Source organism: Brotomerdimonas butyrica (genome assembly GCF_025567305.1).
Taxonomy (GTDB): domain Bacteria; phylum Bacillota; class Clostridia; order Peptostreptococcales; family Anaerovoracaceae; genus Lentihominibacter; species Lentihominibacter butyricus.
In genome coordinates this window covers 1-41877 of record NZ_JAOQJP010000017.1, presented here as the reverse complement: position 1 = coordinate 41877, position 41877 = coordinate 1, and the positions used below count along the sequence as shown (strand labels likewise).

The following is a 41877-nucleotide window of genomic DNA, read 5'->3' as shown; positions in this document are numbered from 1 at the left end:
TGATTTTCCGGCAGCATTGCTTCTTTTGCAACTTTGATTTTTAATCCTCTTGAATACTTTGATCGTGCCATAGTGTACCTCCGTATCGTCTCTATTATATCATCTTTTTTTCGACTCCACTTTTTGGGGTACACCTCAGTATCCGTGATCTCCGAATTTTTGAAACGAGCAAATTCAAAAATTCAGATCAAAGGAGATTACGGAAATGAAAAATACATATACAGCAACACAGCAGAAAGAACTTTTTGCAAAGGATTGTAAACTCATCAACCTCAAATACGAGTACACAGGTTATATCGGACAGGAGAAATGGGCGATTGTGTCTGAATTATCAGAGCAGGAACTGTTTGAGAAATATCCAGATGAAGTGAAGAAGTACATACCATTCGTATTGCTTTCTGTTGAGCAGGGAAAAGCGATACAGGCATACAACAGAAATGAGGATAAGTACAGAAAACGCCAGAATAACAATAGCGATGCCTTTGGATATGATGATGGAACTACTGAGAATATGCATTCAGAGGTATCCGTACCTGATTTTATAGAACAGCAGGAGATGGACGATTATTACAATCGACGAGCCGAAGAAAAGATGCGTTTATTTGTTACAGCTATGGCGAGTCTTACAGAGAAGCAGCATAAGTATTTGGTAATGCGGTATGTAGATGGAATAAGTGCAAGGGATATTGCCAAAGCAGAAGGTGTTGCACATCAGGTTGTCGACAGACATATTCTTGCAGCAAAGAAGAAGGTTGAAAAAATATTCGGAGACTTTTTCAGAAAATAGGGTGTCAAAAGCACTTTTAATTCCAAATAAGTGAGAGGGTTATTTCATTCCGGATGAAAATGACAAATTAGACGATAAGAAAAGCGAGGTTTTACATATGAAAGAAAGAATGATCAATCGTGGAGATTTATTCTATTACGATTTTGGAAACAGAGTAGGTTCCGTACAGAGTGGAGAACGTCCGGTGCTAGTGGTACAGGCAGATGATTATAAGAAAAATGCACCGACTGTGATTGTGGCTGCTGTTACAAGTGTGATTAAAAAGAGATCACGAACTTTTTGTCGTCTGCAAATACAATATCAATAATATTAAGACAATGTACGCTTTCTTGTGTCCAACCATATATTCGTGAAGTCATAAGTACTTTAAAAATATGCATTTTATCTTTTCTTATTTCTGCTCTATTTTGCAAATGTTGTCCAACTATAACAGCAACTACAGGAATTATAAATATAGCTATTAAATTCAAAATATCTTTAAGCTCCATTTTTGTTCTCCTATCTTCTCCACCTGCCATCAGCGGCAGTCCATTTTTCTTCAAATTCTTTATTTTCAACCGCTGCTATAAACGGCTCTATCAAAAATGCTTTGATAGTTTTCAGCACTGTGTTAAAATCATCGGTTTTAGTATCTATCTTTCTGCAAAATGCTTTCCATTTCTTTTGCATTGCATCATTTTCGGCAAAAGCCATAACCTGCTCAAATTGTTCTATCGTAAAGGCGTGTCCACGATTTTCAAAAGTCTTTTTAAGTGCTTTTGTCAGCGTTGCACCGTCAAAATCAAACTTATTGGCAAGATAATAAATATCATAATAATCTTTCATTCGGCTTGAAAATTCCATTAAATCGAGAATTGCATCAAGCTTTTCGGCAATTGTCGTTTCCAGCGAATATGTATTTACCGTCGGAGAAGCAAAATCGTCAAGCTGTGTAGGAATTTTTCGCTTTTCCTGCTTTGGGACAATTACATCGCCAATGCCGAAATCAATGCTGAAAGGTGTTCTTGTATTCTTGATGTGTGCAACAAGCGATGCACCGATACCGGCATATTTCTTTGCAACAGCAATGGGAGCAACATCTGTTATCTTAAATGTAACAAATTCATTTTCAGTAGGTGCTGCGATAATTTCTTCAAGCACAACTCGCAGTTGTTCAGGAGTGTTCGGCATTTGTCGAAGCAAAAAATCAACATCGACTGTAACTCTGCTGTCAAATTCGGTAAGCGAATAGATAAACAATCCGCCTTTGAGAACAAAATTTTCTGCGTATTTTGACTTTTCAAGTCTGCGCAAAAATTCTTCCTGACAAAAAAGTTGTAAGCAAAGTTGATAACTTCTTCCACTTGCTTGCGCCTTATTCTTTAATCGAGTAAGCACAGACGCTGCAATATCAGCCATTCAGCAACACCTCCATCAGTTCGGTAACCTTTTTATGCACACGCAATTTTTGGGAATAAGCAGAAAGGTTATTCAGATTCTTTTTGTCGTCTTTTACATAAGCGTTAATAGCCTTGTTAAAAATTTCGTTATCCAATCTGGAACGATATTTGAAACAATCACATATTGTTCGCTCACGGTCATATACAGGCAGATTAACCCCATTGAAGTTATCGGTGGTTTTCCCAAGTTCATACAACTCGGGCTGCATATAATAAGCTTGAATAGCAAGCGAATCGACTTTTAGCTTTGTTCTTGACATTGAACGAGGCACAGCTATTGACCATTTTCGTGGTGCAAAGTCGCTATAACCATAGTGAAACAATGCGGATTCAACACAAACTATTCCTTTTGGAATGAGTGTTGCAAGCAATTGTTCTTCTGAAGAAATATCTTGTTCGGCAAGCTGATAATATCCGTGTCGTACACGATTAAGAAAGCCTGCGTTACACAGGTTTACGACATCAACAGCTCTGATTCCGGCATCAACAAAGTCGGCAGATTTTGCAATACCATTATTGTATATAACCACTTCTTTTGCTCGCTCTTGAAGATTCACTCATTCACCCTCTTTCTTTAATAAAATTCACGCACAGAGAACACGTAATTGTGTGCTGATTTTATTATACCTGAGACAACTAAAAAAATCAATTAAATTTTAAGCACATTTTTTGAAATGTGTGCGTAAAATTAAAATACATCTTGCAAAATAAAAAGAAATCAAGTATAATATAAATTGTAAAATCAATCCGGTTGCAATGATTCCTTTCTTGCAACCATCGGTTTTATCGCACCTGATAAGAAAATGATAAATTCTCGTCGTACAGGTATGATAATATGGATTATCAAAATACTACGAAGACTACACGATACGTTTTATAAACAAAATGCGTTAAGTTTAGTCTTTCGGTAACGAGTGGGAATAGGAATTTAAGTAAATGGGCCCCGAACTTGTTGGAAATTCAACGGTTCGGGATTTTTGATTTTTTGGTTTGACGCATTATTGACGATAACAGATGATAAGGGACAGCAGCCACATTGCTGGCAAGGCGATGGGGATCAGCGCTGCGGGTTGCGGGAATTCGAGATCAAGGACTTCTGGACTCTGCTCGCTGCTCATGTAATGTTAGTTTTTCTGTCGATCAAATGATAATTCGGAAAAACATAATAGTCAAGATAAGCGCTTTTACATCACAGATACAGGGTTTCATAACGCGGAACATGTGAATGGGCAGGGATACATACGTGACTGTGAGCGACGAACGACTGTGTAACTTTAAGATTACACATAGTTGAAAACAAGTAATTGCAGTGTGTCCGGCGAACAGATGAGGTGAGTGTAACATTTAGATGACACTTGTCGATTTTTGTCGGAAATCAGGAATGGCTGAATTTCAGTGTTTTCAGAATTTTGGATAAATGGCACAGTTGTTGCTATAATAGTAGGCATACCTGTTACTTTTATGATTTGTGAAAGGAGTTTGCTAATGGATAGTACTTATGGCATCATCAGTCTGCTGCCGGTCCTGGTTACCATCGTTACAGCGATCATAACCAAGAGAGCGGTAGAGCCACTGATCTGCGGAGCTCTGGTAGGATATATCATACTGGACAAGCAGCATTTCGTAGTGGCATATCTTGATTCACTTTACGGAGAGCTTGGTGAATCAGCTTATTTTGTAGTTATTTTCGGTTTATTCGGCATCTTTATTCATTTGCTTGAAAAAGCAAATGCGACTTCAGGTTTTACAAGACTGGGACTCAAAGTTGCGAACACCAAGAAAAAAGCCGGCGTCATGGCATGGGTAATGGGGATAGTGTTCTTCCTGGACAACTACTTCAGTGTACTGGCAGCAGGTGTTTCGAACCGCAAGATCGCTGATCAGAACCATATGTCCAGAGAGATGTATGCTTTCTCGGTGAATGCTGTTGCTTGTGCGACCTGCGTTATCGTTCCGATGTCACTGTGGGGTGTGTTCATGACAGGACAGATAGAGAGCACGCTGGGACTGGGAACAGGTGCAGGGTTCAATGAACTGGTGAAATCAGTTCCATTCATGTTCTTCGCATGGGTATCACTGATATTTGTACTGCTCTATCAGCTGAGGATAATAAAGCCTTTCGGCGCTATGAAAAAGGCAGAGCTCCGTGCGGAGCAGGAAGGACTCGTCCTGCCGCCGGATCTTGCAGAACAGAATGAATCTGAAGAAGAAAGCAGGAAAGAGACAAGCGCATGGAACTTCATCATCCCTATGGCGGGTGTCATCGCAGTTGCACTTTATACACAGGAGCTCATGTACGGACTGATCCTGGGTATCGTTCTCTGCTTCGTGCTTTACATACCACAGAAGCTTCTGGGATTCACGGAAGCCTTCGACTCCATATGCAGAGGCTTCGAAGAGATGTTCGTCTGCACAGCCATCGTTATCAGTGCCTTCGTTCTTCAGAATGCCAACGATGAACTTGGTCTTGCACCTTATGTCGTAAACAGTGTTGTAGATGTGATCAGCGTACATACGCTGCCTGCGATCGCATTCGTTATACTCATGGTGCTGGGGTTCGTTACAGGAAGCTTCTGGGGAATGGCTGCAGTATGCTTCCCGATCATGCTGCCGCTGGCTCAGCAGCTGGACGCAAACATGTATCTGACTATCGGTGCAGTTATAGCCGGAGCCGCAGCAGGAAGCACCACATGCTTCTACGGCGACTCAGTGACCCTCTCCTGCAGTCTGACGAAGATACGGAATAACGACTTCCTGAAGACCGGTGTTCCTATGGCTGTACCGGCTATAATTGTCAGTATTATCATATATCTTATTGCCGGATTCGTGTTTTAGATGTTATCCTGTTCAGAGAAGGCGTCTTTCAACGCATCTCTGAACAGTTTCTGTTTTGCATATCTGAGTCAGGACAAATCGAAAAGGTGTGAGTGATATATGTATGATTATATGGAGAAATATTTTGAACAGCTTCCGGGTCTTGTCATGATCGATATGGATGGCATCGTTTTTTATGTAAATCAGCAGTGCGCTGATTATTTCCAGATCGCGAAGAAAGAGATCATAGGGAGGCATATCAGAGATGTTTTTCCGGAGACGAAGATGCTGGAAAATCTCGATAAGGACGAACCGGTGATCGTGTTTTACAATACATATATGGGAATCGGCATATCGGTGCATGTGCCGATCTATGACGGAGGCAGAAAAGCAGGTCTCATGGAATATGATGTTGTACAGCGTTCGGAAATGCTGTATGAGCTGTCGGAAGAATACAGCCGGTTCCTGGATAAGGAACTCAAGGATCTGACAAGTGAATTGAGCGATCTGGTCAGTACGAAGTATAACATAAACAATATAATAGGAGAATCACAGTGCATACAGGAACTGAAGAGAAAAATATTGACGACGGCAAGATCATCGTCCACCGTGCTGATCACAGGTGAGACCGGCACAGGCAAAGAACTGGTGGCACATGCGATCCACAACCTGAGCAGCCGGCGAAAGAAGCGTTTCATAAAGATAAATGCGGCGGCATTACCGGAATCACTGGCGGAGTCTGAATTCTTCGGATATGAGAGAGGGGCTTTTACCGGAGCCAGTAAAGAGGGACGCAAGGGTAAATTTGAACTGGCAGACAAAGGAACACTGTTCATCGATGAGATAAATCAGATGCCGATGTCCATGCAGCCCAAACTGCTGAGAGTCCTCCAGGAAATGGAGTTCGAGCGTCTTGGCAGCGAAGAGACAGTATCGGTGGATGTAAGGGTCATAGCTGCATCCAACGAGAACCTTGCTCATCTTGTAAGTCAGGGGAAATTCAGGAAGGATCTTTACTACAGACTCAACGTCATTGAGCTGAGTGTACCGCCTCTGCGTGAAAGACCGGAGGATATAGAGCTTATCGCAGGTTCAGTGATAGAGGAGATGAATGCACAGATGGGAAGCAGTGTTTCAGGCATAGACAGCAAAACTCTCGATATACTGCGACGGCGGAAATGGTACGGCAATGTGCGGGAACTGAGGAACGCAGTGGAGCGTGCCATGAATTTTTCAAGTGACAATATCCTGCACCCGGAGGATTTCGGGATAGCGAAGAAACCTGCAGGAGGCAGCATCAGCGAATGGCGGCCTGAGAACGGGAAAAGCATCATAGATCAGGCAAGAGACAGTGCCGAGAAGGAGATCATCATCAATGTGCTGGAGCACTTTGACGGGAACAAGTCCAGAGCTGCGGAGTATCTGGGCATCGCAAGACCGGTGCTGTATAAGAAGATGAAAAGGTTAGGCATAAAACAGGAATTTTAAGATCCGGGAGGTATTTGTATGAAACTTACTGTCAAAGAACAGGAACGGCTCATTATGTTCAATGTTGCCGAAGTATCGAGACGGCGATGGAAGCGCGGCGTCAAGCTGAACTATATCGAAGCCATGTCAATAATTTGTGATGAGCTTCTGGAAAGAGCCAGAGAAGGCAGGGATTCCATATACGACCTTGTGGAGCTGGGCTCCAGGATAATCACGGAAGAAGACGTCATGGAAGGGACTCAGGAGATGCTTCCTGTAATACAGCTGGAAGTGATGTTCCCTGACGGCAACAAGCTGGTTTCAGTACAGGAGCCGATCCGTCTCGAGAAGAGAGAAGACGCAGTTCCGGTATCTGAGCTGGTATCGATGAATTATTAAGGAGGGCAGATCATGAAATACCGTGTAGGAGAATTCATATTCGCAGATGATCCTGTCATCATCAATGAAGGCAGGGACACTATAGAGCTGGTGGTGAACAACACCGGAGACCGTTCCATACAGGTCTGCTCGCACTATCACTTCTTTGAAGCGAACATCGCACTGAGATTCGACAGGGAGAAAGCTTTCGGCTATCATCTGGATATACCGGCAGGCAACGCCATTCGTTTTGAACCCGGCGAAGACAGGAAGGTGACGCTGGTGCCTTACAAGGGAGATGAGAATCTCTACGGATTCATGGGGATGACCATGGGCAATGTCCATGACCCTGAAGTGAGAAAAGCAGCTGTGGAGAAGATGAACGCAAAGGTAAAGGAGAGTGAATGATATGGCAGTAACATTATCGAGACGTGAATACTGCGATATGTACGGCCCTACAGTGGGTGACAGGATACATCTGGCAGACACAGGGCTTATCGCTGAGATAGAGAAAGACTACGCCGCATCATGCTACGGAGACGAGATACTCTTTGGCGGCGGCAAGACAGACAGAGACGGCATGGGCAACATGGCAGGAAAGACCACTGACGAAGGTGTGCTGGATGTATGTGTCAGCAATGCTGTAATAATAGATCCTGTGATCGGTATCGTAAAGGGCGACATCGGCATAAAGGATGGCGTGATAGTCGGCATAGGCAAGGCGGGAAATCCTGATACTATGGATATAACGCCGGGACTCATCGTAGGCTGCGCCACAGAAGTCGTTTCGGCAGAAGGCCTTATAATAACGCCGGGAGGCATCGATGTGCACGTGCATTTCGAATCACCTGCCCAGGCATGGGAGGCTCTGAGCAACGGCATCACCACCATGCTGGGAGGCGGCAGCGGCGCCAAGACTACAAGCGTGGAGACGCCGGGACCTTACCATCTGCTACAGATGATAGAGGCTCACGAGGAACTTCCTGTCAACGCAGGTTTCCTGGGCAGAGGAAATTCCAGTCTGCCTGACGCCATCGTTGAACAGGCTCTGAACGGCGCCATAGGAATGAAGATACACGAGGATTTCGGAGCGACTCCGGAAGTTATAAGATGCTGTCTGGATGTTGCAGACAAGATGGATTTTCAGGTCCAGATACACACCGATACCCTCAATGAAGGCGGTTTCGTGGAAAGTACCATAGCAGCTTTCGGCGGACGAACGATACATACATACCACTCTGAAGGTGCAGGTGGCGGACATGCTCCTGACATCATGAGAGTAGTCGGAGAGCCTAACGTAATACCGTCATCAACGAACTGCACCAATCCGTACACTGTCAATACCATAGCAGAGCATCTGGACATGATAATGGCAGTGCACCATCTGAACCCTAAGGTGCCTGAAGATGTTGCCTTTGCAGACTCCCGTGTAAGAGGAGAGACTATAGCTGCAGAGGATGTCCTCCACGATATGGGGGCTATATCGATACACGGCTCGGATTCACAGGGAATGGGAAGAGTCGGAGAGACCGTGCTGAGAACATGGCAGATGGCTTCGAAGATGAAGAAGCAGAGAGGCCCGCTGCCTGAAGAAAAGGGAGACAACGACAATGAGAGGATACTCCGCTACATGGCCAAGTACACTGTCAATGCAGCGAAGGTCTTCGGTATAGATGAATACATAGGATCGCTCCTTCCGGGACGTCTGGCGGATTTCTGCGTATGGGATCCTGCATTCTTCGGTGCAAAGCCGTGGCTGGTGTTCAAAGGCGGTTCTGTGGCATATTCGGCGTCAGGTGATGTGAATGCAGCCATCGAAGTGGCTCAGCCGATGCTCTACAGGAAACAGTATTCGGCATGCGGCAGCGCTATGAGAAGGTTCAACAAGATATTCGTGACCCAGGCAGCCATAGACGCAGGTCTTGGAGACAAAGTGCCGTTTTCAAAGGACAAACTGCTGCCGGTGAAGAATACAAGACATCTCACCAAGGCCGACATGGTAAGGAACAGCTACTGCCCTAAGGTGGAGATCGATCCGGAGACATACAAAGTGTTCATAGACGGTGAACATATAACATGCGAGCCGGCAGAAGAAGTATGCCTGTGTCACAGATATTTCTTCAGATAGGGCTTGATTGCACAGCATGATGATTCACCCACCGGCAGATGTGGAAGGCATGCCGGTGATACACGGAGGGGAACATGATCATAGACAGGATAACAGGAAAGCTCGGCGATTATGAAAACAGCGGGCTGAGAGTCGACAGGGTGATGCTGGATCATTACGATATGGCAAAGCCGCACCAGAAACTCAGGAGCCAGGACGGCACTGTCATAGGACTGTCGCTGGAGCACGGAGAACATCTTTTCTGCGGAGCAGTGATATATGCGGATGATGAAAAGCTCATAGCTGTCGATCTGATACCGGAAGATGTACTGGACATACGTCCCTCCGGCAATATGCAGTGGGCAAAGACCGCATTCAATATAGGAAACATGCACCAGAGCGCGTACCTTTGCGAGGACAGGATACTGGTGCCATACGATCCCATCATGGAAAATCTCATAAAGAGCATCGGCGTGACGTACACGAGATGCTCCTGCAGGCTGGACGGCGAACGGGCGAACCAGATGACAGGCGGCCACAGCCATGATCACGGACATGATCACCATCACCATGAATGAAGCGGGAGACACGATATGAAGAAAGCAGACAATATATTCTATCTGATGCAGCTTGCGGGAGGGACCTTCCCCTCCGGAGGCTTCAGCCAGTCCTGGGGGCTGGAGACATATGTATCGGAAGGAAAGATATGCGACAGCAGCACATTCGGCGATTTCATGGAGGTGTACCTGGAATATACGGTGGGCAGCTGCGAGGGACCTCTGATATGCGAGGCCTACCGTCTGGCGGGAGCCGGGGATCTTACGGCCCTGAAAGAACTGGAAATGCTGAGTTGTGCGGTTAAAGTCACCGGTGAAAGCCGTGAATCGGCTCTCAGGATGGGCAAGGCTCTGCTCAGGATAGCTGCAGACATGACGGAAGACCAGCTGATAAAAGATCTGAATGATATTTACGGCAGGAGAGGCATCTCCTATCCTGTCATCTACGGTGCAGTCTGCGGGAGACTGGATACAGGGCTGGATGGTGCGGTGAGGGCATATGTGTTCAGCACTGCCAATTCACTGGTGCAGAGCGCTCTGAAGCTGATACCCCTGGGGAACACCGAAGCACAGAAGATACTGTTCGATTCCGGACAGCTGATGGAGCATGTGTCGGACATATGTATGAAGACCGGCGTTGATGAAATATCTAATTTCTGCCCGGCACTGGACATAGCCGGTATCCGGCATGAGACCCTGGGCGTGAGACTTTACATGTCGTAGAGAAACCTTCGGAAAGGAGAATGACTTATGAGAAAACCAGTTCGTATAGGGGTAGGCGGGCCTGTGGGTTCCGGTAAGACCGCACTTATAGAGAAACTGTGCAAAAGGCTGAGGGACGAATATGAGATAGCAGTCATAACAAATGATATATTCACCAAGGAGGATGCACTGATCCTGACAAGGGCGGAGGCTCTTCCGGAGGAAAGGATCATCGGCGTGGAGACCGGCGGCTGTCCTCATACAGCTGTCAGAGAGGATATTTCCATGAACCTGGACGCCATAGATATCCTGCTGGACAGATTCGATGATCTGGACATGATATTCGTTGAAAGCGGCGGTGACAATCTTGCAGCTACATTCAGCCCTGAGCTGGTGGACGGTCTGATCTTCGTGATAGACGTCGGTGAGGGCGAGAAGATCCCGAGAAAAGGCGGGCCGGGGATAACCAAGTCCGATCTGCTGGTGATAAACAAGATAGATATAGCACCGTATGTCCACAGTGACCTTGGTGTTATGGAGAGAGACACGAAGATACAGCGTGGCGACAAGCCTTTCGTTTTCACGAACCTGTTCGACGGCACCGGTCTCGATGAGGTGATACGCTGGATAAAGGAAGATGTCCTGTTCGAGGATGAGCCTCTGCAGGAATGACGGGAGGCTGATATGAACAAACCAACAGGTGAGCTGTCCCTTGTGTTCAGCAGGAAAGACAACGGCAGGACACATCTGTCAAGGCAGTATTTCAAACTTCCGCTGCAGATAATGATGCCGCACTATCAGGAAGAGGATGGTACAGCTTTCGTGTATTTCCTGAATCCGGGAGGAGGCGTGCTGCAGCATGACAGACTGCTGACGGAGGTGACCGTCGAGGACGGTGCTGATGTTTTCATAACGACGCCGTCCAGCACCAAATTCTACAGGATGGATGAAGGTCATGCGGAAGTGGAAAATATATTCTCGGTGGGAAGCGGAGCAACTCTCGAATACCTGCCGGAATACAATGTGCCTTTCGCACAGTCCAGCTCGTTCCAGGACAGTGTGTTCATGCTTAAAAATGATTCTGTACTGATCGCGTCGGATATCGTGACAGCAGGCAGGACATCCAGGAACGAAATCTTCGATTATGACATATATTCTTCGAAGACGAGGATATATATAGAAGACGAGCTTAAGCTGTATGACAGCTGCCGAATGACTCCGGGGACCATGGATCCTGCAAGGAGAGGGCTGCTGGAGGGAAAACTCAGCAGTGGCACGGTGTATGCATATGCACCGGTTATCCCTGAGGGGATATGTGGCAGACTGAATGCAGCGGAGCATGACAGTGATATAGAGGCTGCAGCCGGACTGGTGGACGGCAGGATCATAACAGTGCGTTTCACCGGTACTGATATGATAGCCATAAAGGATTTCGTATACAGCATATGGGATATCCTGCGTCGTGAGCTCATCGGCAAGGGCGCTGTACGTGTGAGGAAGTACTGATCACGTCCGCGGAAAGCAGCAGTATGATAGTAAAAGTATCGCGATCTGTGATTCGTTCACAGTTTGCGATATTTTTGTTTGATTTAAAAGGAGGCAATCTGCCGCATTACTGGCAAGAGACCGGTATCGCATCAGAGAAACACGAACAGTCTGAAACTCGTGAACAGTTATTTTGCGCAAAACTGCAGGTCACTTTACGTAAAACCCTCTTGATAGCGCATGCTCATAGTGGCATAATATACCGATAGAAAAGCCGATGCGGCAGCGCCGCATCGGCGGCAGGAGGCAGATCATCATGGAAAAGCGGGAAAGCTGCAGTATGGATATACAAAAAGCAGAAAGGGCAGATGCCTGTAATATAGAGGGGAAAAAGAAGTTTGACACGAAAGCGCTGGAAGGTGCGGAAAGTTCGAAAGATACGTCGTACATGACAAGGATACAGATGTCGGAGACGGTACTGATAGGCTCGCTGCTGGCACTGGCCGGAGGATTTCTCGATGCGTACACATACATCTGCAGAGGAGGAGTCTTTGCAAATGCGCAGACAGGAAACATCGTGCTGTTCAGCCTGCATCTCTGTCAGATGGAGTGGGAGCGTGCGCTGACATCAGCGATCCCGATCGTTGCCTTTGCAGCGGGGATAATGATGACAGAGACGGTGCGGCGCCGACAGAAAACAGCAGGCTTTCTGCACTGGAGACAGGGCATGCTTTTGCTTGAGATCGCAATAATCACGGTCGCCATGTTCATACCGCACGGACATCTGGATCCGGTCGTGAACATCATGATCGCATTCGTCTGCTCGCTCCAGGTGCACAGCTTCAGGCGCGTGCACGGACACGGAGTGGCATCGACGATGTGCACAGGAAATCTCAGAAGCGGTACGGAAGCGCTTTACTGCTATATTGAGACGAAGGATCCGTATTACAGGCATAAATACCGCTGCTACTATGGAGTCATACTGGCATTTATCGCAGGCGCAGTCGGAGGGACCGCAGCGTCAAACCATTTTCCGGAGTGGGCGCTGATCTGCCCGGTGATCATCTATATGATCACATTCGTGATAATGATAAAAGAAGACGGCGGCATGGTAGAACATTACGGCAGGAAGCAGTGAGGCAGCACCGGGAGCAGAGCCGGAACCGGACAACTGATTGTAAAGATATTGCCAATAAACGAATAGTCTGATAAAATTCTTACATCTGCAGAGCATGCAAAAGCGCAGAATGCAGGTACGCTGCGGCTTTGCAGCAGACTGCAGAAAATCCGAAAACGAAAGAAGGCTGATCATTGTAGATGAACGAAGCATTTATCATAGAAGCGTTTGACAAAAAATACGAGGAGTTCGTGATCCCGTTTCTGGAGAAATGTCTGCCGCAGTCAGGGCGGACACTCGATTTGAAGGAGCGGCACAGCCTGTATCTGGATATCGAAAAGAATTTCGCATATTTCTGGTGCATGTTCGACCGCAGTACCGGGAAAAACAAACTGATAGGCACTATAGCGGTCAGGGATCTCGGAGCAGGCAGATGCGAGCTGAAGTCCGTGTATCTTCTTGAAAAGTATCACGGGCGGGGACTCGGATACATGATGCTGCAGAAAGCTGTTTCCAAGGCGCGTGAAGCCGGTTACAGCGCGATGTATCTCGATACGATGTCGTCAAGCAGGAAAGCGATCGCTTTGTATGAAAAGGCAGGGTTCGTCATGACGGACAGGTATAACAAAAGTCCGTTCACAGATGTTTTTATGGTGATGCCGATACAGCAGAAGGCAGGAGGTGCTGCAGGATGATATACACACTGAAATACAGCTCGCCTCTGGGCGGCATAGTCGTCGCGTGCGACGGAGAAGCGCTGACAGGACTGTGGTTCGAGGGGCAGAAATACTTCGGTGATACGCTGCCGGAGCAGTATGAGGAAAAAGAAGCAGAGAAAATGCCGGTACTCGGGGAAGCGAAGCGCTGGCTGGACATTTACTTTTCAGGCAGAGATCCGGGCTTCACACCACCGCTGGCTATAGAGCATATGACAGAGTTCCGAAGGCAGGTATGTGAGATAATGCTTGAGATACCGTTCGGAGAAACTATGACATATGGACAGATCGCAAAGCACGTCGCACAGATGCGCGGGCTCGAAAGCATGTCTTCACAGGCCGTGGGCGGTGCGGTAGGTCACAATCCGGTGTCACTGATAATACCATGCCACAGAGTAGTCGGCACGAACGGAAGCCTGACGGGATATGCCGGCGGGATAGATAAGAAGACGGCGCTGCTCAGGCTCGAGGGTGCAGATATGACAGGCCTTTTTATCCCTAAAAAGGGAACAGCGCTATAGAATGAGACGAGAGGAACAAACGATGAGCGGAATGAAGAATATAAGCAAAGCAGAAGTAATGGTGCTGAAAGACCAGGTGGAATATCAGCCGGGACAGGTAGTCAGCAGAACGCTGGCACAGAATCCGGCTTTGAGCGTCACACTGTTTTCGTTTGACAAGGGCGAAGAGATCAGCACGCACGAATCGGGCGGCGACGCATTCGTCACATGTCTCGACGGAGTCGGCAGGATAACGATAGACGGCAAACCGTATGAACTCCATGAAGGCGAGTCCATCGTGATGCCTGCAAAGCATCCGCATGCCGTTTACGGTCAGGAAAAATTCAAGATGCTGCTCGTAGTGGTATTTTAGATCATTTTTATGTAAAGTCTGCAGGCTGTGGTCTGCAGAACGATAATAGACCGGCCGGCGTTTTCCGGGAACCTGAGTGTGTTCCGCGCGGAAAATGCCAGCCGGTCTTTTTTGCGGGAGACACTGGAACAAAGTCTCCCAGGGTAGATATAATAGAGTTATTTCATCATTTCAGTCAGCGCTTTGAGTGCGTCGGTCTCTTCAGTAACGTACTGTTTGTAGACCGCTTTCTGTGATTCGAGCGCTTTGCTGTATATTTCCTTTTCTGATGTAAAGTCTGCACCTTTGTCCTTCGAGAGGAGTGAAAGCGTTGCTTCATAAGTCTCTGCAAGGACAGGCATCTTGCCGCTTCCCCAGAACAGATTTCCGGGATTGGTGCTTTCCGTGTAGGTCTCCATCTCTTCAACTACGATATCACTGCTGAAGTCATAGAATCCGCATTCAAGTCCGCCGTTGAGCGATGCCGCGAGATCTAAAGCACCTGTACCGTCTTTATTCGTGAGGACGCCGTCATCGAGCGCATCTATCATGCTGCTCAGTGTCGATACGTTTTCCTGAACGATACCGTGTTTCTGAGTCACGTCAGCTGACAGATATACCCAGATGAGCTGATCCTGGATCTCCTTGAATATCTTCAGAGTCGTCTTGTTCAGCTCCTGTCCGTCAGCTCTTGCCTCCTTCATGGCAGCCTTGTCATTGTCAGCAGCGGCAGTCTCGTAACGGCTGTTGATCTCATCGATCTTCTTGTTGTATCCGACTGCGGCCTCTTTGAACCCCTCGAGAGCTTCATTGAATGCATCGACATCGACACCTGCAGCTTTTGCAGCATCTTCGTCAAGCGATTCCTTAAGATCACTGTAAGTCTGCTCGAAGTTGAGCGGCAGCGCCGGAGTCTTGTCGACCATGATCGCGAGACTTCCGTAAGTGCCGATGTTGTACTTCATCACATCTTCGTTGTAAGTCTTCTTGTTGTCCCACGCTGTGTGATAATTGTCGAGATACCAGCCGTTGCCGTAGTTGTGAAGGTTGGTGAACGTAGGTATGCCGGCGAAACGGTATGAGATATTGTCATCGTAAGTGCCGGTATCCTTTGACTGCTCGTTTGTTCCTTTCGGATATATGTCACCTTCGGCTTCCATCGCGAAACCGCTGTCTGCAACATATGTCTTCACCATGTCGCGGAGCTCAGGCACGCATCGGATCTGTGCCTGTTCTGCAGCATCTTCATATGCAGGCAGCTCGAAGTTGAATACAGCGATAGTCTTTTCCGCCCATTCCGGACGGGCTGTGTTGATCTGTTCCCATGAGCCTATGGCCCAGTCGAACTCAGTACCCGAAGCTCCCCACTCTTCAGCGCCGTGGCATACGAACAGTATGTCGTTTTCAGGCTTGTAGTCTGAGTCCAGCATTCCCTTTGCAACTGAAAGGATCAGGCCGATCGCTGCGCAGTCATCCTGGAATCCGTTGAAATACATGTCGTAGTGACCGGACATGATGATCTGCTGTGCATCGCTCTTGCCCTTGATCTTGCCGACTACATTATATGAAGTCCCCTCGTCGAGGAGCAGTTCATTGTCGACGATCAGTGTGGCAGTGGCACCGTCCTTTTCTGCTGCCTTGATAAGCGCTTCACCCTGGTTTTTGCTTACGCTCACGCAAGGGATCGAAGGCTTGGTGCAGATATCCTGGATGTTTATCGCATCGTCAGAGACCTGTGAATATCCACCTGTCGCATATGTTACGATAGCAGCTGCGCCGTGCAGGTTCGCTTCCTCGAGCGGCAGATTGATCCAGTAGTTGTTCCACTGGTCGATGCCGGCTACGACGATCTTGCCTGTGACGTCTTTTCCTTCGTAATTTGCAGCGGTGCCGTCGCCGACGTCAACGACTTCTGCCGTGATGCCGTCGGCATCAGTTCCGTACGATGCATATGAGACCGGCTCCATCTTGTCGACTCCGTTCATTTCCAGCGTCGCTCCGTTGAACTGCCATTTGTCCACAGTGAAAGGTATCTTCTCGACTTCTTCGAGACCGAGATCCTCCATCATTTCCATCAGATAGTCGGCAGTCTTCTGTTCAGCATCGCTTCCCGCATTACGGAAACCGTGTTCATTAGAGAACAGGTCTTTGTTGTATGCGAGATCGCTGGTCACGTCATAGGCGTAGTCCATATCGATGTTATCAACAAAAGCGCTGACATCGTTGCCCATAGACATCGTTTTCTTCTCTCCGCAGCCTGTCAGCACGCATGTCGCGAGCATGGCCATGACTATGAGGAGAGCCGTGATTTTATACTTATTCCCTTTTAACATATAATATCCTCCTAATTTATCAATATCAGTGCTTGTCGGTATCTGGGCAGATAATACCTCCTTTCCGAACCCAGTGATCTGACTTCAGGCAAAGCTGCACATGTGTGATGACTGTTCCCCGGATGCAGCCTTTGCCGTTACAGATGACAGGATGCGCTGACGTGCGCTACCTGCTGTCTTATGGTCTGCAGCAATATCAAAACCGATATTGCTGCATAAAAAAAATCAACGCAAAATATGCGTTGATCCTGCGAGAGCCTGTTATCTCCCGTTTTTTTCAACTTCCCGATAAAGCAAGTACATTGAAATCCCGCCCGGTGTATGTGAAAGTACCGATCAGCATTTCCACGTATGATTTTATCAAAAGAGAGAAACCTTTGTCAACACTTTTCTGAAATTTTCAAATACTCTCCCGGGTCGTGCAGCGGGAGCGACAGTGTTTCAGCCGGATATGAGGAAGCGATAAGAAGCAGTCGTGTAAAACACGACATCAGCGGGAATTTGTGTTTGAGTGGAGATGACATATTGACTTTAGAGAGGAATAGTTTTATTATCTAGTTAGTTAATGCAAACTAACGCGCGAAGAAAGCGCGAAGCAAAACAAAGTATTAATATATAGAAGGAGAAACATTATGGCAATTGTAGAATTCAAGGATGTTTCCCGCGTGTACACCAGCGGAGAACATCAGCTGCGGGCCCTCGACGGAGTGGATATGAGTATAGACGAGGGGAAATTCGTAGTGATCCTGGGGCCGAGCGGAGCGGGCAAGAGCACTATGCTCAATCTTCTCGGAGGACTGGACAGTCCGACAGAAGGCCGGATAATCGTCGGAGGCAGAGACATATCGACGCTTTCAAATGATGAACTGGCAGAATACAGAGCGGATACGGTAGGATTTGTGTTCCAGTTCTATAATCTCGTGCCGACGCTTACGGTAAAGGAAAATGTTGCACTCGTAAAGGAGATAACTAAGGACCCGCTGCCTGCGGAACAGATGCTTAAGGAAGTGGGACTGGAGGATCATCTGAACAGTTTCCCGTCGGAGCTTTCCGGCGGAGAACAGCAGAGAGTTTCCATCGCCAGAGCCCTTGCAAAGAACCCGGGGATCCTCCTGTGTGACGAGCCGACAGGCGCACTGGACTCAGAAACAGGCGTGAAAGTCCTGAAGCTGCTGCTTTCCATGGCAAGAAACTACGGCAAGACGATCGTGATCGTGACTCACAACCAGAACATTGCGAAGATGGCGGACGTTGTGATACACGTGAAAAACGGCAGGATAAAATCGTACGAGGAACAGGCTCATCCGATGAGCGCTGATGAAGTGGAGTGGTGATATGCTGTTCAGGAAATTATGGAGAACTATGGGGCTGTACAAAGCGCAGTTCATCTCGATGATACTGATGGTCGCTCTGGGAGTCGGTATCTTTGTCGGCTTCAACATGGAGTGGTACAGCATAGATAAAAATACGAGCGCTTTTTTTGAAGAGACCCACTTTGCGGATTACAGGATCGTATCGCAGCAGGGATTTTCGAAAGAGGATGTGGACAAGATAAAAGATCTTGATGAAGCGAAAACGGCGTCGAGGTTCATTTCCGTTCAGGCGGATGTAAAGGGCGAAAAGGGAAAATCCCTTGCGCTGACAGCAGTCGAGGATGAAGGGATATCGGATTTCAAGCTGATGAAGGGCGAAAAATACGATCCGGATAGCAGCGACGGGATATGGCTTTCTGACAAATATGCCGCTGCCAACGATGTGAAGATCGGCGACGAGATGACGCTTTCGTACAGAAATCTTGAGATCAGCGGCGAAGTGAAAGGGTTGATCAAGTCGTCGGAATATCTGATCTGCGTGCGCGATGAAACTCAGCTGATGCCGGATCTGGAAACCTACGGTTATGCTTATATATCACCGGCGATGTACGAGGATGCGGTCGGAATGGCTTTCTACCCTCAGATAAATGTTATATCCGACAGCGGCAGGAAAGCATTCACCGAGGCTGTCGATGATGCGCTGGGCAGGACGACGCTTATTCTGACAAAGGATGAGAACGGTTCGTATTCCGGAGCTGCCGGCGAATCTGAAGAAGGCAAAACGATGGGATCAGTACTGCCGGTGCTGTTCCTGCTGATCGCGATACTGACTATGGTCACGACGATGCACAGGCTGGCAGCTCAGGAAAAGACACAGATCGGAACGTTGAAGGCGCTCGGCTTCAAAGACAGGCGCATACTAAGACACTATACTTCGTACGCCTTCATGGTCGCAGTGGCAGGCTCGGCAGCCGGCATCGCGCTGGGATATTTCGTAGCGTGGTTCATCATGAACCCGGACGGCTCGATGGGTACATATCTGGATATGCCGGAGTGGAAGCTCTGCATGCCGTGGTTCTGCAGCGTGATCATAATAGCGCTGATCGTTCTGATGACGCTGATAGGATACCTTTCCGTGAAAAAGATGCTTCAGGGAACAGCTGCGGATGCGCTGAGACCGTATACTCCGAAGAAGATGAAGAAGCATCTCATAGAAAGGACCGCTCTCTGGGAAAAATGCGGATTCGGTACGCGATGGAACCTCAGAGACATCATGAGGCATAAGACGAGGACGCTGATGAGTATGACAGGCATCATAGGCTGCACGCTGCTGATGGTCGGATCGCTGGGAATGAGAGATACGATGGAGGGATTCCTGGATCTCTATTATACCGGCGCTTCCAACTATTCGTCATGCATACATGTAGCGGAGGATGCGACCGATGCGCAGCGGCAGGCGCTCCTCGACAGGTATGACGGGGATTACAGCTGCTCGGTGAGCGTGCAGATAGAGGACAAGGCCGTGGCACTTGACATATACAGTGTGGAAAACGACAAAGTGCGTTTCCCGGCGATAGAGGACGGCTATGAAAAGATAGGAGACAGCGGTGCATATGTATGCAAGAGACTCGCTGACGAATACGGCTTGAAAAAGGGCAGCCATATCACGGTGAGTCCGTACGGATCGGACGATGAGTACGAGCTGCGGATAGCCGGTGTGATCAGATCTGTTTCGGAAAACATCGTGATCTCGCCGGAATACGCTGACGAGCTCGGCATAGGATATTCGATCGATTCGATATATACCGCTGCAGACAAGAAAGATGTGGATAAGGACAGCAGTATCTCCAGCGTACAGTCGAAACAGTCCATCATGGATTCGTTCGATACGTTTATGGAAATAATGAACATGATGCTCGCCGTGCTCATAGTCGCAGCTGCGATACTCGGCATAGTTGTGCTTTACAATCTCGGCGTGATGAGCTATACCGAGCGGTACCGCGAGATGGCGACACTGAAAGTCGTAGGATTCAAGGACAGGGAAATAGGCAGGTTGCTGGTAAGTCAGAATATGTGGGTGACGGTTATAGGAATAATCATAGGCATACCGGCGGGAAGAGCTGTGCTGAAGTATCTGCTCGATGCGATGGCTTCCGAGTATGAAATGAGGCTGATGACAGGTGCAGGCACTTACCTGTTCAGCACCCTGATGACACTGGCAGTGTCTCTGTTTGTAAGCCTGATGATAGCGAGGAAGAACAGGAAGATAGACATGGTAGAGGCGCTGAAGGGCGCAGAATGATGGAAAGCCGCACAGTGCGGGAAGTCCTCATGGCTTCCGGGTGCAGCGGCACGCTGTGCCGGATCGCGTGCAGAACCCGATAATATGATGTTTCGTTTTTGGCCTGATTGAGTTATAATGCAGTATATGAACAGGAGATTGCGAAATACGATTCTGATCGTTGTGATGCTTTTCGGGACTCTGTTTTCTCTGCTTTCGATGCTGAGTATAAACTCATACGGAAACGCACTGCGCGAGGCTATAATCGGAGAGATAACAAATGAGACGGCGAACAGTGCGAACCAGATGAGTTCAGTACTGGAAAACGCGGAAGGAACGGTAAATGCGATGAGTGCAGCCGTGACCAGTACTTTTGATATGGAAAAATACCGGGCGGACCCGAAGTACGTAGATCAGTACATAAAAAGGTTCGACCCGGTTTTGTACAATTCGATAAAAGATCTGCAGAATACGGTGGGGCTGTTCTTCACATTCGACGTGGACCTCGTAGGGCAGAAGGAAGGGTATGAGATATGGTATGTCTATGACGAGAACGGAAACATCTCTTTTCTGGATGCGGCAGCAAACGGCAAGTATCTGGAGGCCTTTACAGAATATGATGCGGAATATATGGAATTTTATTTCGATGCTGTGAATAATCCGGGGAAAGGTGTATGGGTCGGGCCGATATACGATCCTGATATCGACGAGCAGATCCTTACGTATTCCAGAGCCGTGTTCGAAGGCGATACGCTGATAGGCGTGATGGGAATAGATATCAATACGGAGAACACGATAGACATGGTGATGAGCACGGATCTCGAAAGCAAGGGCGACATCGCACTTTTCAACAAGGATGGAAAATCTATAGTGGACTCGTTTGACGAATACGATAAACTGCTGAAGATCGAGCTCAATGAAATGGCGGCGGAGGAGGATTCACCGCTCAAGAGAGAAGAAAAGGGCGCAGTGACGCGCAGCGTCGGCGGCGAGGATATGCTGATAAGCTGGTCGAGGCTGAGCAATGACTGGATACTGGTGGTATCGAACGTGGAAAGCACGATATTTGCTCCCGTTACTCTTGTAAAGGTGCTGATCATCACGCTTTCGATATGTCTGTTTATCATGCTGACAGCAGGGATATATCTTATCCTTAGAAGATATGACTACCCGATGCGCGAGGCTTTGCATCTCCTGAAGCTGATGGATCTTGAAAACAGCATACCGGAGGAGGACAGACGGGAGATAGAGGATGAAGACGACATGGCGCGTCTTGTAAAGAAGCACATTTCACTGCAGCGAAACAAGGATATCATGATCGCCAATCAGTCGAGACTTGCTCAGACCGGAAAATACATGACGAACGTTGCGCACCAGTGGAAGCAGCCGCTAAACAACATCAATCTGATAATGGGAAATCTGTCGGATGACTATATGCATGGAGAACTGACTGCAGGTGTACTTCGTGATTATGTAGAGAAGACGCAGAAGATCACGAGGATGATGTCCGAGACGATCGACAGCTTCAACAAATATCTGAAGCCTGAGGACGGGCCGAGCATGTTTTCACCGGTGACGGTGATCGATGCGGCGCTCCAGCTGATGACTGACCCGCTGCGAAGGAACAATATAAACGTTGAAACGGAAGCGGACTGTGGGCTGACTATACCGGGATATCCGAATGCGTTTTATCATGTCATACTCAATGTAATGACGAATGCGATAGATGCTTCATGCCTCATACCGCAGGATGAAAGGCTGATACGTATCTCGGTGTACAGTACGGCGGGAGAAGCACAGGATACCTCACGGGAAGCTTCGCGTGAAAAAGCCGGCGCGGCGACAGTGATAATGATATACAACCGCGGACCGCAGCTTTCCGAAAACGTGCAGAAAAATCTGTTCACGTCGTACTTCACGACAAAGGGCGAAAACGGCACGGGACTGGGGCTGCCGATATCGAAAGACATACTGGAGAAAAGCATGGGCGGCAGCATTTCGCTGAATAATGCGGACGGCGGAGTGGCATGCGTGATCGTGCTGCCGCTGTCATGCGGCGCGGAACTCGGAGATACAGAGGAGGCTGACGATGGAAAACATGGAATATCTTAAAACGCTGACGGTCCTTTATGCAGAGGACGAACCGGAGACAAGGTCGGAGCTCAAAAAATTCCTGTCAAGGCGTGTCGCGAATGTGATCACGGCTGCCGACGGGACGACCGCGCTCGAGAAGCTCGGCAGGACCGAGCCTGATATCGTCGTCGCTGATCTGATAATGCCGGGTATGGACGGTATGGAGATGATCCGGGAGATCCGGAAACGGTATCCGGCATGCAGGATAATAATAACCTCGACGGTCAGCGAAATGCAGACAGTGCTGGATTCCGTGGACGTCGGGATCGTCAAATATATATTGAAGCCGATAGAACCGCAGCAGCTCGAGGAAGCACTGCTGAAGTGCGCAGGAGAGCTGAAACAGATGCGCCCTGTGAGCGATGTGATAAGACCCGAGGAAAGAAAACTGTGGGAGACTCATATAAAGAAGGAGTTTTCGGCTGTAATAAAGAAGGCTGCAGGAAAGGGGCCGCGCGATGTGGCTGCGTTTTTTCACGAAAAACGCGTGGAGATCATCGTTTACGACGCTTTCACCGTGATGGAGCATATGCTTCTTGAGGAAAGAGGCAACGCTGTGCTCGTCGAACAGTGCAGGCGCTCGTTTTACATCATGATAAGGGACAGCCTGGTGAAGATACTGGCAGATGCGACAGGAGAGCGGTACAGGCCGGCGGCGAGCGAGATCAATACGAGAGCATGCAGCGACTGGCTGTGCTTTGAAAAGATATAGATAAAGATATTGCGGAAGGGGGCAAAAGGCAAATGGAAGATATACTGGTAAGAAAAGAAGGACACATAGCGTTCGTGACGATCGATCGTCCGAAGGTGCTGAACGCATTTCGTTCACAGACTCTCAGGGAGCTGACTGAAGCGGTTATAGAAGCAGGAAAGGATCCCGATAATTACGTGATAATACTGAACAGCTCTATAGGCAAGGCGTTCACCGCCGGCGGCGATATAAACGAGGAAAGCCAGCTGACCGAAGATACAGCTGCGGATTTTTCGAGGAGAGGGCAGGCATGCGCAATGGCGATATACAACAGCCCGATTCCGGTGATCGCGGCAGTGGACGGGTATGCGCTGGGCGGCGGTATGGAACTGATACTTGCGGCCGATATAACGATCGCTGCAAAGACTGCAAAGATCGGAGTGCCGACGATAAATCTCGGAGGCATACCGTGCTGGACCGCAACACAGCTGCTGCCGAGGATCGTGGGACCGTCGTGTGCTGCGGACATACTGCTTACGGGCAGGATGCTTAGCGCGGAGGAGTGCTACAGGCTCCATCTGGTAGAGTATCTGGCGGAAAAAGATGAGCTGATGGACAAGGCGATGGAGGTCGCATCTGTGATCGCAGATAAATCGCCTAATGCTGTAAGACTGATGCGTCAGGCGATCAAGCAGGGGCTGGAGCTGCCGCTGCAGGACGCGCTCGGACTGGAGCAGGATCTGTTCGCAGAGTGCTACAGGAGCGACGACAGGACCGAGGCGGTTGCGGCATTCCTTGAAAAGAGACCGCACAGGCCGTACAGGAATCGTGACGGGAAATAAGAGCAGGTAAAAGTAAGCGCAGATAAAGAGCAAAGAAAAAAGAGCTGATACCGGATGCATCAGTCACACATGGTGTGCTGCAGAGCCGGACAGCTCTTTTTCGCGTCATTAGTGCCATTAATGAAGGCTTTAATGATTGAGGTCTATCATGAATTTCAGTATCAGTCTCTGTAATTTTTCCTAGGGCTGTAGTGCGTGTGGAGCAGCTGATGAGCCCTGCTGCCGTTCGCCATACCGAGGAAATCCTTGTACAGTCTCTTGACTGCCGGATTGTTGTGGGATTTTCTGATATATGTGTTTCTGTCTTCCCTGTACAGGCCTTTTGCTCGCTCTTCCTTGATGTCGATCCAGTTGCGTACATCTGAGAGCTGGAGCGGCTGACCGCCTCCGTTGATGCAGCCGCCGGGACATGCCATGATCTCTACGAAGTGGAATTCTTCACCGGCTTCGATGGCATCCATCAGTTTTCGGGCATTGCCGAGTCCATGAGCCACTGCAGCACGGATGTTGAGGTCGTTGATCTTTATCGAAGCGATCTTGATGCCTTCAAGGCCGCGTATATCTTCGTATTCGAAGTTGTCCGCAGAGCTTCCTGTCAGCAGATCGGACACGGTCCTAAGTGCAGCTTCCATAACGCCGCCTGTAGTGCCGAATATCACACCTGCACCTGAGGCATTGCCGAACGGCGTATCGAAATCGCTGTCTCCGAGGTCAGGGAAATCTATACCGGAGTCATATATCATCGTAGCGAGCTCTCTCGTCGTGATGACGATATCTACATCAGCAAGTCCGTTTACCGACATTTCAGGTCTCGCAGCCTCGAATTTCTTGGCAGTGCAAGGCATCACCGATACTACAACGATATTCTCCGGATCGATGCCGTTTTTCTCAGCATAATATGTCTTCAGGATGGCGCCGAACATCTGGTGCGGTGATTTGCATGTCGACAGGTTGTCGAGCATGTCAGGATAATTGTGTTCGCAGAACTTGATCCATCCCGGTGAGCACGATGTTATCAGCGGGAGCTTGCCGCCGCCTCTTATCCTGTCGATCAGCTCGGCGCCTTCTTCCATTATCGTCAGATCGGCGCCGGTATCGGTATCGAACACCTTGTCGAATCCCAGCATCCTCAGCGCGGTCACCATCTTGCCGGTGACAGGAGTTCCGATAGGCATGTCGAAATCTTCGCCGAGCGCGACTCTTACTGCCGGAGCTGTCTGCGCTATGACATGCTTTGAAGGATCATGTATAGCTTCCCATACCTTGTCCATGTCTCTCTTTTCGCGGAGTGCGGCTACAGGACATACATTGATGCACTGCCCGCAGTTGACACAAGGCGTATTGCTCAGCGACATGTTGAATGGTGATGCCACCTGTGTATTGAAGCCTCTGTTCACAACGTCTATGACGCCGACCGTCTGCACGTTTTTGCATACGCTGACGCACCTTCTGCAAAGTATGCACTTGTTCGGATCCCTCACGATGGAGGTGCCTATATCCAGAGGCATCTTCTTGCTCTCTCCTTCAAAGCGCACTTCTCCGACTGACAGCTTGTTTGCCAGAGCCTGGAGTTCGCAGTCCATCCAGCTTCGCGAGCATGTCTGGCATCTCGCATTGTGGTTCGAAAGGATGAGCTCGAGGTTGACCTTTCTCGCTTCCATTACCTTAGGTGTGTGAGTATATACCTCCATGCCTTCTGAAACCGGATGCACACATGCAGCCTGCAGTGCACGGGCGCCCTTTACTTCAACGACGCACATCCTGCAGCAGCCGATCTCGTTGATGTTCTTGAGGTAGCAGAGCGTAGGTATGTTGATGTTCACTTCCTTTGCAGCCTCAAGTATCGTATAGTTTTCCGGAACATATAAATTAATGCCGTCTATTGTTATATTCACTTTGTTCATTTTTTACGCGACCTCCTTCATATTATGCGTTCTTGAGAATGGACTTGAACGGACATTTTTCCATACAGATGCCGCACTTGACGCATTTATCCTGATCGATAACGAATGGAGTGTTTTTGTCGCCTGAAATAGCGCCTGCAGGACAGTTCTTCTTACAGATGCTGCAGCGCTTGCAGGTGCTTTCGAAGATGATGTATCTTACCATGGACTTGCATACGCCTGCAGGACATTTCTTGTCGACAACGTGTGCCATGTATTCATCTTTGAAATATCTCATCGTGGAAAGGACAGGGTTAGGTGCTGTCTGACCGAGTCCGCAGAGGGCAGAGGCTTTGATGTTCCTGGCGAGGATCTCGAGCTTTTCGAGGTCTTCGACCTGGCCTTTTCCTTCTGTTATCCTTGTGACGATCTCAAGCATCCTCTTGGTGCCGATCCTGCACGGAGGACATTTGCCGCATGATTCATCGACTGTGAACTCCAGGAAGAACTTGGCCAGATCGACCATGCAGGTGTCTTCGTCCATTACGATCAGACCGCCTGATCCCATCATCGAGCCGAGTGCGATGAGCGAATCGTAGTCGATAGGTGTATCCAGTTCGGATGCAGGTATGCAGCCGCCTGACGGACCGCCTGTCTGTGCGGCTTTGAATTCCTTGCCGTTAGGTATGCCTCCGCCTATATCGTAGATGATCTCACGAAGAGTCGTTCCCATAGGGATCTCCACAAGACCTGTATTGTTTATCTTGCCGCCTACAGCAAAAACCTTGGTTCCCTTTGATTTTTCAGTACCGATGTTTGCGAACCATTCCGCACCCTTGAGTAGTATCATCGGTATATTTGCATATGTTTCAACATTGTTCAGTATCGTAGGCTGTCCGAACAGACCCTTGACTGCAGGGAAAGGCGGTCTTGGCTTAGGTTCGCCGCGGTGTCCTTCGACAGAAGTCATGAGTGCTGTCTCTTCACCGCATACGAAAGCGCCGGCGCCGAGTCTGACGTCGAGATTGAAATCGAAGCCTGTGCCGAATATGTCTTTGCCGAGCAGTCCGTATTCTCTGGCCTGGTTTATCGCGATCGTAAGTCTTTCAACGGCGATCGGATATTCAGCTCTGACATAGACGTAACCCTGGTTCGCTCCGATGGCATATCCGGCGATAGTCATCGCTTCGATAACTGAGTGAGGGTCGCCTTCGAGGACTGATCTGTCCATGAATGCACCGGGGTCGCCTTCATCGGCATTGCAGCAGACATATTTCTGTGCGACCTGCTGAGAAGCGGCAAAGGCCCATTTCACACCTGTAGGGAAGCCTCCGCCTCCGCGCCCTCTGAGCTGAGAATCCTTGATCGTATCTACGACGTCTTCAGGCTCCATCTTGGTGAGGACCTTTTCAAGCGCCAGATATCCGTCACGAGCTATGTATTCATCTATGTTTTCAGGGTTTATCGCACCGCAGTTCCTGAGTGCGACACGCTTCTGCTTAGAGAAAAAGTCGACATTTTCGAGCGCGTTTTCGATCTTTTCGGCCTCCTTGTCTCCGGCCAGAAGTCTCCGTACAGGAGTACCGTTCATGATGTGGCTTTCGAAGATCTCGTTCACATCTTCCGGCTGTACCAGTGTGTACATGATGTGTTCAGGGTAGAACATCATGATAGGGCCTTCTGCGCAGAGCCCGAAGCATCCTGTTTTGACGACCTTGATGTCATCTTCGAGCTGGTTTATCTTGATCAGGCTTTCCAGTCCCTCGATGATCTTCATGGAATTTGAGGACGTACATCCCGTTCCTCCGCATACCATGATGTGCATTTTTCCGCCTTCTTTAGTAGGCGATGCATCCGGATTTACACGGATCATGAGGTCGGCCTGTTTGCTTTCTCTTATTTTATTGATATCCGCAATGCTCTTTATCATCATTCCACCTCCTCAAGCTTGTCGAATCTGTCGATTATGCCGTCGACGTCATCAGGCACCAGTTTACCGAAGACTTCGTCGTTGATCGTCACTACAGGCGCCAGCCCGCATGCTCCGATGCATCGGCATGCATCGAGAGAGTATCTGCCATCTTCCGTGCATTCTCCGACGTCGATCGAAAGCCTTGTCTTGAATTTGTCAAGGATATCATTAGCGCCCTTGACATAGCATGCAGTACCCATGCATACGTTGATCTGGTACTTGCCTTTAGGATTTATGGAAAACTGTGTGTAAAAGCTTACTACGCCGTATACCTCGGCCAGAGGGATCTCCAGCTTTTCAGCGATATCTCGCTGTACTTCAAGCGGCAGGTAGCCGTATATTTCCTGCGCTTCGTGGAGTACAGGGATGAGTGCGCCCTGAGTATCTTTGTACTTTGCAATGATTTCGTCTAGTTTTGCAGCGTTTTCTTTCGCTGTGGTACACATCGTGCAACTGTTGCTCATGCAAATCTCCTTTCGTGGGTTACGTGATTCTGAAAATTGCGATTTTTGGAAACTATCCATATAATACAATTATTCTCGATATGCTGTCAATGAAAAAAGAGGGCGCTTTACTGAAAAACGTTAAAAAAATATCCAGGGATGCGGCCGGGCGCATCCCTGGAATATTGCAGATCTTTATAAAGTTTTAAAAGAAAGATGATGACGGTAATGCAGAATATTTTTCGGCGGCAAAAAACGCTACATATATATAGTCGTTTATGTGTCTGTGCGTCGTATAAGACCGGCAGGCTGCAGGCGCATCAGACTGTCCGGGCTATATCGTCTGCAGCAGCGCATGCAGATGAATAGGCAAACTGGAGATTGTATCCGCCGGTGATGCCGTCGATGTCCAGAGCTTCTCCGATGACGTAGATCCCCGGAAGCTTTTTTGCCTGCATAGTCGACAGATCGATACACGAAAGATCCACACCTCCGCTTGTGCACATGGCTTTACTGAAGCCTGACACGGAGCTGATCTCGAAAGTCTCTCCGGTCAGCTGCGCGGCAAGCCTTTTGAGCGATTCGCCGTACCGGGACGTCAGCAGCTGGCAGAAGCGCTTAGGCAGGCCGAATTCATCGGCGATGACATTGGAAAGTCTGGCACTGTTTTGATGAGCAGCTTTTTTGAGTCTGCTGAGAACCGTATCCCGGTCGAGCGGATGCAGATAGCTGATCTGTATCATGCCGCCCGGCGATGCATATTTCGATATATTAAGAACGGCAGGACCCGACAGGTCGCCGTGTGTAAAGAGCAGGCCGCCGGAGTTAGAGGCTTCTTTTCTGCCGTCTTTCCATATCGAGACTTCGGCATTTTCGAAAGATATGCCGGAAAGCTCACCGTATGGGTAGTCTTTTACCTGGACAGATGACAGCGCGGGCTTCAGTTCCGTGCATTTGAGTTCGAGGTCGCGCTTCAGGATGCGGAATATCGAGCCGTCAGATCCTGTGCGCGGATATGAGCAGCCGCCGGTCGCGATGACAAGCGTCTTCGTGTCAAAGCGCTGCTCTGATGACAGCACTGTCCAGCCATGCGCGTTTTTTTCGATCTTTTCTGCAGGCGAATCGTATTCTATGGTGAATCCGCAATCTCTGCTTCTGCGCAGCAGCATATCGAGCACATCCCGTGCGTCCATAGATGCCGGGAAGACCTTGCCGTCTTCCCGGGTGACTGCAGGTACTCCGCCGCTTTCCATAAAAACGGTCAGCGATGTGTTGCTGTAGCGGTAGAGACATTTTCTGATCCTGCCGCCGTGCCTGCCGTAGCAGTCAATGAAATCCTTGATGGAGCCGGCGTGCGTTATATTGCACTGCCCGCTGCCGCTCATCAGCAGCTTGGTGCCGGGATGTTTTGTCTTTTCCAGTATGAGGCCCCTGACAGGTCTGTCCATCGAGGCGCTGCAGAAGAGGCCTGAGGCGCCTGCGCCGATTATTATACAGTCATATATCATCATCAGTTCCTTATGTGTTCCTTTCCGGTCGTGTGTCCCCGGAGGTATCGCTGTGTGCTCGCTATGTGCTCGCTCTGTGCTGCGAAAACCCCGGGAGATCTGAAATAGTGATTACAGTATATCACATATGAGCGGGTGCGAATATGCTCGTTTGATGCAGATATATCGCATTTTATGCTGGTGGAAAACATGAATGAAATAATGTATACTGAAATAAGGAAACGGAGGAAGACGTGGGAAAAGACATAGCAGAGACGATAAAACGTGCAGACAGATTCAAAGTAATACTGATCGGAGAAGGTATCCTTGTAGGACTTTTCGCAGGCTTCGTGGTGCTGCTCTACAGAGTGGCGCTGGAGTTTGCGGGAGAGTGGATGAAAGCGATAGTGGGATTCGCGTCGCAGAATGCGCTGAGTATGGCGGTATGGTTCGCAGCTCTGGCGCTCATGGCGTGCATAGTGGCGGCGCTCATCAGGTTCGATCCTATGATAGCAGGCAGCGGGATCCCTCAGGTCGAGGGCGAGGTGGCAGGCATGCTGGAACACAAGTGGTGGCGTGTCATCATAGCAAAGTTTGCAGGAGGCTTCCTGTGCATGCTGGGCGGACTGGCGCTTGGCCGGGAAGGTCCTTCGATACAGCTTGGAGCGATGGCCGGCAAAGGCGTTTCGAAAGCGCTGGACAGGGGCAAGACAGAAGCGCATTTCCTGATAACGTGCGGGGCGAGTGCAGGTCTGGCCGCTGCTTTTCATGCGCCGCTTGCAGGGGTGATGTTTTCTCTTGAAGAAATACACAAGAATTTTTCGGTTTCAGTTCTCATTTCCGTCATGACGGCGTCACTTACGGGCGATATATTGTGCTGTGTAGTGCTGGGGACGGATTCTGTGTTCAGATTTGAGATCACAGGAGCGATCCCGCCGAGATATTACTGGATGATAGTGGTACTCGGCATCATACTCGGACTGCTGGGCGCGTTTTACAACTGGTTCACGCTGAAGGTGCAGCACCTTTACGGCAGGCTCAGGGTGCCGAACGCAGTGAAGCTGATGATACCGTTCATGTGCGCGGGGATACTTGCGTTCACGGCTCCGGAGCTTCTTGGGAACGGTTTTGATCTGATAGAACAGCTTACGACAGGGTCGCATATGATGTTAGGCACGATACTGTTCCTGCTGATCGGAAGATTCATCTTCTCTGCAGTGAGTTTCGGTCCCGGATCTCCGGGCGGGATATTTTTCCCGCTGCTGGTGATCGGAGGATTCATAGGCGGTGCGTTTTCTACAGCTTGTACTGATATTTTCGGTATCACAGACGCATATATAAACAATTTCATACTTATCGCCATGGCGGGGTATTTTGCGGCGATCGTAAGAGCTCCGCTGACGGGTATAATACTGCTCTTTGAAATGTCGGGCACGCTCAACAACATGCTGTCGCTGACGATTGTCTCGGTCGTAGCGTACATAGTCGCTACACTGCTCGGGTCGAAGCCGATATATGAGAGCCTTCTGGAAAGGTTCATGGCAGGCAGAGGTCAGGCGAACGAGCCGGTCGACGATGTGAAACAGAAGGTGCTGAGCAATTTCGTGATAAAGAAAGGGTCGGATCTGGACGGCGCACTGATAAGGGATATATCGTGGCCGGAAAGGTGTCTGCTCGTTTCGATACAGAGAGGGGCACAGGAGATAATACCGAGAGGCAGCACGCAGCTCATGTCAGGGGATATCATCGTGACGATGACTGATGAGCGCGATATGACGGAGATAAGCAGGAAAGTGGAAGAGCTTTGCGCAGGACTCTAGGGTCGCGCCGGAACGTATATGAGCCTTTTATATGCATGGATCTGAGGACCGGGAATAATAAAACTCAGCAGGACGATAATCATAAGTATATCGGATCTGTACAGGTCTGAGGATCATGAAAAAGGGGGCTTGTTTATGAATTTGCAGAAGCTTTGCGAGAGGATCGGGTATGCCGTCGTTCAGGGTGAATCCGATGTCGAGGTTTCGGATATAGTATATGATTCGCGTGAGATGAGAGAGGGGACTGTATTCGTATGTATGACGGGTGCGGTGAATGACGGTCACCGGTATATCCGGGAAGCTGTTGAAAAGAAGGCGGCAGCGATAGTCGTCGAGAAGACGGTGGAGCTGCCTGAGATCCCGGAAGGCATCACTGTGCTGCAGGTGCATTCCACGAGGAAAGCGCTGGCGCACATGTCTGCCGCATATTTCGGGTATCCCGACAGAAAGCTCACGACGATAGGAGTCACGGGAACGAAAGGCAAGACTACGACCACATACATGATAAAGAGCATCTTAGAGCAGACCGGCAGCATGGTCGGACTGATAGGAACGATCTCAATGATTGCGGGAGATGCGACAGCTCCTGCCAGGAATACTACGCCGGAGTCATATGAGCTGCAGAAGGCCATGGCGAAGATGGTCGAGGCGGGCTGTGAGTATCTGGTGATGGAGGTCTCGTCTCAGGGGCTGAAGCTTGACAGGACAGCGGGACTCCAGTTCGACTACGGAGTTTTCACGAATCTGTCGCCGGATCATATAGGACCGGCGGAGCATGCGGATTTTGAAGAGTACATGATGTGCAAAGGCAGGCTGTTCAGACAGTGCGATACGGGTGTGGTCAATATCGACGATGAGCACGTCGGGCAGGTGCTGGATGGGCATACGTGCCGGCTGGTCACCTTTTCTGCTGAAAAAGATGCTGATCTCAGGGGATATGATATGAGGTTCCTGAATGAAAACGGCAGGCTCGGCATGAGCTTCAGGACAAAGGGCATCATGAACTGCAGTGCTAAAATATATATACCGGGAATGTTTTCCGTGAGCAACGCACTCACTGCGATGGCGGTGTGCTCGGCTGTAGGGATCCCGGAGGAAGCCGTACTTAAAGGGCTGGAAAAAGTGCAGGTCAGGGGCAGAGTGGAGCCTGTGCATGTTTCGGAGGATTTCAGCATTATCATAGATTATGCGCACAATGAAGTCAGCACGAGGAGCGTGCTGGAGACTCTGCGCAGATATGAGCCCGGACGTCTGATCGCGGTGTACGGATGCGGCGGCAACCGTTCGAAGGTCAGGCGCTACGACATAGGTGAGGTCGCCGGAGAGCTGGCGGATCTCAGCATACTGACGATGGACAATCCCAGAAATGAGAAGGTGTCAGATATCGATGCGGATATAAAGGTCGGCCTTGCGCGCAGCGGCGGGCATTTCATAGAGATCGAAGACAGGAAAGAAGCACTGGCATATGCGATAACCCACGCGCTGCCAGGAGACATGATCGTGACACTGGGGAAGGGGCACGAGGACTACTTCGAGATCAACGGAGTGAAGTACCACTTCTCCGAACGCGAAGCGATAAATGAGATAGTAGACGAAGTAAAAGACGGAAAACGGAATATGGAAAATGGAGTGAGCCTGCTGTAGCAGGCTCTTTTGCTGCTCGTCTCCTTTCTTAATGAATTCTTAATCAAATGCGAAACACGCATTAATGGCAATGGCACGATGCGTATGGTATAATTCAGGAACAAGGAGGTATTTGCGGTGATACAGCTAAAAAACGTTTCAAAGTACTATTACAGCAAAGGGATGATCGCGAGCGGGATAACGAAGGTAAGCCTTACTTTCGATCTCGGCGAATTTGTTGTGATAACGGGGGAGTCCGGCAGCGGCAAATCCACGCTGCTCAATGTGATATCAGGACTCGATTCATATGAAGAAGGCGAGATGTACATAGACGGCAGAGAGACCAGCCATTATCTCGCATCCGATTTCGAGGAGTACAGAAAGAAATATATAGGCAATATATTTCAGGATTTCAATCTCGTGAACAGCTATACAGTGTATCAGAACATAGAACTGATACTGCTGATAAACGGCTATTCAAGAGACGAGATAAGGCAGAGAGTACCCGATATAATAAGCAAGGTAGGGCTCGGGGAGTATGCAAAAACAAAAGTCTCAAAGCTGTCCGGAGGACAGCGCCAGAGAGTGGCGATAGCCAGAGCTCTGGCAAAGGATACAGACATCATAGTTGCCGACGAGCCTACGGGGAATCTCGACAGCGTGTCTGCAGAAGGTATCGTGCAGCTTTTGCGCGATATAGCACACGATAAACTTGTCATAGTGGTGACACACAACTTCGAGCAGTTCGAAAAATATGCGACGAGAAAAATAAAGATGCATGACGGCAAGGTGATAGAGGATATCCGTGAAACTCCGGCAGACATGAAGAACCAGGCTATGGATCAGCCTGCAGTCCTTTCCGAAAACAGGCATGAAGGCAGAAACATCACTGTCGGCAGCAGGGTGAGGCTGGGGGTCAGGAACACCTTCAACATACTGCCTAAGTTCCTGCTGCTCCTGCTCGTGTTCGTATTTCTGGTAACGGCTGTCGCTTCGCAGTACACTACTCTCAAAAATCAGAAGGCGGAGCAGGACAAGCTCGGCTTCAACGACTATTTCCGGAATTACAGCGAAGACAGGGTGGTGCTGAAGAAAGAGGATGGGTCAGCTTTCACAGCAGAAGACCTTGCGGCTATCGCGGATACTGCGAATATCAAATCAGTAGTACAGGCAGACATCATGCTCGACGATCCGGTTTATATCGAGCAGGGAGACCTCGCATATGCCGGATATCCGAGGCCGATCAGCGAATTTCAGGGAACACTCGCGGCGGGCGTGATGCCGGAGGCAGAGAACGAAGTCATACTTGAGGCTTACGAGGAGGGGATAGATCCGTCAACTGTGGAAGATGATATACTGGGCAAAACTTTCAGGATCACTCTTGAAGAAGACAAGACGATCGATGTCACTGTGACAGGACTGGCGTATAAAGCGCAGGACGGCGGGTTTTATTACAGCAGCGGCGATCTTTACATGAGCGACCAAATGATGAACAGTCTGCTGAAGGATTCATACAGGACCATCAGTACAGTAAAGGTCCTTATAAACGGTAAAGAGCAGCAGCACCAGGAGGGGAGCCCGTTGTACAGACTTGTACCGAACAGCAATGTGCCACAGGGGAAGGCGATCGTATCGGAAGATATGAACACATTCTATGATACTGCAGATGCTGAGGGGAATTCAAAGGGCAAGACGATAAGTGTTACAGTGAAGAACATTTTTTATTCTCAATCTTTAGACCTGCAGGTTTCAAACACGTACAGCAAGAAAACGTTCGAGAAGGTGACCGGCGTGTCTGACTACGATGCAAACAACGGGACGATATATGTCAGCCAGGCAGATTATGACAATCTGTTCGGAAAAGGCAATTTCCAGACGAGCGTATACGTGAAGAATGTGAAGGAAATCGATGCGACGCTTGAAAAGCTCAGGGCGATGGGATATACGACGCTCCCGCTCAAAGACACGCTGATAAACATGTTTTCAGACATAACATCGATGATCGCGACTCCGATGGCCGTTGTCATGACAATGGCACTGTTTTTCATCGCATATTTCGTGATAAGGCTGATCCTCAAATCGCGCTCGACATATTTCAGTATACTCAGGATGCTCGGAATGGCGAAAAAGCATATCAGGAGGATCCTGGATGTGGAAATGCTGCTGACAGTGAACATCGCATATTTCATCTTTATAGGATGTGCATTCATGGTGCATTACGGCGTGATCGATGTGGAGTACATCAGGAACCTCATCGAATACATGACGGTGCGTGATTATGTGATCCTCTACGCGATACTCATGTTCATGGCATATCTCATTTCAGGCAAATTCGCAAGGAGCCTGTTCAGGAAGACTGCCATGGGAACGTTCAGGGAGGAGGAGTGATCATGCTGAGGCTTGAAAATGTAAACAAATATTTTAACAAAAACAGAAAAAACGAGATACATGTCATAAACGAAACCTCTCTTGAAATGGGGAGCACAGGCCTTGTAGCGCTGCTCGGACCGAGCGGATGCGGGAAGACCACGCTGCTCAATGTGATAGGCGGACTCGACAAGGTCAACAGCGGCAAAGTGTTCGTCAACGGACAGCGTATAACGCGGCGCTCATCCGGGAGAATAGACAAGATAAGGAATCTCAACATAGGCTATATATTCCAGAACTACAACCTGGTTGAAAATATGACTGTGTTCGAAAACGTCGCTGTTGCGCTCAGGATGGCAGGTGTCAAAGACAAGAAGGAGATCGAGGAAAAGGTCAACTACGTGCTGGAAAAGGTCGGGATGTACAGATACAGGAACCGTTATGCCGACATGCTTTCCGGCGGTGAGCGCCAGAGAGTCGGGATCGCCAGAGCCATAGTAAAAAATCCGGCTATTGTCATAGCTGATGAGCCTACGGGAAACCTCGACAGCAAGAACACACTCGAAGTAATGAATATAATAAAATCGATATCACAGGAAAAGCTAGTTATACTCGTGACACACGAGGAGTCTCTGGCTAAGTTCTATGCGTCCAGGATAATAAGGCTGCTGGACGGGCGGGTGGTTTCCGACGAGGAAAATCTGAATTCCGAAGGACTGGATTATCGCATAGAAAACAAAATATATCTGAAAGACATAAAGGATCACAAGCGAATAAACTCATCGCAGTACAGCATAGATCTTTACAATGACGACAACAGCAGCATCGGCCTGGATATCGTGATAAAGAACAGGAACATCTACATCAGGACAAAGTCTGCAGAAGACAGGATAGAGATCATAGACGACAATTCCAGTCTGGAGTTTGTGGACGATCACTACAGACACCTGACTAAAGAGGAGCAGGCTGCGAACAGCTTTGATCTGAGTCGCCTCGAAACAGACGGCGTACGCAAATACAAGTCGATAATAAATCCTGTCAGCATGTTCCGCAAAGGCTTCAAGACCGTTGCGAACTACAATGTGCTGAAAAAGATCCTGATGGTCGGCTTCCTGATATCGGCGATGTTCATGACGTATGCAGTGTCGAATATTGCGGGAGTCATGAATGTCACCGACGATGAATTTGTAAAAGAAGACAAAGCCTACCTGACGCTGGTGAGCAAGAAGACGGAGGTGCAGACTTACCAGAAATACGAAAATGACGAGTCGTTCAGCTATGTGATGCCGGGCGATTCCAGGATCGTCATGAAAATGCCGTACAGCAGCTATTTTCAGACCCGTTACGGATCTGCGCGATTCGAGGGTTCGCTTTCGGATGCAGGCAGACTGGATGAGTCAGATCTGATAGCGGGAAGGCTGCCGGAGCAGAGCAATGAGATCGTTATCGACAAGATGGTGCTTGACAGTGTCATAGACGATCAGATGAGCAAATCTGCAGGCTACGGAACACCAAAGAACTTCATAGACGGTGTGGTGCCGGTGAACAACATGCCGGACTTCGTGATAGTCGGCGTCAGCGATATGAAAAATCCGTGCATATATGCGAGTCGTGATGTTTTCATCAACCTCCTGGCCAATACAGGGTCTGCAGAAGATGGCGAACCGGTCGACAATAGCGTAGATGCCGGCGGCAGCGGACTGATAGACTACAGCCTCAAATCGTCAGATGTCACGCTGACTAAGGGAAGCTGGCCTGTAAACGACTATGAAGTCATCGTAAACGAAAAGAACAAGGAAAACATGCCGCTGAACAAAGAGATATCACAGAAGGTCAACGGGACAAAACTGAAGGTGACCGGCTACTTCAAAGATAAGAATGACAGCGATTTTATGCTCGTGAATAACAATACTGTCAAGTATGATCTGATAAGAAGCAAGGAAAATGTGACGCTGTGCCCTGTCGACAAGGAAGCCTCGCTCGAAAAGCTGAGAGCTGAAAAGGTAAACGTTAAGGACACCTATGAGGACAGCAGGCAGCAGTATATGAGCAAGATGTGGTCATCGATGCTTTCCACGCTGGTGATGGCCGGTGTGATACTGGTAATCTCTATAATCGAGATCTATCTTATAATAAGAGCTTCGTTCCTGTCACGCGTAAAGGAAGTAGGCGTGTACAGGGCGATCGGCGTCAAGAAGGGTGATATATACCGGATGTTTATGGGAGAGATATTCGCCATCACTACGATCGCCGGTATGCCGGGATTTGCGCTGATGACATTCTGCATGTACAAGATCTCGAAGATCTCGTATTTCAGCGATTCTTTTCTGGTAACGGGAACGACATCAGTCATATGCCTTGCGCTGATATACGGTATAAATCTGCTGTTCGGGCTGCTGCCGGTGATGAGAACGATGAGAAAGACGCCGGCAGCGATACTCAGCAGAACAGATGTGAACTGATCCGGAGAGCGCAGCAAAAGCTTCGGGTCGGGAACAGTCTCAGGTATTCAGATCATGTCCTCAGGATACTCCACACGCACTCGAGCAGAGTCAGTGCAAGTATGATGTTGATCGCCCTGAAATGCTTTAAATAGAATTTCTGGATAAACATCCCTGCAGCTACCCACGTGGCTGTAGCGACAGAGCCGATAGTGGCGATGAACATCTCGAAGCCGAACAGCACCCAGAACGACGTGCTGTAACCCGTGACGTAACCCGTAAGCGCAGTGATGCCGAACAGATATATCTTTACATTGACGAATTGAAGAAGGAAGCCTTTTGCAAACGAAGCAGAGGCTCCTTTTTCATCTGCGTCAGGTTTGCTTATCGCGATGTGGAAGGCGAGCCACAGTATGTAGACTGCACCGATGTATTTGATCACCATGAGCGCTTTCGGGATGATCGATCCCATGCCGAAAACGAGTATGCAGCATATCGTCTGGACTGCGTAGTAGCCGGTGAATATGCCGAGGAAAAGCGGCATGCCTTTTTTCCAGCCGTAGTTCGTGACGGTGTTGAGCGCCAGTATGTTTCCCGGGCCGGGCGTGAATGCGTTTATAACTGCGTATATGAAAAAGTTGAGTAATACATATCCGGGCATGTCGTGTCTCCTTGAAAGTCGTTGATGTTGTCTTGGTCAGCTTATGTGGTTTATATGAAAAAGTCTGAGTCTGCGTGTCTCGTGTAGTTTTCCTTCAGCATTTCAACGTGAGAGAGGAATGCTGGATCGTCGAAGTATTTCGCGTGTGCAGGGCACTGTTTGATGCAGGCCTGGCATTTCACGCAGATGCCGGTGACGAGCTTCGGGTCTTCGTGCGAGATCGATCCCATTGGACATACGTCTGCACATATACCGCAGCCATTGCAGAGCTCTTCTTTTGTTTTGGGCTTTGCCCTGAGGAAAACTGCGGGCTTGCCGTCGGTGCCAAGCGGTGTGTAGTAGCGGGTCACGGGTTCTTCACCGTTCACTGCGACTGGTGCAGGTATGCTGTCAGGGGTTATTGCAAGTGCTTTTTCGGCAGCTTTACATGCAAAGGCGCGGATATCGGCGATGTCGGCAGCATCCGGGCGCCCGGGTGCGAGCTTATCGGAAAATGCGTGTTCGCATACGACACCTGCGCCTGCGATAGTGTGGAAACCGTTGTTTTCCAGTTCGTTGCGCAGCTCGATCAGCGCGTTGTCATAGCTGCGGTTGCCGAAACATACCACCGGTATCGCGAGCGCGCCGTCAGCCTTGAAAAGCTCCTGGACGAACGGCAGGAATTTATTCGGTATGCGTCCTGCGTAGACCGGAGTGCCGAATACGACCAGCTCATCAGATGCAAAGTGCCTCGTCTCCCGGTGCGCTGCGGGAAGCGTGAAATCATCTTCACTCATCGGGACATCGAGCTTTTGTGCGATCGCTTCAGCCATTGCGCATACAGTTTTTCTGACATTTCCCGTGGGACTTATATATACAGCTGCAACTTTTGATATCTTCATAAGAAAACTCCTTTCATATATATGTCGGTCGAAGGCCGACATAAAGGTTATCCTTGCCAAAGGGTTTCATCTGTTTGTCAGCGTAGCGACATCAGGTTATACCCCCCGCGGTGTTTCATTTATTATAGCATAGGTGCATGGTGTATGGTCAGCGATAGTCGCATTTAAGACACTGTATCAATGTATAGAAATCAATGTTTTGGATAAGTTTTCCAAATATAAAAAGCCGCAGGATTTCAGCTGAAGCGGGGCCTGCGGCTGAGTTTATTAGTACGATATACAGATCGTTTATCAGTCGCTGTTACGGCACAGCTTGCCTTTGACAGCGGCTGTTATGTTTTTCAGGTCGAGTTCCATCGCAAACACCCCGATAAGCATCATAGCTGCACCGATATATGCACGCGGCAGGAGCCTTTCCCTTGCGAACACGAATGCTACTATCGCTGCAAATACCGGCTCAAGCGCAAAAATCACACCGACGTGAGATGCCGTCGTATGCTGCTGAGCGATCGCTTGAACGATGAATGCAACTCCCGTACAGAAGATCGCCAGGAAACTGATCGCACCCCACACCGGAGCCGAAGCCGGAAGGTGAGGCTCTTCAAACAGCAGCGCCAGTATAAGCATGATAACACCCGTGAACCCTAGCTGGAAAATACCCAGCTGAAAAGCATTTACTTCCTCTTTTGAAACGGCGGATTCCGTGATGAGCAGATCGGCCGCATAGGAGACTGCACACATGAGACAGAATATATCGCCCGGCGCCATCTGGAACCGCTCGTTAAGAGTCATGAGAGCGACGCCGATAAGACACATGAGGACTACGATCGCAAGCTTTTTGTCAGGCTTCTGCTTTTTTATAAAAAATGCAAGCACAGGTGTGAATACCACAGTGAGAGAACTAAGAAAACCTGAATTTGAAAGACTCGTGTATTTTACACCGAAAGTAACTCCGGTGTAAACAAACACAAGAGCAATCGAAATGATCATCGAATATTTAAGCGTAGTCCTGTTGACTGTGCGGAGCTTTGGAAATGAGACCGCTGCAGCGATCACAAATGCACCGCAGAACCTGAACATGTTGATCGTGAAAGGTCCCAGCTCCCGCAGACATATATTCATAAAAAAATATGATACTCCCCAGCACAAGGTCACCAGGACCAGCATCATATCAGCTTTGCGTTGTGTGTTCATAAATGTCGTCTCCTTCAGATGGTCTATTTATGGTTGCATCCCGGGTTCGCGTTCTTGTGGCCAAAACCGGTTGCAAAGAAATAGAATTTAGCATGTAATGATTATATAATAATGTATATGTAAAAGGCAATCTTTCGGGGTCCTAAAAAGAGCGCTCAAGGGAATCTCAAAAGCTGAAAAAGAGCTCGGAAAGGGCGCATCACAGAGAACGAAAATAGAAAAAATGGCAAATGTATAAAATTCATGCTGTTTCAAGGGATTTCGTAACAGTCGCGATCTAAAAAAATTGAATATACATATACATGTATAAAACAAGCGATGAGTGCATAAATATGCATAAAAACATTAAAAAACTGAATATCACAGCTTGACAGCAGCGCTTTGCAAGGTCAGCAGAGTAGGATTGAAATCCATTTACGAAAGCAGTAGAAATCAGATCAAAAAAGTACAATGAACTGTTACGGAAACCCCTGTTTTGAGATGATTTTTATACATTTCGCATTTTGGAAAAAGCGCAGCGCTAAAAATTCAAGTGCATAATGGATGAATATAAAAATCTCAGAAGCAAAAGCCACTGAGATTTTTATTTTGGTACTCCCTAGGGGAGTCGAACCCCTGATTCCGCCGTGAGAGGGCGACGTCTTGACCACTTGACCAAGAGAGCATATTTGATTTACGAATGAAAGTATACCACAGCGCGTAGTAAAAGTCAAAAGTCTTTTGATCACTAAGTAAATATTTTTGTCCGGGCATTATTACAGCATTAAACATTAATGTCAGGATCAGATATTTCAACCTTTTTTTCTACATTATAATGCAGTGGATTTTTTCCGGCAGCATGCATGGAGCATCAGTGATCTTTATGGGTTTTTATCTCTGCTTCAACCGGCGCAAAGTGCAGACATAATGACATAAAATGTGGGAAATAATCGCAGGTTTCAAAATATATGTTTCGACGCAGGATCTCTGTATGGTAAAATAAAAAAGACCGTCAGCGGTACGCAATGTCATTAAGTTAAGCGACATTGGACCGGGCGTTTCTTAAAACAACAAGACAGAGTATATCTCAAAAAGGTATGCTCTGTTGTTTT

The 41877-nt window shown here is 48.7% G+C and carries 35 protein-coding genes and 1 tRNA gene; 24 read left to right on the top strand and 12 right to left on the bottom strand.

All coding sequences use genetic code 11. The annotated features are described in order from the left end of the window. Window positions 1–205 precede the first annotated feature (205 nt). Window positions 206–787, top strand: coding sequence for an RNA polymerase sigma factor (locus OCV59_RS11105; protein WP_147594507.1), 582 nt, complete (start codon window positions 206–208; stop codon window positions 785–787). Between the two features lie 97 nt (window positions 788–884). Further along, a complete protein-coding gene (locus tag OCV59_RS11100) occupies window positions 885–1094 on the top strand; it encodes a type II toxin-antitoxin system PemK/MazF family toxin (RefSeq protein WP_317240483.1) in 210 nt (69 codons plus the stop codon). Here OCV59_RS11100 and OCV59_RS11095 read toward each other — a convergent pair. Genes OCV59_RS11095 through OCV59_RS11085 form a run of 3 tightly spaced genes read right to left on the bottom strand, consistent with a single transcriptional unit; the run spans window position 1045 to window position 2783 of the window. Further along, window positions 1045–1275: a DUF6680 family protein gene (locus OCV59_RS11095; RefSeq protein WP_262584362.1), complete on the bottom strand. Its 231-nt coding sequence runs from the start codon at window positions 1273–1275 to the stop codon at window positions 1045–1047. The genes OCV59_RS11100 and OCV59_RS11095 overlap by 50 nt on opposite strands. Window positions 1276–1285: 10 nt before the next feature. Beyond that, window positions 1286–2185, bottom strand: a complete 900-nt coding sequence (locus OCV59_RS11090; protein ID WP_147594506.1) for a nucleotidyl transferase AbiEii/AbiGii toxin family protein — start codon at window positions 2183–2185, stop codon at window positions 1286–1288. Next, a complete protein-coding gene (locus OCV59_RS11085) occupies window positions 2178–2783 on the bottom strand; it encodes a type IV toxin-antitoxin system AbiEi family antitoxin domain-containing protein (RefSeq protein ID WP_147594505.1) in 606 nt (201 codons plus the stop codon). The genes OCV59_RS11090 and OCV59_RS11085 overlap by 8 nt, the downstream gene beginning before the upstream one ends. A gap of 928 nt (window positions 2784–3711) precedes the next feature. Here OCV59_RS11085 and OCV59_RS11080 point away from each other — a divergent pair. The 13 genes from OCV59_RS11080 (at window position 3712) to OCV59_RS11020 (ending at window position 14442) form a co-directional block, all read left to right on the top strand. After that, on the top strand, window positions 3712–5061 hold the full coding sequence (locus tag OCV59_RS11080) for a Na+/H+ antiporter NhaC family protein (RefSeq protein ID WP_262584360.1): 1350 nt from the start codon (window positions 3712–3714) through the stop codon (window positions 5059–5061). A gap of 99 nt (window positions 5062–5160) precedes the next feature. Then, window positions 5161–6528: a sigma-54 interaction domain-containing protein gene (locus OCV59_RS11075; protein WP_147594503.1), complete on the top strand. Its 1368-nt coding sequence runs from the start codon at window positions 5161–5163 to the stop codon at window positions 6526–6528. An 18-nt stretch (window positions 6529–6546) separates the two neighbouring features. Further along, the gene (gene ureA / locus OCV59_RS11070) at window positions 6547–6906 is read left to right on the top strand and encodes an urease subunit gamma (protein ID WP_147594502.1); all 360 of its coding nucleotides are present in this window, start codon (window positions 6547–6549) and stop codon (window positions 6904–6906) included. A 12-nt stretch (window positions 6907–6918) separates the two neighbouring features. Next, entirely contained in the window at window positions 6919–7293 is a 375-nt protein-coding gene (locus OCV59_RS11065) for an urease subunit beta (RefSeq protein WP_147594501.1), read from the top strand. 1 nt (window position 7294) lies between these two features. Next, the gene (ureC, locus tag OCV59_RS11060; protein ID WP_147594500.1) at window positions 7295–9013 is read left to right on the top strand and encodes an urease subunit alpha; all 1719 of its coding nucleotides are present in this window, start codon (window positions 7295–7297) and stop codon (window positions 9011–9013) included. A gap of 74 nt (window positions 9014–9087) precedes the next feature. Further along, complete coding sequence (locus OCV59_RS11055; RefSeq protein WP_147594499.1) at window positions 9088–9570, top strand: urease accessory protein UreE; 483 nt, start codon at window positions 9088–9090, stop codon at window positions 9568–9570. Window positions 9571–9585: 15 nt separating this feature from the next. Further along, the gene (locus OCV59_RS11050) at window positions 9586–10272 is read left to right on the top strand and encodes an urease accessory protein UreF (RefSeq protein WP_147594498.1); all 687 of its coding nucleotides are present in this window, start codon (window positions 9586–9588) and stop codon (window positions 10270–10272) included. Between the two features lie 27 nt (window positions 10273–10299). Next, window positions 10300–10923 (top strand): urease accessory protein UreG, encoded by a 624-nt coding sequence (gene ureG / locus OCV59_RS11045; RefSeq protein WP_147594497.1) that lies wholly within the window; start codon window positions 10300–10302, stop codon window positions 10921–10923. A gap of 12 nt (window positions 10924–10935) precedes the next feature. Beyond that, window positions 10936–11757, top strand: a complete 822-nt coding sequence (locus OCV59_RS11040; RefSeq protein ID WP_147594496.1) for an urease accessory protein UreD — start codon at window positions 10936–10938, stop codon at window positions 11755–11757. A gap of 295 nt (window positions 11758–12052) precedes the next feature. Continuing rightward, the gene (locus OCV59_RS11035; RefSeq protein WP_262584358.1) at window positions 12053–12874 is read left to right on the top strand and encodes a YoaK family protein; all 822 of its coding nucleotides are present in this window, start codon (window positions 12053–12055) and stop codon (window positions 12872–12874) included. Between the two features lie 179 nt (window positions 12875–13053). Next, window positions 13054–13548 (top strand): GNAT family N-acetyltransferase, encoded by a 495-nt coding sequence (locus OCV59_RS11030; protein ID WP_147594495.1) that lies wholly within the window; start codon window positions 13054–13056, stop codon window positions 13546–13548. Further along, window positions 13545–14090 carry a methylated-DNA--[protein]-cysteine S-methyltransferase gene (locus OCV59_RS11025; RefSeq protein WP_147594494.1) on the top strand — a complete coding sequence of 182 codons (546 nt, stop codon included), beginning with the start codon at window positions 13545–13547 and terminating at the stop codon, window positions 14088–14090. Before OCV59_RS11030 ends, OCV59_RS11025 begins: the two co-directional genes overlap by 4 nt. Window positions 14091–14112: 22 nt before the next feature. Next, window positions 14113–14442, top strand: coding sequence for a cupin domain-containing protein (locus tag OCV59_RS11020; RefSeq protein ID WP_147594493.1), 330 nt, complete (start codon window positions 14113–14115; stop codon window positions 14440–14442). Between the two features lie 158 nt (window positions 14443–14600). Here OCV59_RS11020 and OCV59_RS11015 read toward each other — a convergent pair whose 3' ends face one another. Next, window positions 14601–16754: a M28 family peptidase gene (locus OCV59_RS11015; protein WP_147594492.1), complete on the bottom strand. Its 2154-nt coding sequence runs from the start codon at window positions 16752–16754 to the stop codon at window positions 14601–14603. Window positions 16755–17386: 632 nt separating this feature from the next. On the opposite strand from OCV59_RS11015, the gene OCV59_RS11010 reads away from it, so the two are divergent. From OCV59_RS11010 to OCV59_RS10990, 5 genes are all read left to right on the top strand, one after another. Continuing rightward, window positions 17387–18088, top strand: a complete 702-nt coding sequence (locus tag OCV59_RS11010) for an ABC transporter ATP-binding protein (RefSeq protein ID WP_262584356.1) — start codon at window positions 17387–17389, stop codon at window positions 18086–18088. Continuing rightward, a complete protein-coding gene (locus tag OCV59_RS11005; protein ID WP_147594490.1) occupies window positions 18072–20369 on the top strand; it encodes an ABC transporter permease in 2298 nt (765 codons plus the stop codon). Before OCV59_RS11010 ends, OCV59_RS11005 begins: the two co-directional genes overlap by 17 nt. Window positions 20370–20507: 138 nt before the next feature. After that, complete coding sequence (locus tag OCV59_RS11000) at window positions 20508–22460, top strand: sensor histidine kinase (protein ID WP_262584355.1); 1953 nt, start codon at window positions 20508–20510, stop codon at window positions 22458–22460. After that, window positions 22438–23193, top strand: coding sequence for a Na-translocating system protein MpsC family protein (locus OCV59_RS10995; RefSeq protein WP_147594488.1), 756 nt, complete (start codon window positions 22438–22440; stop codon window positions 23191–23193). The genes OCV59_RS11000 and OCV59_RS10995 overlap by 23 nt, the downstream gene beginning before the upstream one ends. 32 nt (window positions 23194–23225) lie before the next feature. Continuing rightward, entirely contained in the window at window positions 23226–24014 is a 789-nt protein-coding gene (locus tag OCV59_RS10990; RefSeq protein ID WP_147594487.1) for an enoyl-CoA hydratase/isomerase family protein, read from the top strand. Window positions 24015–24175: 161 nt separating this feature from the next. On the opposite strand, the gene OCV59_RS10985 is transcribed toward OCV59_RS10990, so the two are convergent. The 4 genes from OCV59_RS10985 to OCV59_RS10970 form a co-directional block, all read right to left on the bottom strand. After that, a complete protein-coding gene (locus tag OCV59_RS10985; protein WP_147594486.1) occupies window positions 24176–25918 on the bottom strand; it encodes an NADH-dependent [FeFe] hydrogenase, group A6 in 1743 nt (580 codons plus the stop codon). A 22-nt stretch (window positions 25919–25940) separates the two neighbouring features. Next, window positions 25941–27770, bottom strand: a complete 1830-nt coding sequence (locus tag OCV59_RS10980; RefSeq protein WP_147594508.1) for an NADH-quinone oxidoreductase subunit NuoF — start codon at window positions 27768–27770, stop codon at window positions 25941–25943. 56 nt (window positions 27771–27826) lie between these two features. After that, on the bottom strand, window positions 27827–28333 hold the full coding sequence (locus tag OCV59_RS10975; RefSeq protein WP_147594485.1) for an NADH-quinone oxidoreductase subunit NuoE family protein: 507 nt from the start codon (window positions 28331–28333) through the stop codon (window positions 27827–27829). Between the two features lie 299 nt (window positions 28334–28632). Further along, window positions 28633–29823 (bottom strand): BaiN/RdsA family NAD(P)/FAD-dependent oxidoreductase, encoded by a 1191-nt coding sequence (locus OCV59_RS10970; protein WP_147594484.1) that lies wholly within the window; start codon window positions 29821–29823, stop codon window positions 28633–28635. Between the two features lie 230 nt (window positions 29824–30053). On the opposite strand from OCV59_RS10970, the gene OCV59_RS10965 reads away from it, so the two are divergent. The 4 genes from OCV59_RS10965 to OCV59_RS10950 all read left to right on the top strand — a co-directional run bounded on the left by OCV59_RS10965 (window position 30054) and on the right by OCV59_RS10950 (window position 38071). Continuing rightward, window positions 30054–31619 carry a ClC family H(+)/Cl(-) exchange transporter gene (locus OCV59_RS10965; protein ID WP_147594483.1) on the top strand — a complete coding sequence of 522 codons (1566 nt, stop codon included), beginning with the start codon at window positions 30054–30056 and terminating at the stop codon, window positions 31617–31619. A 135-nt stretch (window positions 31620–31754) separates the two neighbouring features. Then, a complete protein-coding gene (locus tag OCV59_RS10960; protein WP_147594482.1) occupies window positions 31755–33263 on the top strand; it encodes a UDP-N-acetylmuramoyl-L-alanyl-D-glutamate--2,6-diaminopimelate ligase in 1509 nt (502 codons plus the stop codon). Window positions 33264–33380: 117 nt separating this feature from the next. Further along, on the top strand, window positions 33381–35630 hold the full coding sequence (locus OCV59_RS10955) for an ABC transporter ATP-binding protein/permease (RefSeq protein WP_147594481.1): 2250 nt from the start codon (window positions 33381–33383) through the stop codon (window positions 35628–35630). 2 nt (window positions 35631–35632) lie between these two features. Beyond that, window positions 35633–38071: an ABC transporter ATP-binding protein/permease gene (locus OCV59_RS10950; RefSeq protein ID WP_147594480.1), complete on the top strand. Its 2439-nt coding sequence runs from the start codon at window positions 35633–35635 to the stop codon at window positions 38069–38071. Window positions 38072–38123: 52 nt separating this feature from the next. On the opposite strand, the gene OCV59_RS10945 is transcribed toward OCV59_RS10950, so the two are convergent. The 4 genes from OCV59_RS10945 to OCV59_RS10930 form a co-directional block, all read right to left on the bottom strand. Then, window positions 38124–38711: a LysE family transporter gene (locus OCV59_RS10945; RefSeq protein ID WP_147594479.1), complete on the bottom strand. Its 588-nt coding sequence runs from the start codon at window positions 38709–38711 to the stop codon at window positions 38124–38126. Window positions 38712–38761: 50 nt separating this feature from the next. Continuing rightward, on the bottom strand, window positions 38762–39592 hold the full coding sequence (locus tag OCV59_RS10940) for an EFR1 family ferrodoxin (RefSeq protein ID WP_147594478.1): 831 nt from the start codon (window positions 39590–39592) through the stop codon (window positions 38762–38764). A gap of 291 nt (window positions 39593–39883) precedes the next feature. After that, a complete protein-coding gene (locus tag OCV59_RS10935) occupies window positions 39884–40786 on the bottom strand; it encodes a DMT family transporter (protein ID WP_147594477.1) in 903 nt (300 codons plus the stop codon). 589 nt (window positions 40787–41375) lie between these two features. Beyond that, window positions 41376–41450, bottom strand: a tRNA-Glu gene (locus OCV59_RS10930). Window positions 41451–41877 lie beyond the last annotated feature (427 nt).

Coding starts and splice junctions, on each gene's coding strand:
- OCV59_RS11065 (WP_147594501.1), top strand. CDS start 6,919: ATGAAATACCGTGTAGGAGAATTCATATTCGCAGATGATCCTGTCATC.
- OCV59_RS11035 (WP_262584358.1), top strand. CDS start 12,053: ATGGAAAAGCGGGAAAGCTGCAGTATGGATATACAAAAAGCAGAAAGG.
- OCV59_RS11040 (WP_147594496.1), top strand. CDS start 10,936: ATGAACAAACCAACAGGTGAGCTGTCCCTTGTGTTCAGCAGGAAAGAC.
- OCV59_RS11080 (WP_262584360.1), top strand. CDS start 3,712: ATGGATAGTACTTATGGCATCATCAGTCTGCTGCCGGTCCTGGTTACC.
- ureC (WP_147594500.1), top strand. CDS start 7,295: ATGGCAGTAACATTATCGAGACGTGAATACTGCGATATGTACGGCCCT.
- OCV59_RS11100 (WP_317240483.1), top strand. CDS start 885: ATGAAAGAAAGAATGATCAATCGTGGAGATTTATTCTATTACGATTTT.
- OCV59_RS10975 (WP_147594485.1), bottom strand. CDS start 28,333: ATGAGCAACAGTTGCACGATGTGTACCACAGCGAAAGAAAACGCTGCA.
- OCV59_RS10980 (WP_147594508.1), bottom strand. CDS start 27,770: ATGATCCGTGTAAATCCGGATGCATCGCCTACTAAAGAAGGCGGAAAA.
- OCV59_RS11025 (WP_147594494.1), top strand. CDS start 13,545: ATGATATACACACTGAAATACAGCTCGCCTCTGGGCGGCATAGTCGTC.
- OCV59_RS10935 (WP_147594477.1), bottom strand. CDS start 40,786: ATGAACACACAACGCAAAGCTGATATGATGCTGGTCCTGGTGACCTTG.
- OCV59_RS10970 (WP_147594484.1), bottom strand. CDS start 29,823: ATGATGATATATGACTGTATAATAATCGGCGCAGGCGCCTCAGGCCTC.
- OCV59_RS11055 (WP_147594499.1), top strand. CDS start 9,088: ATGATCATAGACAGGATAACAGGAAAGCTCGGCGATTATGAAAACAGC.
- ureG (WP_147594497.1), top strand. CDS start 10,300: ATGAGAAAACCAGTTCGTATAGGGGTAGGCGGGCCTGTGGGTTCCGGT.
- OCV59_RS10995 (WP_147594488.1), top strand. CDS start 22,438: ATGGAAAACATGGAATATCTTAAAACGCTGACGGTCCTTTATGCAGAG.
- OCV59_RS10990 (WP_147594487.1), top strand. CDS start 23,226: ATGGAAGATATACTGGTAAGAAAAGAAGGACACATAGCGTTCGTGACG.
- OCV59_RS10985 (WP_147594486.1), bottom strand. CDS start 25,918: ATGAACAAAGTGAATATAACAATAGACGGCATTAATTTATATGTTCCG.
- OCV59_RS10960 (WP_147594482.1), top strand. CDS start 31,755: ATGAATTTGCAGAAGCTTTGCGAGAGGATCGGGTATGCCGTCGTTCAG.
- OCV59_RS11095 (WP_262584362.1), bottom strand. CDS start 1,275: ATGGAGCTTAAAGATATTTTGAATTTAATAGCTATATTTATAATTCCT.
- OCV59_RS11105 (WP_147594507.1), top strand. CDS start 206: ATGAAAAATACATATACAGCAACACAGCAGAAAGAACTTTTTGCAAAG.
- OCV59_RS11030 (WP_147594495.1), top strand. CDS start 13,054: ATGAACGAAGCATTTATCATAGAAGCGTTTGACAAAAAATACGAGGAG.
- OCV59_RS11010 (WP_262584356.1), top strand. CDS start 17,387: ATGGCAATTGTAGAATTCAAGGATGTTTCCCGCGTGTACACCAGCGGA.
- OCV59_RS10945 (WP_147594479.1), bottom strand. CDS start 38,711: ATGCCCGGATATGTATTACTCAACTTTTTCATATACGCAGTTATAAAC.
- OCV59_RS11020 (WP_147594493.1), top strand. CDS start 14,113: ATGAGCGGAATGAAGAATATAAGCAAAGCAGAAGTAATGGTGCTGAAA.
- OCV59_RS11005 (WP_147594490.1), top strand. CDS start 18,072: ATGAAGTGGAGTGGTGATATGCTGTTCAGGAAATTATGGAGAACTATG.
- ureA (WP_147594502.1), top strand. CDS start 6,547: ATGAAACTTACTGTCAAAGAACAGGAACGGCTCATTATGTTCAATGTT.
- OCV59_RS10950 (WP_147594480.1), top strand. CDS start 35,633: ATGCTGAGGCTTGAAAATGTAAACAAATATTTTAACAAAAACAGAAAA.
- OCV59_RS11075 (WP_147594503.1), top strand. CDS start 5,161: ATGTATGATTATATGGAGAAATATTTTGAACAGCTTCCGGGTCTTGTC.
- OCV59_RS11050 (WP_147594498.1), top strand. CDS start 9,586: ATGAAGAAAGCAGACAATATATTCTATCTGATGCAGCTTGCGGGAGGG.
- OCV59_RS11090 (WP_147594506.1), bottom strand. CDS start 2,185: ATGGCTGATATTGCAGCGTCTGTGCTTACTCGATTAAAGAATAAGGCG.
- OCV59_RS10940 (WP_147594478.1), bottom strand. CDS start 39,592: ATGAAGATATCAAAAGTTGCAGCTGTATATATAAGTCCCACGGGAAAT.
- OCV59_RS11015 (WP_147594492.1), bottom strand. CDS start 16,754: ATGTTAAAAGGGAATAAGTATAAAATCACGGCTCTCCTCATAGTCATG.